Genomic DNA, 57,671 nt, shown 5'->3' on the forward strand with positions numbered 1-57,671 from the left:
GGCCTGGCGGAGCAGAGACTCACCTTCGACCGCACCGAAGACGTCAAGGTCACCGAGATCGAGATCGCCCCTGGCTCCGGCGACGTGGAGGTACGGACCGGAGCGGTGACGAACGTCCGGATCAAGCGGGTGGTGCAGTACCGTGGCGACGAGCCGACCGGGGCCACCTATCGGATCGACGGCACGAAGCTGCATCTGGACACCGACTGCGGTCGGAACTGCGGGGTGTCGTACGAGGTCCTCGCCCCCGAGGGGGTGGCGGTACGCGGCACGCACGGCTCCGGCGACGTCTCGCTGACCGCGGTGTCGGAGGTCGACCTCGAGGTGGGCTCCGGCGAGATCAACGTGACCGACGCGAGTGGCAAGGTACGGGCCCAGACCGGCTCCGGCGACATCAGCCTCAGCCGGGTACGGGGAGAGGTTTCCGCGCGGGCCGACTCCGGCTCGATCGAGGGCCGCGACCTGGGCCCCGCAAAGGTGCAGGCGGAAACGGGATCCGGCAACATCACGCTGAGCCTCACCGCCGTGGCATCGATCCAGGCCCACGCGTCGAGCGGATCCGTCGAGCTGATCGTGCCCACCGGCGACTACCAGGTACGGGCGACCGCCGAGTCGGGTTCGACCAACCTCGCGGTGCCGAACGTCGCCACCGCGACCGCCACGCTCGACGCGCGGACCGGCAGCGGCGACATCAGCATCCAGCGGAGCTGACGCTGCCGGTCGCCTTCGACGACACCCTCCCGCTCCCCCGCTGACGCGGGACGGGTGGCGCGGCGCCCGACGCCGAGATCGGCGTACGTTGTGCCACGAAACGGATCTGCGGGGCGGGTGCGGTGCCGACCGGCCGGGCCGGTGCCCGCACTCCCGCCGCCGTGGCATCGACCGGAACGGTTCGGGGCGGGACGACCGCGGGCGTCGTACCCTGGACCGGCACGGCCCCGCCGGGAAGCAGGCAGGGTCGTCGCCGGGCCGCCAGGTCCTCGACCCAGCCGAACGCCATGACCGCGATCGTCACCAGCACTGCGACGCCGGCCAACCGGGCCAGCAGGCCGGCCGTACTGGAGTGCCGCAGGCCGACTCCGGACAGCAGCGGGTCGAGGGCGATCACGAAGGGCATGTGCCAGAGGTAGACGGTCAGGGCCCGGCTGTTCAGTACGGTCACCGCGCGGCCGACCGGCGCGCGCCGGTCGACCCAGGCGGCGGCCGCGGGCGCCAGCCCGAACACCAGGAGCACGAAGGCGGCGGACCAGAGGGCGTTGCCGATCCGGATGTCGTTGAGGTCGTAACCGCGTGGCCCCGGATGGGTGAAGATCCAGGCGGCTCCGGCGGCGCCCACCGCGACGACGAGCGACACCAGCAGCCGCCGGGACAGCCGCCGCAGCATCCCGTCGTGATGGGCGAACCCGAGCAGCCAGGCCCCGAAGTAGAGCCCGAAGTCCCGGAGCACCGCCGGTGCGCCCGGGTAGCCGAGTTCGACGACAAAAAGCAGCAGGTACGGCGCCAGCAGGGTGGGCAGGGGCCAGCGACGGAACAGCCGGCGGGCCAGCGGCGAGACGAGCACGAACCACAGGTAGTCGCGCAGATACCAGATCACGCTCAGCGCCAGCGCGCCCCAGGCGTTGACCGGTGGATCGGCCAGCGGCACCACCCAGAACAGCAGCCGCCAGGACACCGGCAGCCCGGTGAGCAGCATCGCCGGTACGAAGAGTGCCGCCACCAGCCACAGCGACGGCAGCAGGCGGCGCAGTCGGCGCCCGATCGCCGCCGTGCCCCAGCGGTCGCAGGAGGCGGCCATCAACGACCCGGCGAGCGCGAACATCACCGACATGGCGGGGAACGCCAGGGTCAGAAAGGCCCAGCCGGTGACGTGATAGACGACGACTCGGACGATCGCAAGGAATCGGAGCAGATCAAAGTACCGGTTTCGCATCAGCCTGCATCTGTGCCGGAGGGGAGCTTCCGGAAGCCTTCCTACCCCTCACGACCGCCCGCGGAACCGCTCTACGGGATCCTCGCGGGTGAACGTCTCGCAAAATTGCGGCAAATCGCCGTCACTCCGGCGACCACTGAATCGCCGGCACGCGGCTCACCAGGCATTTCACCCCTGGGGTACGCGCCCGGGTACGCCCCCGGCGGCCGGCCGTACGGAACGGTCGGCGGCCGGAGACGCCCGAGGCGGCTGGGCGCCCAGTGGTCGGGCCGGAGGACGGCTCAGAAGCCGAGTTTGCGGAGCTGCTTCGGATCCCGCTGCCAGTCCTTGGCCACCCGCACGTGCAGGTCGAGGTAGACCCGGGTACCGAGGAGTTCCTCGATCTGCTGCCGGGCCCGGGTGCCGACGTCCTTGAGCCGGCTGGCCCTGGCCCCGATCACGATCGCCTTCTGGCTGGAGCGCTCCACGTAGACGTCGGCGTAGATCTTCATCAGCCGGCCCTCGAGATTCATCTCCTCCACGACCACCGCGATGGAGTGCGGCAGCTCGTCCCGGACCCCCTCCAGCGCCGCCTCCCGGATCAGCTCGGCGACCAGGATCTGCTCGGGTTCGTCGGTGACCATGTCGTCGGGATAGAGCTGTGGCGACGCGGGCAGGTACTTCGTCATCACGTCGACCAGGGTCTCCACCTGGTACCCGGAGACCGCGCTGACCGGGACCACCTCGGCGAACTCGCCGAGTTCGGTGGCCGCGAGGAGTTGCTCGGCCAGCCGCTTCTTGTCCACCAGATCGGCCTTGGTCACCACGGCCAGCACCGTCGGCTTCAGCTCGGCCAACTCGCCGGTGATGAACCGGTCGCCCCGCCCGATCGGCTCGTCGGCCGGGATGCAGAGCCCGATCACGTCGACCTCGCTCCAGGTCTGCCGGACCAGGTCGTTCAGGCGCTCGCCGAGCAGCGTACGCGGGCGGTGCAGGCCCGGCGTGTCCACCAGGACAAGCTGCGACTCCGGCCGGTGCAGCACCGCGCGGATCACGTGCCGGGTCGTCTGCGGCTTACTGGAGGTGATGGCGATCTTCTGGCCGACGATGGCGTTGGTCAGCGTCGACTTGCCGGCGTTGGGACGCCCGACGAAGCAGGCGAAGCCCGCCCGGTAGCCGGCGACCTGGCTCATCGTCACTCCAGCACCGTGCCGAGCAGGGTGCCGTCCGGGGCGGCGACGTGGATCGGCGCGTCGGCCGCCAGGTCCCGTACGGCGGCGTGGCCGGCCCCGTCGAGCGTCGACGCCTCGGTCACCACCGCGCCGGCCTCCAGCCGGGTGGCCCCGGCGGCGACCGCCGAGGCGACCGCGAGCTGCAACGCGGTGATGGTCAGCGACGGCAGCGAAACGCTGGCGGCGGCGTACGTCCGGCCGTCCTGATCTCGCACCGCCGCTCCCTCGACCGCGCCGATCCGGCCCCGGGCGCCTCGGGCCAGGATCACCAGTTTGGCGTCCTCGGCGGTCAGGTCGACCGTCGCCGACGGAGCATGACGCCCCATCGGTGCGGCCGGTACGGGGGACGACTCAGGCATCGGCGGGTTGCCTCTCCTCAGACCGGGAGTGCTGCTCCCGAGTTGACGGTGTGCCCCGAAGTTCGGGGTCGGTACGGGTCGGGCGGTCCCGGTCGTCCGCCTCGGTGACCCGGCGGACCAGTACGGAGTCGATGTGGTTGCGCCGGCCGGTGGTGCCCTCCGCGATCAGGTGCAGCCCACCGACGTCCGCCGCCGCGCCGGGGATCGGCACCCGGCCCAGCGCCTGGGCGAGCAGCCCGCCGACGGTCTCCACCTCGTCGGCGGGGAGTTCGACGTCGAACAGCTCGCCGAGGGTCTCGACCGGCAGTCGGGCGGTCACCCGGACCTCGCCGTCGTCGAGCCGTTCCACGGGCGGGCGCTCGACGTCGTACTCGTCGGTGATCTCGCCGACGATCTCCTCCAGGATGTCCTCGATGGTGACCAATCCACCGGTGCCGCCGTACTCGTCGACGACGACCACCATGTGGGTACGGGCCGCCTGCATCTCGGAGAGCAGATCGTCGACCGGCTTGGACTCGGGCACGAACGTGGCGCTGCGCATGACGTCGGAGACCGCCCGGTCGTCGGCGGCGTTGGGGTCGCCGCCCTGGGTCTGCCGGATCACGTCCTTGAGGTAGAGCACCCCGAGCACGTCGTCCACGCTCTCCCCGATCACCGGGATCCGGGAGAAGCCGGAACGGAGGAAGAGCAGCAGCGCCTGGGGCAGCTTCTTGTGTGCCTCGATCCAGACCATCTCGGTACGCGGCACCATCACCTCGCGGACGATGGTGTCACCGAGGGCGAAGACCGAGTGGATCATCTGCCGTTCGCCGTGCTCGACCACGCCGCGCTGCTCGGCCAGGTCGACCAGCTCCCGCAGCTCGACCTGGGTGGCGAACGGGCCCTCCCGGAAGCCACGGCCCGGCGTCACCGCGTTGCCGATCAGGATGAGCAGCGAGGCGAGCGGGTTCAGCACCCGGCCGAACCAGCGGACCAGTGGCGCGGTGACCCGGCCGACGGTGTAGGCGTGCTGCCGGCCGATGGTCCGGGGTGCCACCCCGACGACCACGAAGCTGACCACCGTCATCGCGCCCGCGGTGACCAGGGCGGCGGTCCAGCCCGCGCCGAAGGTGTCTACCGCGACCAGGGCGACCAGGACGGTCGCGGTCAGCTCGCAGAGCAGCCGCAGCAACAGCAGCAGGTTGATGTGCCGGACCGCGTCGGTCGCGACGATCTGCAGGGTACGTGCCCCGCGTACGCCGTCCCGGGCCAGTTCACCGGCCTGGGCCGGCGAGACCGCGCCGAGCGCGGCGTCGGCCATCGCGAAGATCCCGGCGAGCACCACCAGCCCGGCGGCGAAGAACAGCAACTGAAGATCGGGTAGGCCGCCGGGCGCACCGGCGGACGCCAGGGACGCGGGCAGCGCCGCTAAGTGACCAGGCATCACTGGGCCCGCGTCGCGCGCCAGCTGTCCAGGAGCCGGGCCTGTAACGCGAACATCTCCCGCTCCTCCTCCGGCTCCGCGTGGTCGTACCCGAGCAGGTGCAGTACGCCGTGCACGGTCAGCAGGTGCAGCTCGTCGTCGGACGAGTGCCCGGCGGCCGCGGCCTGCTTGGCGGCGACCTCCGGGCAGAGCACGATGTCGCCGAGCAGCGCCGGCTCACCGCCGTTCACCTCGCCCGGCCCGTGGTCGACGCTGCCCTCGTCCATGGGAAAGGCGAGTACGTCGGTGGGGCCGTCCCCACCCATCCAGCGGTGGTTCAGCTCGGTCATGTACTCGACGTCGACGAGGAGCACCGACAGCTCGGCGAGTGAGTTCACACCCATCTCGTCGAGGGCGTGCCGGGCGACGGCGAGCACCGCGTCGGTGTCGACGGTGGTACCCGACTCGTTGGCGATCTCGATGGACAACTGGTTCCCCTGATGCACTTAGCGGCGACGGCCGGCACGGCCGCCGTGGGCGGTACGGCCCGGTACGGCGTGCACGCCCTGGGCCTGCTGGGCCTCGTGCTCGGCGTCCCAACGGGCGTACGCGTCCACGATGTCACTGACCAACCGGTGGCGCACGACGTCGGAGCTGGAGAGCTGGGCGAAGTGCACGTCCTCCACGCCCTCCAGGATGTCGCGTACCACGCGCAGACCGCTGCTCGTTCCGCCGGGCAGGTCGACCTGGGTGATGTCACCGGTCACCACGATCTTGGAGCCGAAGCCCAGCCGGGTGAGGAACATCTTCATCTGCTCGGGCGTGGTGTTCTGCGCCTCGTCGAGGATGATGAACGCGTCGTTGAGGGTGCGGCCCCGCATGTAGGCCAGCGGTGCGACCTCGATCGTCCCGGCGGCCATCAGCTTCGGGATCGAGTCGGGGTCGAGCATGTCGTGCAGCGCGTCGTAGAGCGGGCGCAGGTACGGGTCGATCTTCTCGTGCAGGGTGCCGGGCAGGAAGCCGAGCCGCTCGCCGGCCTCGACCGCCGGCCGGGTCAGGATGATCCGGTTGACCTGCTTGGCCTGGAGCGCCTGCACGGCCTTGGCCATCGCCAGGTACGTCTTGCCGGTACCGGCGGGCCCGATGCCGAAGACGATCGTCTTGCCGTCGATCGCGTCCACGTACCGCTTCTGGCCCAGCGTCTTGGGCCGGATCGTCCGCCCGCGCCGGGAGAGGATGTTGAGCGTCAGCACCTCGGCCGGACGCTCGGTGGTGCCCTGTTCGATCATGCCCAGGGTACGCCGGACAGCGTCGGTGGTCAGCGTCTCGCCCTTCTCGATCAACTCAAGCAGCTCGGTGAAGAGCCGCTCGGCGAACGCGTTGTCCCCGGGGGCACCGGTAAGGGTCACCTCGTTGCCCCGGACATGCACGTCACTGGTGATCGACCGCTCGATCAGTCGCAGGATCTCGTCGCCCGCGCCGAGCAGATTAACCATGATCTTGGGGTCAGGAACCGTGATCCTGGTCTGCACCCGGGACTGCTGCCCCCCGGGGGGTGGGGTACCGGTCATGGGTCGGGCCCGAGGCCCTGTGCCACCTGCTTCCGATCTCGGCGCCGCGCCTGGTGGCGCGACGTGCTGACGTTGCAGTCATCGTATCCGTTCAACGCCGACGGCACGCTGCCCATTTCCGCCCGGCGGTTAGGAAGGGCCCCTTCTTATACAAAAAGCGATAAGAAGGGGCCCTTCCTTTCATCCGAAGGTCTCCTGGGAGCGGGTGAAGCGGTAGGTCGCCCAGTGCATCTTGATCACGTTGCCGTGTTCCTCGTCGCGGGTGAGGCGGAGGAGTTCGCCGGTTTCGCGGCCGGAGATCGTGCGGAGAATGTCGGGGCGGTCCGGGAGGGGTTCGAAGATCGCTGGGGGCTTGCCGGCGGGGTCGGCGGCGCCGCGGGCCTGGAGGGTGCCGTCGCGCCAGGAGAAGACGTATTCGAAGCCCTCGCCCCACCAGCGGCCGAGCAGTCCCCGGTACGCCTCGGGGGCGGGCTCGCCGGGGGTCCAGGGTTCGATGTCGGCGGGGTCGTCCCGGGCCGAGGCGGCGAGCAGTTGGTGCGACAGTTCGTTCACCGCGACCCCGGTGCCGGAGGAGCCGAGCACCGCACAGCCCATCGCGCCGGGCGTACCGGCACCGCCGCGCCGGCCGTAGACGCTGGCCAGGAAGCCGGGCATGGCGCCGTCGTGGCCGACGTGCAGCACCCGCTCACCGGCGACCGACCGGGAACCGCCGGACCGGTCACCCTGGGGCACCAGGATCAGGCCGAGTCCGAAGCCGGCGCCCCAGAGCACCTCGTCGGTGACCGTCAGCGGCCAGCGCATCTCGTCGAGGGTGGCCGGCCGGAGCACCGCGCCGGCCGGGTCCAGTGCCGCCGGGTCGGCCAGGAAGGCCGCCCAGCGCGCCATGTCGGAGGCGGTGCTCCAGAGCTGTGCCGCCGGCCCGAGCGCGCCGAGGTCGGTGTTCGGCTCCGGCCGGGCGTGGTCGGAGTACGGGTCCACCAGGAACCCGGTCGCCGACTCCGGTCCCGGGGCGAGGCTGGTGTCGGCGAGCCCGAGTGGGCCGAGTACCCGGTCGGCGAGCACCTCGGCCCAGGTTCCGCCCCGGATCCGCGCGACGGCCTGGCCGAGCAGCGCCGCACCCAGGTTGGAGTAGTGGAACCGCCGGGCCGGTGGCAGCACCCGCTCGGCCCGGGCCAGGTCGGCGAGGAACTCCTCGAGTCGCGGGGTGTGCAGGGTGTCCCAGATGTCGCCGTACGGCTCGCGCTGCACGCCGGAGGTGTGCGACAGCAGCCGGCGTACGGTCAGTTCGCCGTGCTCGGGCACGTCGAGGTGCGCCCCGATCGGGTCGTCCAGGTCGAGCAGGCCCTCGTCGCGGCACTGCAGCACGAGTACGGCGGTGAAGGTCTTGGTGACCGAACCGATCCGGAACGTCGTCCGCTCGTCCAGCGGTGCCGCGCTGCCGGTGGACCCCACCGTGCAGGTCCACGGCGCACGGTCGGCACGGTGCAGCGCGACGGAGACCGCCGGTATCCGCGACTCCACCTGCGCCTGCCGGACCATCCGCCCGAACTGTCGACCCACCTCGGTCACATCTGCCCCCTCACCAAGATCGCCGATGATATCGCCTGGTCATCGAGGTGGTGGCGGGGCGGGTGGGCTCAGCGGGCGCGCATCGGACCCAGCGGCTCGCCGCCGAGCACGTGGGCGTGCGCGTGGAAGACCTCCTGGCCGCCGAACGAGCCGGTGTTGAAGATCAGCCGGAAGCCGTCGGCGAGCAGCCCCTCGGTCTCGGCCACCACCGCCGCGGTGCCGAGGACGTCGCCGGCCAGCGCGGGATCGGCCTGGGTCAGCGTCGCCACGTCCGCGTAGTGCTCCTTCGGGATCACCAGCACGTGCACCACCGCCTGCGGGCTGATGTCGCGGAAGGCGAGCGTGGTGTCGGTCTCCCGGACCACGGTGGCGGGAATCTGGCCCGCGACGATCCGGCAGAAGAGGCAGTCGATTTCCATCCCCGGAATCGTAGGGTGCGCCGGGCCGGATCGCCGGCCGGCCGGGCCGGGTCCGCCGATCTACGGCCGGCCGGGCCGGGTCCCGCCGATCTACGGCCGGCCGGGTCCCGCCGATCTACGGCCGGCCGGGTCCCGCCGATCTACGGCCGGCCGGGTCCCGCCGATCTACGGCCGGCCGGGTCCCGCCGATCTACGGCCGGCCGGGTCCGCCGATCTACGGCCGGGCCGGGTCCGCCGATCTCCGCTGCGCCGGGTCCCCGACTTCCGCCGGACCGGAGCACCGAGTTCCGGGCGGGTCGGCCGGCGAGGGGTGGGTGCCGGATCTTCGGCGGGCCCCGGCATCATGATCGGATGACTGGACGAGCGGTACTGGTGACGGGGGCGTCCCGAGGGATCGGGCGTGCGGTGGCGATGGCGTTCGCCGAGAGCGGAGACCGGGTCGCGGTGCACCACCGCGACTCAGCGCCGCTGGCCGGGCAGCTCGCCACGGCACTGCCCGGCGAGGGGCACATCGTGGTCCAGGCCGACCTGGCCGACCCGGCCGCCGTACAGGCCATGGTCGACGACGCGGCCGCCCGGCTCGGCGGGCTCGACGTACTGGTGAACAACGCCGGGACGTTCGGTCCGCTGGACGACGCGCACCCGGTCTTCGACACGTCCTACGAGCAGTGGCAGCAGCAGTGGCGCCGGACGATCGACGTCAACCTGTTCGGCGTGGCCAACACGATCTGGTGCGCCGCCCGGCACCTGCGGGACCGGGGCGGGCGGATCGTCAACGTCTCGTCCCGGGGCGCCTTCCGGGGCGAGCCGAGCCAGCCGGCGTACGGCGCCAGCAAGGCCGGACTGAACTCGCTCGGTCAGTCGCTCGCGGTCGCCCTCGCCCCGTACGGCATCGCGGTGGCCACGGTCGCGCCCGGCTTCGTGGAGACCGACATGACCAACGAGCACCTCAAGGCAGCCCGGGGCGACGCGATCCGGGCGCAGAGCCCGTTCAACCGGGTCGCCCGGCCCGAGGAGATCGCCGCCGCCGTGCACTGGTTGGCCTCGCCCGAGGCGGAGTGGGCCTCGGGCACCATCGTCGACCTGAACGGCGCCTCCTACCTGCGTACCTGAACCCGCCAGGCGGTTCGGTTCGGGTCCGACGGATAACGCCGGGCGGCTCCGGCTGGCAGGATGATCGATATCTGGGCCAGCGGAGGTGCGGGATGACGGTCGGTCGGCGGAACGAGACGGTGCTCGACGGGGACGGCAGGGCCGTCGGTCGGGACGAGGCGGTGTACGAACGGGCACTGGCCACACTCGACCTGGAGGCCAAGGTACGGCTGCTCTCCGGCCAGGACTTCTGGACCCTGCCGGCGATCGCGGAGATCGGCCTCGACTCGCTGGTGATGTCGGACGGTCCGATCGGGATACGCGGGGTCCGCTGGACTCCGGACGATCCGTCGATCGCGCTGCCCAGCCCCACCGCGCTCGCCGCCACCTGGGATCCCGGGCTGGCCCGCCGCGCCGGTCGGCTGCTCGGCGCGCAGTGCCGCCGCAAGGGCATCCACCTGCTCCTCGCCCCCACCGTCAACCTGCACCGCAGCCCGCTGGGCGGACGGCACTTCGAGTGCTACTCCGAGGACCCGCTGCTCACCGCCGAGATCGGCGTGGGCTACCTGACCGGCGTCCAGGACCTGGGTGTGGGTGCCACCGTCAAGCACTTCGTGGCCAACGACTCGGAGACCGACCGGTTCACCGTCGACGTACGGGTCTCCGAGCGGGCGCTCCGGGAGATCTACCTCGTTCCGTTCGAGCGGATCGTCGCCGCCGGGGCCTGGGCGGTGATGGCGGCGTACAACGGGGTCAACGGCAGCACCATGACCGAGCACGGCGGGCTGCTGCGGGACCTGCTCAAGGACGAGTGGGGCTTCGACGGGGTCGTCGTCTCCGACTGGACGGCGGCCCGGAGCACCGCGGCGACGGCCAACGGCGGGCTCGACGTGGTGATGCCGGCCGCCGGCGATCCGTGGGGCGCGGCACTGGTCGCCGCCGTCCGCGACGGCACCGTCGACGAGGCGGTCGTCGACGACAAGGTACGGCGGGTACTCCGGCTCGCGGGCCGGTTGGGGCTGCTCGACGGCGTACCCCCGGCGGTGGATCCGTCCGACCGGCCCACCGCCGGAGACGGCGCCGCCGTCGCCCACGAGGTGGCGACCCGCTCGTTCGTGCTGGCCCGCAACGCCGACGACCTGCTGCCGTTGGACGCCGGCCGGCTACGCCGGGTCGCGGTGCTCGGCGCGCTCGCCGACGACGCCCGGATCCAGGGTGGCGGCAGCGCGCTCGTCGCGCCGCCGCACGCGATTTCGCCGCTCGCCGGCCTGTCCGCCGCCCTCCCCGACGTCGAGATCGGGTACGCGGTCGGCGCCGACCCCCGGCTCCGGCTGCCGGCCGCCGGCGGCGTGCAGTGGACGCCGATCACCGCGACCCTGCGGGCCGACGACGGCCGGGTGCTCTACCGGGCGGAGTTGGACCGGGCCACGGTGCGCTGGATGGGCGACCTGCCGGACGGGGTCCGGCCGGCCGAGCTGGCCAGCATCGAAATCTCCGCCCGGTACACCCCGATGGCCGGTGGCACGCACCAACTCGCCATCGACGGCTTCGGGCTGTTCACCCTCGCCCTGGACGGCGTCGAACTCTTCGACGGCCCGCTCTTCGACGAGGCGGAGGAGCCCGACGCGGTATTCCGCTCCCCGGTCGAGCGCCGCTTCGACGTCCCGGTACGCGCCGGCGAGGCGGTCGAGGTACGGCTCACCCGGCGGGTGGTCGACGGCCTTGTCGGGTACGTCTCGTTCACGCTCGGCCATCGCGGCCCGGTTCCGGGCCCGGTCGACGCCGCCGGCCCCGCACCGGAGGTGACCAGGCCAGACGCGACCACGACGGCCTCCGGCCCGGCCACGACGGCACCGGACAGCTCCGGAGCGGCCGAGGCGGCGCTGCTCGACGAGGCGGTCCGGGTGGCGGCCGGCGCCGACGTGGCGGTGGTCGTGGTCGGCACCACCGAGGAGGTGGAGTCGGAGGGGTTCGACCGGACGTCGCTGGCCCTGCCCGGCCGGCAGGACGAGCTGGTGTTCCGGGTCGCGGCGGCCAATCCCCGGACGGTCGTGGTGGTGAACGCCGGCTCCCCGGTACTGATGCCCTGGGCCGACGAGGTCGCGGCGATCCTGCTCACCTGGTTTCCCGGTCAGGAGGCGGGCACGGCGCTCGCCGACGTACTGCTCGGTCGGGCCGAGCCGGGCGGACGGCTGCCCACCACCTGGCCGCGCCGGCCGGAGGACTGCCCGGCGCTGGACACCACTCCGACGGACGGGGTGCTCGACTACTCCGACGGGATCTTCGTCGGCTATCGCGGCTGGCAGGCCGAACCGCTGTTCCCGTTCGGACACGGGCTCGGCTACACCGACTGGGACTACCGGTCGCTGACCGTCGAGACCGGACCGGACGGGCCGGTCGCGGTGGTCACGGTCCGGAACACCGGCGACCGGGTCGGCCGCGAGGTGGTGCAGGTGTACGTCGGCCCGCGCGTCGCCGAGCCGGACCGACCGGTCCGCTGGCTCGCCGGCTTCGCCGCTGTCGAGGCGGCTCCCGGCGAGTCGGTGACCGTCCGGGTGACCCTGCCGGCGCGCACCGCGCAGGTCTGGACGGCGGACGGCTGGCTGACCAGAACCGGGAGCTACCGGGTCGAGGCGGCCCGCAGCCTCGCCGACCTCCGGCTGACCGCCGAACTCGACCTCTGATTCCGGCTCGGGGAGGGCGGTGCGTCGACCGGTGGCCCGAGCCTCACCACCGGCCGAGGCGGGCCGAGAGTACGGCGAGCGCGGCGACTCCGGCGGTCGAGGTCCGCAACACCTCGGTGCCGAGCCGTACCGGCACCGCCCCGGCCGAGGTCAGCGTCTCCAGTTCGGTGGGCGACACGCCACCCTCGGGGCCGACCACCAGCACGATCCCGCCGGTCGTCGGCAGGTCCACTGTGGCAAGTCGGGGTTCCGCCTCCTCGTGCAGGACGAAGCCAGCCGCCGCCCCGGTGATCCGTGCCGCGACCAGTCGGGTCGACTCGTCCGGTGCCGCCGCGGTTCCGGAGACCACCGGCAGCCAGGGCCGGCGGGCCTGCTTGGCCGCCTCCCGGGCGGTCGTCACCCACCGCTCACGCGCCCGGCCGCCCCGGTCGCCCCGCCACTGCGCGACGGAGCGCTCGGCCGCCCAGGGCACGATCTCGTCCGCCCCGACCTCGGTCATCGCCTGTACGGCCAGCTCGCCCCGATCGCCCTTGGCGATGCCCTGTACGACGACGAGCCTCGGGTCGGGCGGCTCGACGTACCGCCGGGTGGTGACGGAGGCCGTCAGGGTGCCCCGGCCGACGGCGGTGACGACGGCGGTGGCCGTGCCGCCGCGCCCGTCGGCGAGCAGCAGTTCCTCGCCGGTACGCAGTCGTTGTACGGTCGCCGCGTGGTGCCCCTCCGGGCCGTCGAGGGTGACGACGTCATCGGAGGGTAGCGACTCGACCAGGAACAACGGCGCACTCACGGCGAGCAGGTTAGCTCACCGGGGCGTGGCCGTACCCGGGAAGTGGCCCCGACGCGAACCGGCCCGCCGGCCGGACTGGTCGTCCGGTCACGGTCGGCGGGCCGGTCCGGCCGCTGTCGTCAGGCGTGGCCGTTGAAGGCGTCGCGCATCCGGGAGAAGAAGCCGCCCTGCTTGCTCAGCTCGGCGACCTCCTCGCCCCGGGTCTTGGCGAAGTCCCGCAGCATCCGTTCCTGGTCGGCGTCGAGTTTCGTGGGCGTCCGGACGTCGAGGTGGACGTAGAGGTCACCCCGGCCGGTACCGCGCAGGTGCGGTACGCCCCGGGCCCGCAGCCGCAGCGTCGAGCCCGGCTGGGTCCCCGGCTTGACGTCGACCGGCTCGTCGCTGTCCAGCGTCTTGATGGTCAGTCGGGTGCCCAGCGCCGCCGCCGTCATCGGCACCGTCACCCGGCAGTGCAGGTCGTCGCCCTTGCGGGAGTAGACGTCGTGCGGTCGCTCGTGGATCTCGACGTACAGGTCTCCGGCGGTGCCGCCACCGGGGCCGACCTCGCCCTGCTGGGCCAGCCGGATCCGCATGCCGTCCTCGACCCCGGCCGGGATCTTGACGGTCAGCGAACGCCGGGTACGCACCCGGCCGTCACCGGCGCAGGTGGGGCAGGGGTGCGGGACGACCGTGCCGTAGCCCTGGCAGACGGTGCACGGCCGGGACGAGACGACCTGGCCGAGGAAGGTGCGCTGCACCGACTGCACCTCGCCCCGCCCGCCGCACGCCTCGCAGGTGGCGAGGTGGGTGCCCGCCGCCGTACCGGCGCCGGAGCAGGTGGTGCAGAGCACGGCGGTGTCCACCGCGATCGGTGCCTCGACCCCGAACGCCGTCTCCGGCAGGTCCAGTTCGAGCCGCAGGATGGCGTCGGCACCGGGCCGGGTACGGGGTCGCGGTCCCCGAGAGCCACCAGCGGCTCCGAAGAACGCGTCCATGATGTCCTGGAAGCCGACGAACGGTCCGCCGGCGCCCCCCGGGCCCGCGCCGGGGCCGCCGCCCGGAGCGAGCGGGTCCCCACCAAGATCGACAATCTGCCGCTTCTGGTCGTCGGAGAGGACCTCGTACGCGGCGTTGATGTCCTTGAACTTCTCGTGTGCCTCCGGATCCGGATTCACGTCCGGGTGGTACTGCCGCGCCAACTTCCGGTAGGCACGCTTGATCTCGTCGTCGGAGGCGTCCCGGCTGACGCCGAGAATCCCGTAGTAGTCCTTGGCCACTGCGTTCCGTGTCCTCATGTCTGTCTCGCGTTACCGTCCGCCGGTCGTCTCAGGTGAGCTTTGGGGTCAGTTCTGTGCCAGAACGTCGCCGACGTAGCGTGCCACGGCCCGCACCGTGGCGATGGTGCCCGGGTAGTCCATCCGGGTCGGGCCCAGCACGCCGAGGCCGCCGAGGATGGTCGCCCCCGGACCGTATCCGGTGCTGACCACCGAGGTGGCCCGGAGATTGTCTATCTCGTTCTCGTCGCCGATACGGACCTGGAGTGTGTTCGGTTCGACCTCACCGATCAGCTTGAGCAGGATGACCTCCTCCTCCAGCGCCTCGAGGATCGGTCGCAGCGAACCCTGGAAGTCGAGCAGCCCGCCACGGGCCAGGTTGGCGGTGCCGGCCAGGGCGATCCGCTCCTCGTGCCGCTCGACCAGGGTCTCCATCAGCACGGTGGCGAGGGTGGTCATCGCCGGGGACAGGCCCGGCGCCACCTCGTCGATCAGGGCCTGGACCAGCGGCGGGGTCTCGGCCAGCTTCTGGCCGCCGAGCCGCTCGTTCACCAGCCGGCGCAGGTCCGTCACGTCGTCGGCGCTGATCGGTGCCGGCAGTTCGACCAGGCGCTGCTCCACCCGGCCGGTGTCGGCGATCATGACGAGCATCAGCCGGGTCGTGGAGATCGGCACGAGTTCGAGATGCCGCACCGACGACCGGGCCAGGCTCGGGTACTGCACCACGGCCACCTGCCGGGTCAACTGGGCGAGCAGCCGCACCGTGCGGTGCACCACGTCGTCGAGGTCGACCGCGCCGATCATGAAGCGTTCGATCGCCCGGCGCTCGGCCGGGGTGAGCGGCTTGACCCGGGAGAGCCGGTCCACGAAGAGCCGGTAGCCGCGGTCGGTGGGCACCCGGCCGGCACTGGTGTGCGGCTGCCGGATGTAGCCCTCCTCCTCCAGCACGGCCATGTCGTTGCGGACGGTGGCCGGGGACACTCCGAGCTGGTGGCGCTCGACCAGCGCCTTGCTGCCGACCGGTTCCTGGGTGGCGACGTAGTCCTCCACGATCGCGCGCAGCACGTCGAGCTTGCGGTCGTCGAGACCCATCCTCACCTCCCTGCGACGCCCCGGCCCCGGCACCGATACGGCCGGGGCGGCCACGACGGTCGGGCCACGGTTTCCCTGGCACTCGACTGTAGCGAGTGCCAGTCTACGACCAAGGTGTACCGGACGCGATGATCGTTTGGAAGGGCTGCCTGAGCCCGGACAACAGGCTTGCCCGGACACCCTACCCCGGCGGACCTAACAGGCACGGTCGGCTATTGTCCAGATCCGATCGTGGGCGTGGCTGGCGTCACTTGATCCGGGCCCCTACCGTGGCCCCATGACTGAACCACCTCGCCCTCCCGGAGACTACGGCCCGGGTGGTCCGCCACACGATCCGTACTCGCCGGGCGCTCAGCCGCCGACCTCCGGCGGTGGCGCATATCCTCCGCCGACCTCCGGCGGCGGTGCGTACCCCCCGCAGGACGGTTATCCCCCGCAGGACGGTTACCCCCCACAAGGTGGTTACCCGCAGGGTGGTTACCCCCCACAGGGTGGTTACCCGCAGGGCGGCTATCCGCAGGGCGGTTACCCGCCACCCGGTGGCCAGTACGGCGGCCCGGCTCCGGCCGGCTACGCCAACAGCGACGACAAGACCTGGTCCCTGGTCGCCCACTTCGGCGGCGCCGCCGGCGCCTTCGTCGGCGGTGGCGCGGGTGGCTGGATCGCCCCACTGATCGCGTTGCTGGTCCGCGGCAAGGAGTCGCCGACGGCTCGGGCCCACGCGCTGGCGGCCCTCAACTTCCATATCCTCTGGTCGATCATCGCGATCGTCGGTTACATCCTGATCTGCGTCTTCATCGGCATCCTGGTCGTGCTTGCCGCATGGCTCATCGCCTCGATCTTCGGACTCATCGCCGGGCTCAAGGCGGTCAACGGCGAGCTGTACAAGTATCCGATGTCGATCAATATGATCAAGTAGCCAGATCCTCGTCGTGCTGGCGGGGGCCCGGGCGACCGGTCTCCCGCCGCCCCTCGAGGTCAGGGCAGCAGGTCCCGGACGACCGCGTCGGCGAGCAGTCGCCCGCGCAGGGTGAGCACGGCCTGCCCCGAGTCGTACGCCGCCCCGTCCAGCAGTCCGGCGTCGCGGGCCCGGTCCGCACCCGCCCGACCCGGGTCGTCCAGGACCGTCAACGGCAGTCCGGCGGACAACCGCAGCCGCAGCATCACGTCCTCGACCCGCTGCTCCACCGCCGACAGCAGCTCCCGGGCCTGACCGGGGGACGTCCCCGCACCGAGCCGGGCCGCGTACGTCGCCGGGTGCTTGACGTTCCACCAGCGCACCCCGCCGACGTGGCTGTGCGCCCCCGGACCGAGGCCCCACCAGTCCCCGCCGGCCCAGTAGAGCAGGTTGTGCCGGCACCGCGCGGCCGGCGTCCGGGCCCAGTTGGACACCTCGTACCAGGAGAAACCCGCACCGGACAGCGCCTGCTCCGCGGCCAGGTAACGGTCCGCCGCGACGTCGTCGTCCGGGTACGGCAGCTCGCCGCGCCGCATCCGGGCCGCCAACCGGGTGCCGTCCTCCACAATCAGGGCGTACGCGCTGACGTGGTCGACGCCGGCGTCGATCACCGCCGCCAGCGACCCCGCGAAGTCGTCGGCGGTCTCCCCCGGCGTCCCGTAGATCAGGTCCAGGTTGACGTGGTCGAACCCGACCTCCCGGGCCTCCCCGACGGCCTGGAGCGCACGGCCGGCGGTGTGCCGGCGGTCGAGGATCGCGAGCACTCCGGCCGCGGTCGACTGCATGCCGAGGGAGATCCGGTTGTAGCCGGCGGCCCGCAGCTCCTTCAACGACTCCCGGGTCACCGACTCCGGGTTCGCCTCCGTGGTGACCTCGACGTCGCCGGCCAGGCCCCACAGCCGATCGATGCCGTCCAGGATCCGGGCGAGGTCGTCGGCGGGCAGCAGGGTGGGCGTGCCGCCGCCGACGAAGACCGTGTCGACCCGGGCCGGTGGCCGGTCCCCCAGCACCCGACCGGCCAGCGCCAGCTCGGCGAGGACCTGGTCGACGTAGCCGTCTTGGTCCGTGCTTCCCCCGAGTTCACCCGGGGTGTACGTGTTGAAGTCGCAGTAGCCGCACCGGCTCGCGCAGAACGGCACGTGGACATAGACGCCGAAGCCCCGCGCCCCCACGGCGGCGCGGGCGGCGTCGGGCAGCGAGCCGTCGACGGGTACGGGTTCACCCTCTGGGAGCACACCAGGCATGCGACTAGTGTGCCGGCATGACCTCAGCCCCCGATGCGCTCGTCCGGGCGTCGACCACGCACGGAGTGACGACTCTCACCCTGGACAGCCCGCACAACCGGAACGCGCTCTCCACCCCGCTGATGACCCAGTTGCTCGCCGGGCTGGCCGAGGCGGCGGCGGACGACACCGTCCGGGTGGTGGTGCTCTCGCACGCCGGACCGGTCTTCAGCTCGGGCGCCGACCTGAAGGAGACGGCGGCGGCGTACCGGAACGGCGCCGTGCCGGTGGCGATGCTGGGTGACGTGCTGGCGGCGATCTGGGAGTGCCCGAAGCCGGTGGTGGCCCGGATCGGCGGGCCGGCCAGGGCCGGTGGGGTGGGTCTGGTCGCGGCGGCCGACATCGCGATCTGCGCCCAGGAGGCGACGTTCGCCTTCACCGAGGTACGCCTCGGGGTGGTTCCGGCGGTCATCTCCTCGACCGTCCTTCCCCGGCTGCAACCCCGGGCCGCCGCGGAGCTCTACCTGACCGGGGACGTCTTCGACGGGCGCCGGGCGGCCGAGATCGGGCTGGTCACCACGGTGACGACGACCGAGGCGCTCGACGAGACGGTGGCCTCGTACTGCCTGGCCCTGGTCCGGGGCGCGCCGGGCGCGCTGGCCGGCGCCAAGGAGCTGCTGCGGCGTCCGCCGGCCCAGGACTTCCGGACCGGGCTGGCCGGGCTGACCGAGCTGTCGACCCGGTACTTCCACTCGGCGGAGGGTCGGGAGGGCGTCGCCGCGTTCGGTGAGAAACGGCCTCCCCGATGGGTACCCGGGAGCTGAGTGTCCCGGGCGTCGGGACGGCACATTCCGGACCGGATACGACGTTTTGAACCTGCTGTGCCGAAGATTTTGGCCAGCCGACGTACGCTGTGCGCACTATCGGACAGGGGGTGGCGGTGCGGACTCGGGCGATGGTGGCGGCGGGAGTCGCGCTGGCAGCGGTCGCCGGTTTCGGCGTCTACCTGAGCGCCCGCGAGTTCGGGCACAAGCTGCCCCTGCCGCAGGCCGCGCGCGGCTGCGTGGTCGAGGCGGACGGTCGGGTCGCCCTCAACGCCGAACAGATGGCCAACGCGGCGACGATCGCGGCCGTCGGCATCCGGCGCAAGATGCCCGAGCGGGCCGTGGTGGTGGCGCTGGCGACCGCGTTCCAGGAATCCCGGTTGCGCAACCTGGCCGGCGGCGATCGGGACTCGATCGGGCTCTTCCAGCAACGGCCGAGCCAGGGCTGGGGTACGCCGGAACAGATCCGCGATCCCCGTTACTCCGCCACCAAGTTCTACAACGCGCTGCGCAAGGTCCGTGGCTGGGAGCGGATGGAGGTCACCGACGCGGCGCAGAAGGTGCAGCGCTCGGCCTTCCCCCGGGCGTACCAGCAGTGGGCGGACGAGTCGACCGTGCTGACCCGGGCCCTGCTGGGCAACGCCACCGGCGCGGTGGCCTGCACCGTGGGCCGGGAGCCCGCGATGCGCGGGAACGCGGCCGCCGCCGCCCTCACCGCCGGCCTGAAGCTCGACTGGGGCCGGCTGGAGACGTCGGTACCGGCGGAGTTGACCGGCCTGGCCGTGCCGGCCACGGACGTGCAGGCGGGCTGGCGGTACGCACACTGGCTCGTGTCGCACGCCGACGACCACGGGGTGAAGACCGTCCGGTTCGCCAACCTGGAATGGAGCGCGGACGGTGGCGCCTGGTCGCAGGTACGGGGCGACTCGGCCACGCCGAACCAGGTGATCGCCGAGGTCTTCGCCGACTGAACGGTGCCCTGGGGTGGCGACTTTCGCTAACCCGCAGTGATTGCACAAACGGTCATACCGGTAATTTTCGCCCGATCGTCGAACAGTTTTGTTGCGCTCAGTCAAGCTCTCACTGCCCTCCGTACCGCCGGGTCACCCACGCCTATCCACCGGCGGAGCGTGCCGGTCGGCCCCTTGCCAGGAGGGTTAGGATCGGCAGCCTGTGTGCTCAGAAAGAGTTTCACCCTTATGGGGAGGGGATGGACACGGTGTTCGATTACGGCGGCCGGACCGGATACGAGCCGATCAGTGACACGGACCGCAAGGAGTTCCACGAGCAGGGCTTCATGTTGCTCCGCAACGTCCTGACCGAGGACCACCGCGCGGCCCTGGAGGAGGCGGTCGACCGGGTCTACGCCGAGGAGAAGGCCGCCGGCAACACCACCAAGGACGGCACGCTGCACCTGCTCGGCTTCCTGGAGCGGGACGAACTCTTCGGCGAACTGCTCACCCATCCGATCGCCTTCCCCTACATGTGGGGCCTGGCCGGATGGAACATCTACACCCACCACAACCACCTGGACGTCACTCCGCCGGCCCTGGAGCCGGAGAAGCCGTACTGGGGCTGGCACCAGGACGGCTACCGGCAGAACTCGGACCCCGAGACGATGGACCCGAACCTGCCCCGGCCGATGTTCTCGCTCAAGGTCGCCTACGTGCTCTCCGACCTGTCGGAGAAGGGCCGGGGTGCGACCAAGGTGATCCCCGGCAGCCACCTGTGGAACTCGCTGCCGCGCCCGGCCGACCTGTCGGTGCAGAACCCGGATCCCGAGGGCACCGTCGAGATCGCCGCCAACCCCGGTGACGCGTTCATCTTCGACCGGCGCCAGTGGCACTCGCGGTCCACCAACCTGTCCAGCATCACCCGCAAGATGCTCTTCGTCGGGTACACCTACCGGTGGATCCGACCGCTGGACGAGCTGCACCCGGACAAGGACGGCCAGTGGTACGCCAACCGCACGCCCGTACAGCGCCAGCTGCTGGGCGAGGGTACGCACACGGCCAACTACTGGGGCATCAACTGGAACGGCTACGTGGACGACGAGATCCCGCTGCGCAAGGAACTCAAGGAGCGGGGCCAGCTCGACCGCAGCATCCCCTGGCTGCGCTGATCCGCGGCGGCCTGCTGGGCCGTTGAACCGATCCGGCGTACCGGCCCTGTCCCACGGCAATGGACAGGGTCGGTACGCCGGGCATCGTTTAACCCTGGGTAATTCGCGCCACCTCGCCGATAATTCCGGACGGGTCCGGCGCCGATATTGATCGCGACGTTCATTCGTGATCCGCTTTCCGCGCCGGACGGTGCGACGACAATCCGGCGGACCGGCGACCAGCAGCCGATGAACGCGACTGATGATCGATCTGATTCACGTTTTCCGACCGCGTACTCAACGGCGTCGGACAACCGACTAGGTCAGCCGGCCGGACAGCCGGTAGATATCCACGAGAAGATCCCAGAACTCGTCGTTCAGGGGCCGGCCCTTTTCGTCGGTCAGCTGGTGCGCCGGGCACTTCATCGTCGGGGTCGACGGCACGAGCCGGCTGGGCGGAACGCTCGCGAAGCGAATCTTCCGCTGACCCTCGGGGCCGATGGTCCGGAACCTGTCCGGCGCGATCCGGAAGGCGCCGCCCACGATGTCCGTAACGGTGAAGCGGGGATGTTGAATCTCCCTGGGATCGCCCGTCAGGTGCCGCATCCGGACCATCTCCTGCTCGTCGTGCAGGACGGACAGGCTCGCCAGCAGGGGCGTACTGCCCCGGAGCGTCGCCTCCAGCGCCTGGCCGGACAGACCCACGGTGTCCCGCCCGTACGCGAGCGCGGACTCCAGACAGACCAACGCCTCCAGCATGGCCAGGCTGATGTTGCGCTTGAACTTGTGCCGCAGCGAGGTCGCCAGCTCCGTGGCGTCGGCACCGGGCACCGGCACCACCTGGTCTTCCCAGACGACGGCGTCCCGATGTTCGGCCACCACCGCGATCGCGTGATCCAGAATCGCGCTCGGCCGGGCGAAGAGGCCGTCGACGAGATCACGGAATAGTAGGTCGAGCCTTTGCAGGTTATCGACAAGATCGCGCTCCGGTGCGGTGCTCCGCAATTCCGTCAGCGCGAAAGAATCTCGCAGTGCCTGGAACCATTCTTCGACCAGCGGCGTGTATACCTCAAGGTACAGCGCCGCCTTGGGGTGCCGGTACGAGAGCTGTTGGTGTGACACCCTGGTGCTTCCCGGGAAAGATTCCGTGGACACTTACGGAGCGTAACATCTAAGATCATTTGGCGCAAATGTGAACATCACAATCACTACTCTAGGTCGCACCGACCACCTGATCTGCCGATCATCCGATCGTACGACCGTCGTGAATTTAGCGGCTCGGCGCCACCTGCGCCAGACCCGGAACCGGCGGCCCGTACCGGAGGAACGACCTTCGCCGGTTGGCCGGACAAGCACGGGGGCGCCGGCCCGAATCGGCCGGCGCCCCCCGTTGCTCGGAGAGTGGAGTGCTCAGTAACGGCTCACTCGCCGACGTCGACCAGTTCCGGCGACCAGCGCCACCGCCACGGCAGCCAGGACAACCTGGATCAGCAACTCGACCCAGTCGATCCCGGGGGTCGCGGTCGCGATGCCGGAGGCACGGGCGATGACCGTACCGAGCAGTGCGGCACCGACACCGATGAGCATGGTCAACCAGATCGGCATGTCCTGGCGGCCCGGTACGACGAGACGACCGAGTGCGCCAATGACGAGGCCGACGATGAGCGCGGTGATGATACCCCAGACGGTGAGTTCCACGGCCGTCCTCCTTCAATCTGTCACGTTGATGTGGTGACAGCTAGATTCCCGAAGGGGGAAAAGCTCAAACCGACCTAGTGGCACAGACGTCGCGCGGCATCCCGGATCGCCGCATCCATCGTGGCGAAGGCCAGAGGGGGTGGATCCGCCAGAAAGAACCAGGTCAGCTCGGTGGACTCGGTCGGGTCGAGCACGATCTCCGGGGCCGCCAGGGTGGCCAGAAAAAAGCTGTCGAGGACCGGTAGAACCTCGTCCTGGAACTCGTAGCTGCCGACGTACATGCCGACGAAGTCACCGAGGATGACCTCCACGCCCAGTTCCTCGCGAGCCTCCCGTACGGCGGCCTCGGCCGGGTGCTCCCAGCCGTCGCAGAATCCGCCCGGCGTCTCCCAGCGCCCGATCATCGGCTCCGCCGCCCGCCGGAGCGCGAGAAAGCGCGGCCCGGCCTGCTCGAACGGCTCGCCCGGCGCCGACGACCCCGCCGGCTCGGCTGACCCGGCCGGCTCGACGCGCCCGACCGGCACAGACAGCCCGACCGGCGCAGGGGCCGGGTCGAGCACGATCAGTCCCACCGTGGGGCGGGCGTTGACGAAAAGCTGGTACCCGCATCCGACACAGGTCGTCGGGGCGGACGCGGGCAGCGGCGACGCGCACCGGGGGCAGAAGGCGGCGCTGGGGCCGTACCCCCGGGGTGTCACTTCTTGCCGCCGGCCTTGCCGTCCCCGGAGTCGCCGGTGGAGAGCGCCGCGATGAAGGCCTCCTGGGGTACCTCGACCCGGCCCACCATCTTCATCCGCTTCTTCCCCTCCTTCTGCTTCTCCAGCAACTTCCGCTTCCGGCTGATGTCGCCGCCGTAGCACTTGGCCAGCACGTCCTTGCGGATCGCCCGGATGGTCTCCCGGGCGATCACCCGGTTGCCGATCGCCGCCTGGATCGGCACCTCGAACTGCTGCCGGGGAATCAGCTTCTGCAGCTTCGCCGCGATCGAGACGCCGTAGTTGTACGCCTTGTCCTTGTGCACGATGGCACTGAACGCGTCGACCGGTTCGCTGTTGAGCAGGATGTCGACCTTCACCAGGTCGGAGCGCTGCTCGTCGGTGGGCTCGTAGTCCAGCGAGGCGTAGCCCTTGGTACGACTCTTGAGCTGGTCGAAGAAGTCGTAGATGATCTCGCCAAGCGGCAGGGTGTAGCGCAGCTCGACGCGGTCGGCGGAGAGGTAGTCCATCCCCTGGAGCGAGCCGCGCCGCCCCTGGCACAGTTCCATCACCGCGCCGACGTAGTCGTTCGGGGTCAGCACGGTGGCCCGGACCACCGGCTCGTACACCTCGGCCACCTTGCCGGTCGGGTACTCGCTCGGGTTGGTGACCGTCACCTCGGTGCCGTCCTCCAGGGTCACCCGATAGACCACGTTCGGCGCGGTCGAAATCAGGTCGAGCCCGAACTCGCGCTCCAGCCGTTCTCCGATGATCTCCAGGTGCAGCAGGCCGAGGAAGCCGCAACGGAAGCCGAAGCCGAGCGCCGCCGAGGTCTCCGGCTCGTAGTTGAGCGCCGCGTCGTTGAGCTTCAGCTTGTCGAGCGCGTCCCGCAGGGCCGGGTAGTCGGAGCCGTCGATCGGGTAGAGGCCCGAGTAGACCATCGGCCTCGGGTCCTTGTAGCCACCGAGGGCCTCGGTCGCCGGCCGGGTGTTGATGGTGACCGTGTCACCGACCCGCGACTGCCGGACGTCCTTGACCCCGGTGATCAGGTAGCCCACCTCGCCGACCCCGAGCGCCCGGGCCTTCTCCATCTCCGGGGAGACCACGCCGAGCTCCAGCAGCTCGTGCACCGTGCCGAGGGACATCATCTTGATCTTGTCGCGGGCCTCGATCCGGCCGTCGATCACCCGGACGTAGGTCACCACGCCCCGGTACACGTCGTAGACCGAGTCGAAGATCATGGCGCGGGCCGGCGCGGTCGCGTCGCCGACCGGCGGCTTGAACTGCCGGACGATCTCGTCGAGCAGGTACTCGACGCCCTCACCCGTCTTGCCGGAGACCCGGATGCAGTCGTTCGGGTCACCGCCGATCAGGTGTGCCAACTCCTCGGCGTACTTGTCCGGCTGCGCCGCCGGCAGGTCGATCTTGTTGAGCACCGGGATGATGTGGAGGTCGTTCTCCATCGCCAGGTAGAGGTTGGCCAGGGTCTGGGCCTCGATCCCCTGCGCGGCGTCGACCAGCAGGATGGCACCTTCACACGCGGCCAGTGACCGGGACACCTCGTAGGTGAAGTCCACGTGCCCCGGGGTGTCGATCATGTTGAGCACGGCCTGCTCGCCCTGCCGGTCACCCTCGCGGATGGTCCACGGCATGCGGACCGCCTGGCTCTTGATCGTGATGCCGCGTTCCCGTTCGATGTCCATCCGGTCGAGATACTGGGCGCGCATCTGCCGGGGGTCGACCACGCCGGTGAGCTGCAACATCCGGTCGGCCAGCGTCGACTTGCCGTGGTCGATGTGAGCGATGATGCAGAAGTTCCGGATGCGGCCGGGATCGGTGGCACCAGGAGAGTTCGCGCCGGGGTCGGGCGTCGGTGGCACGGCGGTCCGTTCTGCTTGGGCTGACGACGATGGGCCTTCTATGTTCCCATGCCGCCCGGCGGCACCCGGCCGAGGCCGGCGGATCACCACCGCGAGTTCGGTCACGGCCAGACGCCGAACCGGTCACCATGCGATTCCGCACTCACTCCGACCCGGTCGCCACCCGACTCCGACCCGGTTGCCATGCGACTCCGCGCCCGCCGCCGAACCGGTCACCAGGCCCCGAGAGACGAGGGACGAGGCGATCATCTCGGCGAGCCGTTGTCCGGGTACGGCAACCGGGCCAGGGCAGACTTGTCGGCATGGCCGCTATCTCGGTACCGCCCCGACCGTACGACGCCACCGCCGTACGGCCCGGCTGGGCCGACCTTCCGACCGAGCTGCGAGCCGCGATCGACGCCCGGCTGGGGGCCAGGGTCAACTGGGCGAGCACCGCCGGGGGCGGATTCACCCGTGGGTTCGCGGCAGTACTACAGACCGTGGCCGGGGACCGGGTCTTCGTCAAGGCGGCGTCACTGATCGACCAGCGGCACCTGAGCGACTGGTACGCGCGGGAGGCCGCGATCAACGCCGTACTGCCGACCGAACTCGCGGTCGCCCGGCCCCGCTGGACGCTCACCGCCGCCGGTCACTTCGTAATCTGTCTGGACGCCATCGACGGACGAATGCCCGGTCTCCCCTGGGTGCCGGCGGAGCTGGACGCGACCCTGGCGGCGTACGCGACCGTCGCCGAGGCGTTACGCAAGCCCCCGCCCGGCCTGATCGCGCTCGGTGCGCCCCGGCTCGACGAGCTGGTTCGTGCCGATCTCGCCTGGTGGGGCGAGCTGGCCGCCGGCCGCGAGACGCTGCCGAACCTGCCCGACGTGGCCCGGCACCGGCTGCCCGAACTGGCCGCACTGGAGGCCAGGTTGCCCGGGTACGTCGAGAGCACGTCCATGTCGCACGGTGACCTCCGGGTCGACAACGTCCTGCTGAGCGGCTCGGGCACCGCCTGGTTCTGCGACTGGACGTGGCTCTGTTTCGGGCCCGCCTGGTTCGACCTGGCCAGTCTCCTGGTCACCGCGTACGCCAGCGGGCTCGACGCCGACGAACTGTTCGGCAGCCACCCGGCGGCGTACGACGCACCGGCCGACGGCCTGGACGCCGTGCTCGCCGCGCTCTCCGGATACTGGCTGGTACGCGCTGCGGCCGGGCCGAGCACCGCCTCGCCGCACATCCGGGGACATCAGCGGTGGAGCGGGGAGATGGCGCTCGGTTGGCTGGCCGAGCGGCAGGGGTGGGGATGAGCCGTTTTGGCCTCGAAGCCCGCCACCTGGTAACGTAGCTCTTCGCGCGTGCCGACACGGCTGCGTTGTGACCTGCATCGTCGCGCCGCGCATCAAAGCAAACGAAACCCTAGCTACCAGGCTGAGCTAGCTACCAGGACGAGGCTGTCGCGTGGCGAACATCAAGTCCCAGATCAAGCGCAACCGGCAGAACGAAAAGCGCCGGTTGCGCAACAAGTCGGTCAAGTCGTCGCTGAAGACCGCCATCCGTAAGTTCAACGAGGCCAGCGAGAGCGGAGACGCCACCAAGGCGACCGAGCTCATGCGGGACGCCTCGCGCAAGCTCGACAAGGCGGTCAGCAAGGGCGTGATCCACCAGAACCAGGCGGCGAACCGCAAGTCTGCGATCGCCAAGCGGCTGCAGTCGCTCTCCGCCTGACGTAACACCACACACCTGACGCGTGGCCCCGAGCCGGCTGGCTCGGGGCCATCCGTTGTTGCCCCGGGGACTCCGTTCTCGAGAGCTCCGTTCTCGAGAGCTCCGTTCTCGAGAGCTCCGTTCTCGAGAGCTCCGTTCTCGGGGGCTGCATTATCGCCTCGGGGCCATCGTTGCTGTCTTGGGGCTCCTTATCGCCTGGGCTCCTTATCGCCTGGGCTCCTTATCGCCTGGGCTCCTTATCGCCTCCGGGCCGTCCTCGTTGCCCTCGATACAGCGGAGGTATCTCAGGCCGGGCACCCATCGTTGCCCCGGCGATCCGGTTTCGGCTCGGCGGGCCCGGGCCGACACCCTCAAAAGGGCCGGCCGGCGCCGCCGCGCCGCCGGTCATTCGTAGCGGCGCTTGGCCGACTGGCGTCCGCGCTGCCGGACGGTGTCGGTCGGATCCAACCGGACCAGCCAACGCCGGACTGGACGCTGGTCGAGTCGTTCGCCCGGCCCACGGTTCATCGGCTTGCCGCCACCGGCCCCTGGCAGGGACCCGGCCTGTTGCTGACCCTGTGCCGGCTGGTCCTGCGCCGCTCCGGCCTGCACCCGGCCAGCCGCCTTCCGCCGACCGGGCCCGGCATCACCAGCGGTCGTCCGCTCGGCCGCGCCGGCATTGGCCCACTCACCGGCACCCGCCCGCTCGGCAGCACTCGCCCGATCAGCGGCACCGGCATTCGCCCGGTCTGCGGCACCGGCCCGCTCGGCAGGTCCGGCCCGCTCGGCAGCACTCGCCCGCTCGGCAGCACCGGCATTCGCACGCCCGGCCGCACCGGCATTCGTCCGCTCGGCCGCTCGGTTTGCGACCGGCGTCGGGCTGGGGCGGGACGGGACACCGGACGACGCGGGGTCCCCACCGGACGGCATGACCCGGTCCGACGTCCGGATCCGGTCGGTGTCCTGACGACGGGCGCGGTGGGGGACGTCGACAGTCGGCCGTGGCCGCTGATCCTGATCCGGCCGGAACCCACCCCGACCGCCACGTTCCAGCCGCGCCCAGACCGCCGCACTCATCCCCGCCGGGCGAGCCGCCGGATCGATCCGGTCCAGGGGTCGACGATCCGGATCGGGCGTACCGGACGCCGGGACTGCGGCATCGGTTCCGGCAGCGGCTCCGGATCCGGCTCCGGTCGCCGGAGCGGCCAGACCGGGCCCGGTCAGCGTCTGCCTCGGTACGCTGGCCCGTCCGACCGCCGGCTGGATCTCCCGGCGAAAGCGCTCTCGTTCCTGTGCCGGTACCCGCGCCGCCGACCGGACCACGGCGGCGGCGACCACGTCGTTGACCTTCACCATGACCGCGACGGTCGCGGGCAGGACGAGTACCCCCCACCAGCTCACCAACTCGGCCAGCGCGAGCAGCAGACCGAGCGCCACTGTTCCCTCGAAGAAGACGAAACACAGCGTTCCGCCCGGATCGACGTGCCGGAGCCGCAGCGCCCGCGCGTACAACGGGCGTAACCGCTCCTCCTCGACGGACATGGCGGCTGCCGCGGTCATCGCGAAACGCTCGCCTTGCGAGCGGCCACGACCGCGACGACGGCACGTTCCAACGCGTAGCCACGGTCATCGGCCCCGCCCTTGACGGCGGCGTTGCACTCGGCGGCGGCGTACATCGCGTCGGCCAGTCCCTCCGGGGACCAGCCCCGGCCGACCCGCTGCGCCTTCTCGATCTTCCATGCCGGCATACCGAGGCTGCTCGCCAACTGGTACGCGCTGCCCCGGCCCGCCGAGCTGACCCGGGCCACCGTCCGTACCCCGTCGGCGATCGCATCGGCGACCGGGACCGGATCCACGCCGACGTGCAGCGCCCAGCGCAGCGCCTCCAGGGCCCCGGGCAGGTCACCGGCCATCGCCGCGTCGGCGACCGTGAACCCGCTCACCTCCGCGCGTCCCCGGTAGTACCGGGCCACCGTGTCGGCGCCGATCCGCCCGTCGGTGTCGGCGAGGAGTTGCGAGCAGGCGGAGGCGAGTTCGCGCAGATCGTTCCCGACCGCCGCGAGCAGCGCCTCGGCCGCGTCCTCGGTGCACCGTCCACCGCCACGCCGTACCTCGTCCCGGACGAACGAGACCCGGTCGCGGTGTCCCTTCAGCTTCGCCGCCGGTACGACCTCCGCGCCCGCCGCCCGCAGCCCGTCGGCGAACGCCTTGCCCTTCGCCCCACCGGCGTGCGCCACCACCAGGTGCACCTCCGGGTCGGGGTTCTTCGCGTACGCCAACAGGACGGCGACCAGGTCCTTGCGGGCGTCCTGTCCAGCCCGGACGATCAGCACCCGCCGACCGCCGAACAGGGACGGGCCGAGCAGTTCGGCGATCTCCCCCGGATTCAACGCCCCCGCTTCGTGGTCGTGTACGTCGACACCCGGATCGGCGGTCTTGGCCGCTTCGACCGCGCCGGCCACGGCCCGGGTGGCAAGCAGTTCCTCATCACCGAGGACGAGTAGGACGGGAGCGAGGCTGACGGGGGTCACTAGGTCATCGTCGCACGTGGCAAGTGCCCATCGGGCCTGGTCACCCCGCTCGCTGCGGCTGACCCTGCACTTAGCGCAAATCCAGACATTTACCTTAAGCCTGACATTCTTCGTTGGCGTCGCGTCCATTCTTTGTTGGCTTCGCGTCGAATTCGGTCGGCTCAGGCAGCGCTGGGCACCGCCTACCCACAGGTGTGCCGGCGGCTGGGATTACCGTGTTCGAGGTGAGTCAACGGACCGATGTCGGTGGAACTGCTGACGCGAGCCCTCTCGTGATCGGGCCTGCGACCGAGGATGACCTGCCGGCAATCGTAGAGATCCTCAACTACACGGCGGCGAACTCGATCGCCTCGTTCGCCACCCGACCGACCAGCGTGGCCGAGCGGCGGAACTGGTTCGAGCAGTTCTCCTCGACCGGGCCGTACCAGCTGTTCGTCGCTCGGCGCGGCAACCTGGTCCTGGGCTACGCCGGCAGCCAGCGCTACCGCGACCACGAAGCCTTCCGGGAGACGGTCGAGGTGTGCGTCGGGCTGGAGGTCGGTTGCCGGGGCCAGGGCGTCGGTACGTCGCTGTACCGCGCGCTGTTCGATCGCCTCGCCGACGAGCCGGTGCACGTTGTCCTCGCGGGTATCGCCATGCCCAACGACGCGTCGGTCGCACTGCACCGGAAGTTCGGCTTCACGGAGGTTGGCACGTTCCGCGAGTACGCGGTCAAGAACGGCCAGTACCTCAGTTCGCTGTGGATGCAGCGCCTTTCGCCGACGGTCGTGGCTCAGGACGGTCGAGCCGTACCGAGCCCAGCCGCCTGACCACCCGGTTCGTGGCCGTTCACCGCCTCGAAGGATCGCCCGGGTCCAGCCCTCGCACCGCGACTCCGAGCCGGCCACCGCCGTCCCGGACCACCGCCAGGTCCCCGTCGGTGTCGGTCCGCAACACCCTGGCCCCGGAGCGGGTCAACCGGGCCAGCACCGCCGGGCTGGGGTGCCCGTACCCGTTGTCGACGCCCACCGGCACCAGTGCCACCGCCGGGTCCACCGCATCGAGGAACGCCGGTTCCTGGTACGCGGATCCGTGGTGGGCGAGTTTCACCACGTCCGCCCGGAGCATGCCTACCGGAACCCGGTCCAGCAGCGCCCGCTGTTCCTCGGTCTCCGCGTCCCCGGTCAGCAGGATGCTCGTGCCCCGCACCTCAGCGCGCAGCACCACGGAATTGTTGTTCGGGTCGGAGCGGGTGCCCCGCATCGGGTACGGCGGGCCGAGCAGGGTCAGCACCAGCGGACCGGCCGCGTACGTCCAGCCGGTGCCGATCGGGCCGACCGGTACGCCCCTCGCCACATCCGCCTCGTAGACGGTGGCCCTCCCCTCGTCCGGCTCCAGCCATTCCGGGGTGGCCACGAAGTCCACCCGCCGTCCTCGGAACACTCCCTCCAGCCCGGCCACGTGATCGGCGTGGAAGTGACTGAGCACCAGCAGCGACACGACCCGTACGCCCAGCCGCCGCAGGCAGCGGTCGACGGCAACCGGGTCGGGGCCGGCGTCGACCACCACCGCCCGGCCGGCCGCGACCGGCAGGACCAGGCTGTCGCCCTGACCCACCGCACAGGCCACGATCACCCATCCTGGTGGCGGCCAGCCGGTCGCGACCAGCCGGACCGGCAGCGCGCCGACGACCACGGCGACCGTGACCACCGCGACCAGCCGGCGGACGAGCGGCCGGCGGGCGGCCACCAGGAGCGCGACCGTCAGCATCCCGAGCAGCAGGCCACCGGCCACCCCGTCCAGCCAGGGCAGCGTGCCCGCCGGCAGGCGAGCGCCATGCCGGGCCACCAGGACCAGCCACCAGGCCGGCCACCCGCCGAGCCACGCGACGGCCTCGGCGCCCGTCGACCAGAACGGGGACAGCACGGCGGCCGCCACCCCGAGCACCGTCGCCGGCGCAACGGCCGGCACCGCGAGCAGGTTCGCCGGTACGGCCACCAAACTGATCGTCCCGGACAGGCCGGCCACCACGGGTGCGCAGGCGAGCTGTGCCGCCGCCGGGATGGCCAGCGCCTCGGCCGCCCCCGCCGGTACGCCCCGGTGGCGCAGGGCGTCCCGCCAACGGGGAGCGAGCAGCAGGAGCCCGCCGGTTGCCAGTACGGATAGCGCGAATCCGGGATCGACGGCCAGCTCCGGATCGACGACGACCAGCACCGTCACCGCGCCGGCCAACGCCGGCACCGCAGCCCGTGGCCGGCCGGCGGCCAACGCGGCCAGCCCGATCGCGCCCATCGTCGCCGCCCGGACTACGCTCGGCGAGGGGCGGGCCAGGATCACGAATCCGACCAGGGCGATCCCGCACAGGCCGGCGGAGAGCCATGGTCCGGCCCGGGCCCAGCGGGCCAGCAGCAGCACCAGGCCGACGACTATCGCCACATTCGAGCCGGACACCGCCGTGAGGTGGGTCATGCCGGTGGCCCGGAAGTCCTCCTCGACGGCCGGCTCCAGTCGGCTCGTGTCTCCGACCACCAGGCCCGGCAGCAGCCCGCCCGGCTCGCGCGGCAACGGCGCGCAGGCCCGCTGCAACCCGGCCCGCAACGAGCCGGCCGTCCGCTGTGCCCAGGACGGGTCGCCGCGCAACACCGGCGGGGTGCTGACCGTCAGCACGGCGGCGGTGAGGTCTCCCCCGCGGGCGGCGGCGAGCCGACCGGTGGCGGTCAGCCGTTGGCCCGGTAGCAGTTGGCGCCAACCCGCGTCGCTGGCCAGCACGAGAATCCGGACCGGTGCCCGGATCCGGGCCTGTTCGGGACCCGCCAGCCAGTCGAGCCGAGTGGAGAGCAGATACATCGCGGGCCGACCGGCGGCTCCGGCGACCGGTCGGGGATCGTCCCGCACCACCAACTCGGCGGTGACCCTGGCCCGCTCCTCGGCCAGTCGATTGATCGGGGCGGCGTCCCGTACGCCGAGGCGGGCGGCCGTGACCACGCTGCCACAGAGCACCCCGAGCAGCACCGAGACGACGACCCACCCGTACCGCTCCAGGCTCTGCCGCTCCAGGCTCTGCCGCTCCAGGGTCTGCCGCTCCCGGTCGGGCTGCTCCGGGGCCTGCCGCTCCCGCCCTCCACCTGTCCGGCGACGGATCAGCCGGTACGCGAGGGTGAGCACCGCCAGCGTGGCCACGGCAGCGGTCAGCACCGCCGCCGTGGCGCCCAGGAGGAGTGCGGCCAGGGCGGACAGCCAGGTCCCCGCAGCGAGCCCGGCGAGTCGCAGATCCGGAGGGGTCACACCGTCACCAGGTCCTTCAGGTCCTCGTACCGGGCGTCACCGATGCCGTTGACCTGTCGCAGATCGCCCACCGAGCGGAAGCCGCCATGCTGCTCCCGGTGGGTCACGATGCGCTGGGCGAGGACCGGCCCCACGCCGGGCAGGGCGTCGAGCTGCGCCACGGTGGCGGTGTTGAGGTTGACCTTTCCGCCGACCGCCCCGGAGTGCGCCTGGCCCGGCCCGGCGCCGGCCGCCGTGGCTCCCGCTGGCGGGGTCACCCCGACCAGGATCAGCTCTCCGTCGGTCACCTTGCGGGCCAGATTCAGCAGGGAGACGTCGACCCCCGGCAGGGGACCACCGGCGGAGTCGAGCGCGTCGGCCACCCGTGCGCCGGCGGGCAGTCGTACCAGACCGGGTCGGCGTACCTTTCCGGCCACCGCGACCACCACCTCGGCGCCACCCGCGACGGAGCCCGAGCCCGACGGCATCGGTAGCGCGGCGGACGCGGTGGCGGGCGCGACGGACGGTGCCACCGGCTCGGTTCGGGGCCGGGACATCCACGCCCAGCCGGCAGCGCCGAGAACCACCACGACGGCGACCACCGCGATCGCCCTGACGCCGCGCCGCCCGGGGTCGAACGCGCCCGGCCCCGTCAACCGGGCCGACCCGGCCGGACCGGCCGACAGAACATCGCCAGCGTGGGACGGAACACCGCCCTCAGACGGAATATCGTCGGCGTGCGACAGACCATCGCTGGCGTGCGACGGAACACCGCCCTCGGTCGGTGGAACACCGCTTCCGGTTGGCCGGACATCACTTCCGGACGCGCCGGCAGCCCGGGCTACGGCCTGCGAGGCGCGCCCGCCGAGCAGCCGGAAGAGCCGCTGCCGCACCACTGCTTCCTCGTCGGACACCCGGCGAAGCTAGCCAAGGACGTACCCAGCACGAGGGCCGGACGTCCACGGCTGTGGACAACCGGCCCTCGTGTGGAAAACGCCCTGATCATGTCTATCTATGCTATGGCCGCACCGGAGTCCGACGACCGGCCGCCCGGCCGGCCGGCCTCAGTTGGGGTTGCCCGCGTGGGTCAGGGTCTCCCAGGCCACGAAGAGGTAGTTCGTGCCCGCCGGTCGCTGCCGCTCGGTGAGCTGTTGGGTCCTGGACATCGCGATGCCGCGTCGGTTGTTCAGCGCGTTGAAGGCAACCTCCGTGACCGGACCGAGCCCCAGGGTCAGGCTGCCGCCGCAGAGCGAGGACGGCACGGCGTCGCCCAGTTCGTACTTCGCGTGGAAGCCCAGCGCGTGGCGCAGCCGGTCCTGGATCTCCGGGTAAATGTCCTGGCCCTGATGCCGGAGCGTCTCCGCGATGTGCGAGATCGCCGAGATGCCGTACCCGGTGTGGGTGAAGTCGCGGCACGTCTCCTGGGAGAGGCCGTCGGAGAACTGCTGCTGGCCGTGCCAGTACGACACCACCTCCGCCCGGGTGTCGATGCTGGTGCCGACCGGGCCGCGCGGGTACGCGCCGTCGGTGGTCAGGTAGAGGAAGGCCGGCAACCTGTCGCGGAACTTGGCCACCGCCCGGTCGTAGACCGCCCGGTCCTCCAGGAACACCGAGATCCCGAGGGCGGCCTCCATCATGCTCAGTTCCCAGTTGCCGTTACTGGTCGCGTTGCCGTTGATGATCTCGGGCAGGTAGACGTCGCGCAGCATGCTGCCGAACCGGTTCACGCCGGTCGAGGACCAACCGCCGTACGTGTAGCGGATGATCTCCGCCGCCCGGGGCCAACTCGACGCGGCCCAGGCGGTCTGCAACGGCGCGTTGCTGTTGGTGTGGTCCCGGATCGTCGCCGACCAGGCGTCCATGATCTGGATGGCCTTCTCCGCGTACCGGCTGTCTCCGCCCACGTACCAGGCCAGCGCGAGGGTGTACGCGGCCAGCGCGTCCTGCCGTTCGTCCGTACAGCCGTTGTTGGGGTTCGAGTACGAGCCGCATTCCACAATGGCGCGCGGCTTCGGCGTACGGGACAGCGAGGCGAAGGCGCTCGCCATCATCTGGTCGTAGGCGCCCTTCCAGGGCTGTGCCCCGGCGTTCACCCGGGACCGGACGAAGTCGAGTTGTGGACGGCTGACCAGGACACCGGGGTGGGTGAACGTGGCGGGTGCGGCGATCCGCTGCTCCGCTGCCCCCGGTACGGATGGTGCGGCGGCGGCCGGGGTTCCGCCGGCACCGGCGTACGGGACGACGACGGTTGTCAGCAGCAGTGCGCCGAGGGCGACCACCCGGGACATCCTGACCTGGAGACGTGACCTGGACACAGCGCTCCTCCTGCTCGGGGCATGGTGAGAGAGGTCGGCAAAAGCAACTCTTAGGAAGCTTTCCTAACCAATAGGACCATCCAGATCGACTCCAGTCAACGCCCAGGGACGTTAAGAAGGGGCCCGTCCTATACAAAAAGCGATAAGAAGGGGCCCTTCCTTACACCCGGTGCACGACGACGCAGGCCAAACCGGGACCGGCGTGCGCGGCGACCACGGCGCCGGCCTCGGTGACGTACGAGGCACGCAGCCGGGAGCCGAGCCGCGCGTGCAGCGCCTCGGCGAGCTCGGCCGTTCGTTGGGGTGCGGCGAGATGGTGCAGGCCGATCTCGACCTCGTCCTCCCCGGCCGCCTCGACGGCGAGGTCGACCAGCCGGGCGAGCCCTCGACCGGAGGTACGCACCCGGTCCCGCAGCACGATGGCGCCGTCCAGGACGTGCAGGATCGGCTTCACCGACAGGGCCGTCCCGAGCAGCGCCTCGGCGGCGTTGATCCGGCCGCCCCGACGCAGGAACTCCAGCGTGTCCACGTAGAAGAACGTGCTGGTCCGCCCGATGGCGTCGACCGCGGCCCGGCGTACCTCGGGCAGCCCGGCCCCCAGCGCGGCGGACGCGCCGGCGGCCAGTGCCGGAAAGCCGAGACCCATCCCGGTCGACCGGGCGTCGACGACGCTGACCCGCTCGCCCAGCTCCGTCGCGGCCAGCCGCGCCGCCTCCACGGTGCCGGACAGCTCCGCCGACAGGTGCACCGAGACCACCCCGGTGGCGCCGTCCGCGAGCAACTGCCGGTACGTCCGGGCGAACTGTTCGGGTGCCGGTCGGGAGGTGCTCACCGACACCCGCCGACCGCCCAGTGCCCAGGCGGCGTCCGCCGGGTGGACGTCGACGCCCTCCTGGCCCTGTACCCCGTCCAGTACGACGGCGAGCGGCACTACGGTGAGCCGGAACCGATCGACCAGCTCGGCCGGCAGGTAGGCGGTGGAGTCGGTGACGACCGCGACGGGCATGCCGGCACGGTAGCCGATCACCGGCGGAAACGAGACCGTCGGACGCCCGGGGTCACGGATGACGACACCGAACGACCGGATCGTGCCCCGAACCAGCCGATTCACTGCGTCCGGCATCGCCCCGAACCAGCCGATTCACTGCGTCCGGCATCGCCCCGAACCAGCCGGATCGCTGCGGCCGGCACCGGCGGCCCGAGCCAGCCGGGGCGCCGAGTCTGGACGACAGGCGTCAGATGGCGGCGGGTGGCGGACCCTGGGCGATCAGCCCGACGTTGTGTCCACGCAGCTGCCAGCCGCGTACGTCGTCGTGTCGCAGCTCGGTCCAGTGACAGTTGTTCAGCGACCCGACGGCGCGCAGCACCGTCGAGTCCCAGCCGAGCAGATAGCCGCAGCCCTGCCGGGCACCGCCGCCATGGGCCGCCACCACGATCGTGCCGCCCGGCACAGCGTCGGCGGCCTGCTGGAGCGCCGTGCCGACCCGCTTGCCGAGTTCGTCGAGGCTCTCCACCTCGGCGCCGGGATCCGGCTCACCGGCCCGCCAGCGGGCGTGCTCGGCGGGAAACCGCTGCGCCACCTCGGCCATGCTCAGGCCCTGCCACTGCCCGTAGTAACGCTCCCGCAGCCGGGGATCGGTCCGGATCGGCAGCCCGGTCAGCGCGACCAGGGCCGCGGCGGTGTCGGCGGCCCGGCGCAGGTCACTGGCGACGATCGCGTCGGGGCGTAGCGCGGCGAGCAACGGCGCGGCACTGGCGGCCTGCTCCCGGCCGAGGTCGTTCAGTGGTACGTCGAGCTGTCCCTGCACCCGGTTGACGACATTCCAGTCGGTGTTGCCGTGCCGCCAGACGATCAGCCGGGTCATTCGGCGATGCCCGCCTCGGCTTCCACCAGGTCCCGGTCCACGAACGGAATCGTCGGGCAGTCCTTCCACAGCCGGTCCAGCGAGTAGAACTCGCGCTCCTCGGTGTGTTGGACGTGGACCACCAGGTCGATGTAGTCGAGCAGCACCCAGCGGCCCGCCCGCTCGCCCTCGCGACGGACCGGCTTCGCCTTCTCCGGCAGGCCGACCAGCGCCTCCTCGATCGCGTCGACGATCGCGATCACCTGGCGCTCGTTCGGTGCGGAGGCGAGCAGGAATACGTCGGTGATCACCAACTGGTCCGCCACGTCGATGATGACGATGTCCTGCGCCTTCTTGTCGGCGGCGGCCTGCGCGGCGACCGTTGCCAGCTCGCGGGCGCTGTCGGAAGCTGTCACCATTCTCCTTCGATCAACCGTCGGACTCTACCTAGCCTCTCACACGGCGGTGCGGTACGGCCTGGCGGTTAAGGAACGGCGAGCACCAGACCGGGCGAAATCACCCCTGATACAGCCGACGTTTGGCGATGTACTGCACCACACCGTCCGGCACGAGGTACCAGACCGGCTCCCCGGCGGCCACCCGGCGGCGGCAGTTGGTCGACGAGATGGCCATCGCCGGCACCTCCACCAGGCTCACCGTGTCGGCCGGGAGGTGCGCGGCGGAGAGTTCGAAACCGGGCCGGGTCACTCCGATGAAGTGGGCCAGCTCGAACATCTGGTCGAGATCCTTCCAGGAGAGGATCTTCTCCAGGGCGTCGGCGCCGGTGATGAAGAACAACTGGACCTTCGGGCCGTACTCGGCATGCAGGTCACGAAGGGTGTCGACGGTGTACGTCGGGCCGCCCCGGTCGATGTCGGCCCGGCTGACCTGGAACCGTGGGTTCGAGGCGGTCGCGATGACGGTCATCAGGTAGCGGTCCTCGGCCGAACTCACCGGTTCGTCCGCCTTCTGCCAGGGCTGTCCGGTGGGCACGAAGACCACCTCGTCCAGGGCGAACCGGTCGGCCACCTCGCTCGCCGCGACAAGGTGCCCATGGTGGATCGGATCGAAGGTGCCCCCCATGATCCCAATCCGCCGGATGTCGTCCTCCACACCTTGATCGTAGGCCGGTCTCGCCTCCGGGTCCCCCGGGCATGAGCCAGATCGCATTTCCCCCAGCGGGTGGGAGTACACGTCCCCGCGCCCGGAACGACCCCGCCGGGGGTGCCGCAATCCCGACCCGATCGGCTACCGGGCGGCGGACCGGGAGCGCAGCGCCCGGCCCAGATCATCGTCGGCGTCGGTGACCACCCGGCGCAGACCGGGCGGAATGTCCGCGCGGGCCAGCAGGGCAGCGGCCAGTTCCCGGGTCCGCCCGGCCACGGCGTAGCGGGGATAGCCGAGCCCGGCGACCTGGTCGGCCACCCACGGGGTACGGCGACGCGCCGCCTCCGGCATCTCGGCGAAGTACCGCTCCACATAGGAGGCGGTCAGCTCGGTCTGCTCGGGTTGCCAGAATCCGGCCGCGCTGGCCTCCAGCAGCCGGTTGGAAAGCGTCGTGTCGAGTGTGATGATCCGCCAGGCCCGGTCCTTGGCGGTCGGGTCGGGCAGCGCGGCCCGGCAGGTCGCCGCCCGCTCAGCCCCGCTGGCACTCGGGTCGACGGCCTGCTCGGCGGCGATCTCAGCCTCGCCGACGGCACCGAGTACGGCCAGCCGGCGCAGTACCGCCCAGCGCAGTTCGGCGTCGACCACCAGCCCGTCCGGAACGTTCTCGCCGGCCAGCCAGCCCGCCAGCGCGGTGGTGTCGACGGTGGCCCCGATCAGGCCCCGCGCGGCGGCGAGCTGGCGCGAGCCACCGGGCGGGGCCGCCGCCAGCAACCTCGCACAGGTGCCCGCCAACCGCTCCAGCGCGGCGGATCGGACGTCCGGGTCGAGGTAGCGGTCGAGCAGCGGACGGATCCGGTTCAACACCTCCTGCACCACGACCAGCTCCGGCTCGGCCGGCAGGGCCGCCACGACCAGCGCCACCACGTCGGGGACCGGACGCTCGCCGTCGCCCACCGCGTCCAGCGCCTCGCTCCAGAGCAGCGCCCGGGCCAGCGGATCGGCCAGGCCGGGCAGGACCAGCGGTACGGCCTGCGCCGACCCGCCGTCCAGGCGTACCTTGGCGAAGGTCAGGTCCCCGTCGTTCGGTAGCAGCAGTCGGGCCGCCGGCTCGCCGGTCAACTGGTCGAGCACGGTCCGCCCACCGTCGACTGCCGGGTCGAGGTCCACCTCGATCCGGCGCCGCAATCGCGCCTGTGGCCGGGTACCAGCAGAACCGGGATCGCCGTCGGCGGTGTCGGCGAGGTCGTAGAGCCCGACACCGATCCGGTGCGGGCGCAGCAGCGGATTCCCCGACGGGGCGCTCTGCACGATGGCGACCTCGGCGTAGTGCCCGTCCTCACGCAGCTGTATCTCGGCCCGCAGGGTGTTCGGTTGCGGCTGCCGCAGCCAGACCTCGGCCCAGCCGGTCAGGTCCCGACCGCTGCTCGCCGAGAGCGCCGCCAGCAGGTCGGCCAGGGTGGCGTTGCCGAACCGGTGGGCAGCGAAGTAGCCGCGCAGGCCGGCCAGGAACGCCTCGTCGCCGAGCCACGCGACGAGTTGGCGGAGCACCGAGGCACCCTTGGCGTACGAGATTCCGTCGAGGTTCGACAGCGCCTCGGCTGCGTCGGCCACCTCGGACGGCGCCACGGGATGGGTCGACGGGCGCTGGTCGGCGGCGTACCCCCAGGCCTTGCGGCGGAGCCCGAAGGTGGTCCACGCCCCGCCGAACCGGGTCGCCTCGGCGGCCACCCGGGTCCCGAAGTACTCGGCGAACGACTCGTTCAGCCACAGGTCATCCCACCAGCGCAGGGTGACCAGGTCGCCGAACCACATGTGCGCCATCTCGTGCGCGATGGTGGTGGCCCGTTTCTCCCGTTCGACGTCGGTGACCACGGACCGGTACAGGTGGTCGTCACGGAAGGTGACCAGGCCGGGGTTCTCCATCGCCCCCATGTTGAACTCCGGCACGAACGCCTGGTCGTACTTGCCGAACGGGTAACGCACGTCGAACAGGTCGTGCAGCCGGTCGAGGCACTGCCGGGTGACGGCGAAGATCTCGTCCGCGTCCCGGTCCAGTTGCTCGGCGAGCGAGCGGCGGCAGTAGAGGCCGAGGGGAATGCCGTCGTGCTCGCCACGCAGCACGTGGTACGGCCCGGCGATCAGCGACACGATGTAGGTGGCCAGTGGCGGGGTCGCCGCGAACTCCCACCTCCCCGGCGTCGGGGTGGCGGCGAGTTCCCCGTTGCCGGCCACAATCCAGTCCTCCGGCGCGACCACCGAGAGGGTCACCGGCGCCTTCAGATCGGGCTGGTCGAAGCAGGCGAAGATCCGCTGGGCGTTGTCGATGGCCGACATCGCGTAGAGGTAGGTCTGCCCGTCGGCCGGGTCGACGAACCGGTGCAGCCCTTCCCCGGCGTTCGAGTACGCCATCTCCGCCTCGACGACCAACTCGTTCTCGGCGAGCAGCCCGGTCAGGGCGAACTGGTTGTCGTCCAGCGCGGCCGGATCCAGTTTCGTGCCGTTGAGCCGTACGCCGAGGAGTTTGGCCGGCCTGACCTCGACGAACGTGGCGGCGCCCGGGGTGGCGGAACGGAACCGGATGCTGGTGATGGACCGGAACCCGGCCGCACCACCGGTCAGATCCAATTCGACGTCGTACGACTCGACGGTGAGCAGTGCGGCGCGTTCCGTCGCAGCTACCCGGCTCAGGCTCGGCATCCGCATATCCTGCACGATGGGTCCACGGACGGCTGGAGTCCGGGCCGAACCTGTGTATGGAGGAACCGAGGATGGCGCAGCACCCCAAGGGCGATTTCGACCTTTCGCGCGCCGTGTGGCAACGGGCCGAGGGCGACGATTCGGAGGGCGCGGTGGAGATCGCGTTCGTCGACGACCTGATCGGCATGCGCAACTCCGCCGAGCCGGACGGGCCGGTGCTGGTCTTCACCCAGGCCGAGTGGGACGCCTTCGTGGCCGGGGCCCAGGACGGCGAGTTCGACCTCGACTGACTGACCCGCCCACCCTGCCGGCCGCCGACCGCTCCCCCGCCGAGGGGCGGTGGCGGTCCCTGGGCAGTACACCTGGAGCGTGTTGGGACGGTCGACCGGCTGTTCAGCGGATGTAGTCGCCGAGCAGGGCCGGGGTCAGTCCCGCCGTGTGGATGGCGGTCAGCGCGGCGATGAAGTCGTCGACGAACCGCTCCCGGAAGTGCATCAGGATGATGTCCCCGGCCCGCACCCCGGGGCCGTCCTGGTAGCGGACCTTGCCCTTGTCCACGGTCTCCTTCCAGAAGAACGCCGCCTTCATGCCGCAGTCCCGGCTCGCCCGCAGCGTGCTGGCGTCCTTGCTGCCGCCGGGCGGCCGGAACAGCACGGGGCGGCGGCCGTACCACTGCGCGAGCCGGTCGGCCGACCCGCAGATCTCCTGTCGCTGCGTCGCGTACGGCTTGCCCCGCAGCACCTGATGGGTCACGGTGTGCGCCTCGATGGCCACATTGTCCGGAAGGTCCCTGAAATAGTCGGGGTCGTCGTCGACGGCGTTGACGGTGAGGAAGAGCGTCACCGGCACCTGCGCGTCGAGGAGCAGTTGCCGGAACTCCGGCTTCTTGACCCAGCCGTCGTCGATGGTCAGGAACGCCACCGGCTGTGTGGTGGGGATGCGGCTGTACCAGCCCGCCTCCGGTCCGGCCGGTACGGTCACCGGCTCCGGCGGTGGCGCGGGCGGGAAGCGCGGCACCCTGGCCGCGTACGGGCCGGTCGGGGTGGGCACGTCCGGTGCGGCGGACGGGTCGGCGCCGGACGGCTGCGCCGGAGTGCCGCCCCGGCAGCCGGCCGGGCCGGCAAGGAGCGCCACCAACACCGTGACGACGACCAGCGGTACGCCGACGCGGAACGGCCGGTCACCGTGCCGGCCCGGGCCACCGTCCCCGCTGGTCGCGCGCCCCGCCGCCATCGCCGGGACACGAGTCTCGTTCACGCTCACCCGCCGACCCTAGCCCTGGCGGGCTTATCCGGTTGCCGCCCGCTCGACCGGACATCTACCCTGATCTTGACCTCGCGGCTGCTGAACCGTCGAGCACCACAACCGGATATCGCGGGACCCGTCCCGCCCGCCCGCACGCGTCGACGCGCGTGTCGATGGCCCGCGTCCACCCCGCACAGCAGCTTCGAGAGGTTCCCCCATGCCCACACCAGCCGCCAAGCGGCCCGATCCACGCCTGGTCAGAGTCGACGACTCCTGGCTCACCCTGCCCAACCCGTCCGGGGTACCCGTCGACATCTGCGCCGGACCGGACGTACCGATCGAGTCGGTGGCGATCGACGAACTCCTCACCGTGCTGGAGACCGCCGACACGCTGCGGAGCCTCGCCCGCGCCACCCCGGGACTCGACACCGAACCCCGGATCGACCGGGTCGTCTGCACGCCGGACTTCCACAAGGGAGCCGGCATTCCGATCGGCACCGTGCTGCGTACGACCGGCGCACTGATCCCACAGGCGGTCGGGAACGACATCAACTGCGGGATGCGGGTGGAGGCCACCTCGGTCACCGTCGATCAGATCCGTCCCCACCTCGACCGGCTGGAACGGCGGCTGCGGCACCTCTTCTTCGAGGGTGGCCGCCGGATCGGCCTCACCGCCCGGCAGCGCGAAGGACTGCTCCGCGAAGGGCTTCCCGGCCTGCTCGCCGAGGGCGTACCGGCCGGGTCCACCGCCGGAAGTGCGGACAGCGGCGGGGCGTGGCGTCAGGTCGGGCCGGACGATCTGACCGAACTGGACGGTCGGCTGCACTCCACTGGCTATCCGGTCCCCTCCGCCGAGGGGTTCCGGGACTGGATCACCAGCGGCGGCGGGACCAGCTACGACAGCATCATCGGCAGCGTCGGCGGCGGCAACCACTTCGCCGAGTTGCAGTACGTCTCGGCGGTGCACGACGGTGCGGCCGCGTACGCCTGGGGTCTGGCTCCCGGCCAGGTGGTGCTGATGGTGCACAGCGGTTCGCTCTCGCTCGGCCACCAGGCCAACGCCACCGGGCGGGACCAGGCGAAGGCGGCCTGGCCACGCGCGGTGCCGACGCCCCGGAACCGGATCCTGCCGATGCTGCTCGACGAGGCATCCGCCCCCGGGCGGCAGCGGTACCTGACCGCGTTCGGCAACGCCGCGAACTTCGCCCTCGGCAACCGGTTTTTCCTGGCGTTGATGCTGCGGGCCGGGCTGGCCGAGATCGTCGGTGAACTCCGGTCCCGGCAGGTGTACGACGCACCGCACAACCTGATGTGGCCGGATTCGGACGGCACCGTGCTGCACCGCAAGGGCGCCACCCCGGCGGGCGGAGCCGGCGGCGCCGGCCAACGCCCGATAGACCTGTACGGCGAACCGGTCATCGTGCCCGGTTCGATGGGTGCGCCCAGTTACCTGCTCCGGGGGCTCGGCAACACCCGCGCACTGACCAGCGCCTGCCACGGCGCCGGCCGCAGCATCCCCCGGGGTACGGCAGCCAGGGGCGGCGACGCCGAACTCGACGCGTTCCTGCGGGAGTTCCGGGTGGTGACCCCGCTCGACCATCGCGACCCGGCGGTGGCCGCCCGGCGGGACATCATCGACGCGTGGCGCCGTGACCTGAAGCAGGAGGCGCCGTGGGCGTACAAGGAGGTCGGCCCGGTCGTCGACAGCCTACGTCGGGCCGAGGTCGCCGAACCGGTGGTCGAACTCCGGCCGATCCTGAGGCTGACTCCGCGAGCGGGAACGTGACGGAGCCAGCGACGACAGGAATGGCGACGACAGAGCCAGCGACAGGAATGGCGACAGTCAAGGGCTGAGCGCAGATCCGACCGGTCGGGCAGAGCCGCTTCGCCCGACCGGTCGACCACTCTCCGATGATCCGGCTAGGCAGTGCGTCGGGGTCCGGGAGGACATCATCCGCATTGATGAGCGACGCACCGTTAGCCCGTAGTCACGAGATGCTCACTCCGGGCGCCGCAGGAGTGCCCTCCGCTGCCTGTCCCCCTAGCGTGACAGATCCTTTGTGCACTTGGAGCTGCGCCAAGTTGGGGGAAAGTGGCATGCCATCACCCGCACAACCGTCATCGATCACATCCATGCTCCGTACCGGCCTCGTGGTCGGCCTGCTGGCGGCGCTGACCGCGCCGATCTCCGGTACGGCGCCGGCCGCCGCGGTGGTGTTACCCACCGGATTCCAGGAACAGGTCGTCTTCACCGGCCTCAACCAGCCGACCAACATCGAGTTCGCCCCGGACGGCCGCGTCTTCGTCGCCGAGAAGGGCGGCCGGATCAAGGTGTACGACGACCTCGCCGACACCACCGCGACCATCTTTGCCGACCTGTCGGCGAACGTGCACAACCAGCACGACCGGGGACTGCTCGGCCTGGCCCTGCACCCGAACTTCCCCACCCAGCCGTACGTCTACGTGCTCTACGCCTACGACGCACCGCCCGGTCAGACCGCCCCGTACTGGAACGACAACTGCGCCTCGGTCGGCGGTACCAACGGCGGCCGGTGCATCGTCACCGGCCGGCTCTCCCGGCTGACCGCGGCCGGCAACACGATGACCGGCACGGAACAGGTGTTCATCTCCGACTGGTGCCAGCAGTGGGCCAGCCACGCCACCGGTGACCTGCGGTTCGGCGCCGACGGCATGCTCTACGCGACCGCCGGGGACGGGGCCAGCTACGACCTGGTCGACTACGGCCAGTTGGGAACCCCGGCCAACCCGTGCGCCGATCCGCCGGGCGGAACGATGACGCCGCCGACCGCCGAGGGCGGCGCGCTGCGTTCCCAGGACCTGCGGACCACCGCCGATCCGACCAGTCTGGACGGTACGGTGCTGCGGCTGGACCCGGCGACCGGCGCCGCCGCCCCGGGCAACCCGGGCGCGGCCAGCACCGACCCCAACACCCGACGGATCGTCGCGCAGGGGCTGCGCAACCCGTACCGGTTCACCATCCGCCCGGGCACCAACGAGGTGTGGCTCGGCGACGTGGGCTGGAACCGCTGGGAGGAGGTCAACCGGGTGGTCGAGCCGACGGCCGGCGTGGCCAACTTCGGCTGGCCCTGTTACGAGGGCGCGGCCCGGCAGGGCGGGTACGACGGCGCCAACCTCGACCTCTGCGAGAGCCTCTACACCGGCGCCGGGCAGACCGAACCGTTCTACACCTACGACCACGCCGCCCGGGTCGTCAGCGGGGAGGCCTGCCCGACCGGAAGCTCCTCGGTCTCCGGGGCCGCGTTCTATCCCGCCTCCGGCGGCAGCTACCCGGCCGAGTACTCCGGCGCGCTGTTCTTCTCCGACTACAGCCGGGACTGCATCTGGGCGATGATGCCCGGCGCACCGGGCGGGGTGCCGGTGGCGACCAGCCGGCGTACCTTCGGCAGTGCCGCCGCCAACCCGGTCGATCTGGCGATGGGTCCCGGCGGGGACCTCTACTACGTCGACCACGCCGGATCGGTACGCCGGATCCGGTACTTCCCCGGCAACCAGCCACCGGTCGCGTCGATCGCCGCCTCACCCACCTCCGGAACGGCACCGCTGACCGTGAACTTCGACGGCACCGGCTCCTCCGACGCGGACCCGGCCGACGAGGGTCGACTCCGCTACGAGTGGGACTTCACCAACGACGGCACCGTCGACGCCACCACCGCCACCGCCTCGCACACCTATCCGGCCGGCGGCCCCTACACCGCCCGGCTGACCGTGTACGACACCCTGAACGCCTCCGCCACCCAGACCGTGCCGATCCAGACCGGCAACAGCATGCCGACGGCGGTGATCGACACCCCGGCGGAGGGCTTCACCTGGGCGGTCAACGACCCGATCAGCTTCACCGGGCACGCGACCGACCCCGACCAGGGCACCCTGCCGGGCAGCGCGCTGCACTGGCGGATGCTGCTGCACCACTGCTACACCCTGGACAACTGCCACACCCACAGCCTCCAGGACTTCACCGGTAGCGGCGGCAGCATGTTCGGACCGGACCACGAGTACCCGTCCTATCTGGAGCTGGTCCTGACCGCCACCGACAGCGGCGGCCTGAGCCACAGCACCAGCGTCCGACTCGATCCGAAGACCGTGAACCTGACCTTCAACTCCAGCCCCGCCGGCCTGCAACTGGTGTTCGGCTCGGGGCCGCAGGCCACGCCGTTCACCCGTACCGTCATCCAGGGGTCGAGCAACACGGTCAGCGCGGTCACCCCGCAGAGCCTCGGCGGCGTGCCGTACGTCTTCGGCTCCTGGTCCGACGGCGGGGCCCAGACCCACGTGATCACCGCACCGGCCACCGCGGCCAGCTACACCGCCACCTACAACCCGCAGTCCGGCAGCACCCGGCTGGCGCAGTCCCAGTGGTCCGTGGCCGGGGTGGACAGCCAGGAGACGCTCCTGGTCAACGGCCGGGCCAACAACGTCCGGGACGGCAGTACGTCGTCGATCTGGCACACCCAGCGGCTGCTCTCCAACCCGGCGCATCCGCACTGGATCGACCTCGACCTGACCAGCACCCGGACCGTCAACCGGCTGTACTACCTGCCCCGGCAGGGGTCCAACACCGGCGGTCGGATCACCGGATACGAGGTGTACGTCTCCGCCAACCGCACCAACTGGGGCAGTCCGGTGGCGACCGGCACTTTCCCGAACAGTGCGGCCGAGCAGACCGTGACGATTCCGCCGACGAGCGGCCGGTACATCCGGTTCCGTGCCCTCGGCGAGGTCAGCGGTAACCGCTGGACCTCGGTAGCCGAACTCAACGTCGGGGTGGTGCCCACCGGCTGATCCTGAGCGGCGCCCCGGTGACCAGGCAGTACGCCCAGCCCAGTACGCGGATCGCGGGTGCGGCACCGCTACCTGGTCACCGGGGTCCGGCCGGACCACAGCACGTCGGTGATCAGGTTCCCGGGCGGGTCGATCGCCCTGCTACCGTGGGGAACATGCGGATCACCCTGAACGGTTGGTGGGCGCCCTGACGGGCGGCCATCGCATCCGCGTACCCGAATTCAGCAGCGGCCGCCCCTTCCGGGGCGGCCGTTTCGTATGCGCTCACCCCGGAGGCGGTCGCCGTACCCGGTAAGGAGCACATCCCATGACCCCACGTACCTCGGTCGACACGCCCACACCGGCGAGCCCGACCAGCCCGGCCGGCGCGATCATCCCGAGCGGCGGCGTACGCCGACTCACCGGGCTCAAGCCGACCGGACACCTGCAACTGGGCAACCTGCTCGGCGCCATCCGGCCGATCGTCGCCAGCCAGTACCGGTCCGAGACGATCGTCTTCCTCGCCGACCTGCACGCGCTCACCGTGACCCACCAGCCGGCCCAGGTCCGGGCGCTCACCCTGGAACAGGCCACCGTGCTGCTCGCCGCCGGGCTGGACCCGGACCGGGCCCTGCTCTACGTGCAGTCCCAGGTGCCTCAGCACGCCGAGCTGCACTATCTGCTCGAATGCACCACCGGCTACGGCGAGGCGCACCGGATGATCCAGTTCCGGGAGAAGTCCACGAACCAGCAGCAGGTACGGCTGAGCCTGCTCAGCTATCCGGTGCTGATGGCCGCCGACATCCTGCTGCACGACACCCAGGAGGTGCCGGTCGGCGACGACCAGAGCCAGCACCTGGAACTCGCCCGTACCGTCGCCAACCGGTTCAACGCCCGCTACGGCGACACCTTCACCGTGCCCCGGGCGGTCCACCCGACGGTCTCGGCCCGGGTGATGGACCTGGCCGACCCGACCAGCAAGATGGGCAAGACCGGTGACAGCGACGCGGGGACGATCTTCCTGCTGGACCCGCCCGAGGTGATCCGCCGCAAGGTGCAGCGGGCGGTCACGGACCCGGGCCGGACCGTCGAGTACGACCCCGAGCGCCGGCCCGGACTGGCGAACCTGCTGGACGTCCTGGCCGCCTGCCTCGGCTCCTCCCCCACCGCACTGGCCGCCGACTACCGGTCGTACGCCCAGCTCAAGGCGGCGGTGACCGAGGCGGTCGAGGCGATGCTGCGGCCGATCCGGCTCCGCTACGACGAACTCGCCCGCGATCCCGGCTATGTCCGGCGGGTACTCGCCGACGGGGCCGACCGGGCCCGGGAGAGCACCGCCGACACGGTGCACCGGGCGAAGCGGGCGATCGGACTGCTGCGGTGAAGCGGATCCGCCCCGGCCGGAGTGCCGGCCCGGGCTGAAGGAGTCCGGTCAGGCCAGGACCGGCAGCCGCTTCTCGAAGCAGACGCTGTACGGGTTGTCGACGTACTCGCCGTAGACCGCGATCTCGGCGTAGCCCGACGAGATGTACAGCTGGATCGCTCCGGGCAGGTAGCTGCCGGTCTCCAGCCGGAGCACGGTGTGCCCGGCCCGCAGAGCCATCTCCTCCAGAGCGCCGAGCAGTTGCCGGGCGAGGCCCTGGCCACGGTGGGCGGGGCGGACGTACATCCGTTTGATCTCGGCGGTGTCCCGGCCCAGCGCCTGGATCGCCCCGCAGGCGACGGCCCGGCCGGCCAGCACACCTACCAGATAGCGGGCATCGTCGTGCGGTACGAAGACCTGCCCGTCGAGACCGCCGTCGGCCTCCCGCAGTTCGCGTTGCTGGGCCACCACCAGGGCGGCCAACTCGGGATCCGACGACGTACGTGACTCAATCAGCACCCTGTCGACGTTAGCCAGGGGGCGTTTCAACAAGGTTTCGCCCGGGTGGACCCGATACGGAGCGTGGAGGACTAATCCGCGCGCCGGACCTCGTCGCCGGCCCGCCGCTCCGCCGATTCCGCCGCGTCCGGGTCGTCTCGGTCCGCCGATTCCGCCGCGTCCGGGTCGACTCGGTCCGCCGGGTCCGCCACGTCCGGGTCGACTCGGTCCGCCGATTCCGCCACGTCCGGGTCGACCGGCTCCGCCGGGGTCCCCTCTTCCAGCGCCGGGTCGGACTCCCACCGGTCCGGATCGGACCAGGTCGCCCCGTCCCCGTCCAGTTCCACCAGGCCGGAGTCCGCCACGATCGGCGCCCCCGGGGCCGTCTCCTCCGTCGGACGCTGCCGACGGGCCTTCCGGGCCGCCAGCCGTTCGGCCGCCGACGCCCGGGTCAGCTTCTCCTCAAGCCGGCTGTCGGTGCCCCGGGCGCTGGGCACGTAGTCGGCTCCGGCGTACAGCGTGGGCCGCCAGTCGAACTCCCGCTCGCCGATCCGGACCAGGCTGCCCGGCTCGGCACCCGCCTTGGCGAGCTTCTCCTCCACACCGAGCCGCGCCAGCCGGTCGGCCAGGAAGCCGACCGCCTCGTCGTTGTCGAAGTTGGTCTGCCGGACCCAGCGCTCCGGGCGCTGCCCGCGTACCACGAACGCGCCGTCCGGGTCCGTCTCGATGACGAAGCCGGCGTCGTCGACCGCCTTCGGGCGGATCACGACCCGGGTCGGCTCCAGGATCGGGGTTGCGGCCCGGGACGCCCTGACCTGTTCGGCCAGCGCGTAGGTCAGCTCGCGCAGCCCTTCCCGGGTCACCGCCGAGACCTCGTAGACCCGCAGGCCACGGGCCTCGATGTCGGGTCGGACGATGTCGGCGAGGTCACGCCCGTCCGGAACGTCGATCTTGTTGAGTACGACCAGTCGCGGCCGGTCCGCCAGACCGCCGTACTCGGCCAACTCGGCCTCGATGGCGTCGATGTCGGCGAGCGGGTCCCGCCCGGGCTCCATGGTCGCCGCGTCCACCACGTGGACCAGCACCTCGCACCGCTCGATGTGGCGCAGGAACTCCAGCCCGAGCCCCTTGCCGGTGGCCGCGCCCGGGATCAGGCCGGGTACGTCGGCGACGGTGAAGGTGTGCTCGTCGATCCGGACCACGCCGAGGTTCGGCACCAGCGTGGTGAACGGGTAGTCCGCGATCTTCGGCTTGGCGGCGGACAGCACCGAGATCAGCGAGGACTTGCCGGCGGACGGGAAGCCCACCAGGCCGACGTCGGCGACGCTCTTGAGTTCGAGGACGACGTCGAGTTGGTCTCCCGGTTCGCCCAACTCGGCGAAGCCGGGTGCCCGACGGCGGGCGTTGGCCAGCGAGGCGTTGCCCCGGCCACCCCGGCCACCCCGGGCCACCTCGACGGTGGTGCCGGGGCCGATCAGGTCGGCCAGCACCGTACCGTCCGGAGCGTGTACGACCGTCCCGTCCGGCACCTTCAGCACCAGGTTGGCGCCGTTCGCGCCGTCCCGGTTGGAGCCGGCGCCGCCGCGCCCGTTCTCGGCCTTGACGTGCGGCCGGAAGTGGAAGTCGAGCAGGGTGTGCACCTGCGGGTCGACGACCAGGGACACGCTTCCGCCGTGTCCGCCGTCGCCCCCGTCGGGTCCGCCGAAGGGCTTGAACTTCTCCCGGTGGATCGAGACGCAACCGTGCCCGCCGTCACCGGCCTGCAGGTGCAGTACGACCCGGTCAACGAACGTGGTCACGCTGCCAATCCTTTCATCGGCACCGGGCACCGGCGCCAGAAAACGAGCCGAGGACAGCGGACGCGGACCGGTCAGGGCCGGAGGGCGACGGTTCCCCGCACATGAAACGGCGGAGCGGGCCCGGACACCTGGTCCGCGGCCCGCTCCGCCGGAAAGCTGACGTTACCGCTCGGACGGAACGATGCTGACGACCTTGCGGCCGCGCTTGTTGCCGAACAGGACCGCACCGGCGGCCAGCGCGAACAGCGTGTCGTCTTTGCCTCGGCCGACCAGGTCACCGGGGTGGAACTTCGTACCCCGCTGCCGGATCAGGATCTCGCCGGCGTTGACCACCTGCCCACCGAACCGCTTGACGCCGAGCCGCTGCGCCGCGGAGTCGCGACCGTTGCGCGAGCTGGACGCACCCTTTTTGTGAGCCATCTGAGGACGACCTTACTTTCCGCTGGACGCTTACTTACCGTTGGAGATGCCGGTGACCTTGATCTGGGTCAGCGGCTGGCGGTGACCCTGGCGCTTGTGGTAACCGGTCTTGTTCTTGAACTTGTGGATCCGGATCTTCGGACCCTTCGTGTGGGCGGCGATCTCGCCGGCCACCGCGACGTTGGCCAACTTCGCCGCGTCGGTCACCAGGTCGTCACCGTCGACGAGAAGTACGGCGGTGAGCTTGACCGCGTCGCCGGGCTTACCGACCAGCTTCTCGACCTCGATCACGTCGCCCTCGGCAACCTTGTACTGCTTGCCGCCGGTCTTGACGATCGCGTACATCGGACGCGGACTCCCTGTCGTTGAGGCTGATGTGTTCGCGAGGCCCGCTCGACCGCACGAGGTGCGGGGGCGGGCACGAGAGAACGTGGCACGTAATTCGCGCCGCAGGTTAGCGTACGCCATGTCGGGGCCGGCACCCAAACCGGGTCCCCGGCACCGCAGGCGTCCCGTCAGGTCCCGCAGAGCTGGTCGAGTCGCTGCTGCAACTGGTCGAGCTTGTTCTCGTCGACGGAGTCGACGCTGGCCTTCATCGTGCTCACCTCGGTGGCGATCTCGGCCAGTACGGCCTTGAGCCGCGCGTCGGTGGCCTTGCCGGACTGCTCCTGCATCGCCGTACCCCAGGTGCGCAGCGCCGCCTCCGCCTTGCGCTGGGCGGCCTGGGCACCCGCGGTGTCGTTGGCGCCGGCGGCCTGCAACGACTTGCCCAGCTCGGCCACGAAGGTCTGCACCGAGGTGGTGCTCGCCTTGGTGGCGGCCTCGCAGACCTCCTTGCCGTTGCCCCCGGCCGGGCCGGTGTCCGTGCCGGGTGACCCGGTCGGGCCCGGCGCGGTGCTCCCGGGCGAGGGGGCGCCCGAGGACGGCACGCCGCCCGACGGTCCGGTACCCGACGAACCAGGACCGGCGACGCGGTCCCGCTCCCCCGAGCAGCCGGCGGCCACGAACAGCACGGTGATGGCGGCGGCGGTCACCAGCAGGCGTCGCATGTTCTTCTCCTCCGGGGGGTACGGCCGATCCTCCGCGCGATCGACCGGTACGGGTGGCGGCCGATCGATGATCGCGAAGGAGTGACCAGCCTAGCCAGGTCCCCCGCCATCATCGCAGCAGGTGCCGGAGAGCGCTCGTTACGCGTTCTCCGGCACCTGGCCGAGCAGGGGTCCACCCGTGGGGCGGATCCGTCGCCTCAGGGGCGGGTACGCCGTCGCGTGCCGCCGCGCCGGGCCCGGCGCCGACCGCCGCCGGTCTCCGTCGTGTCGGTCTCCGCGTCCAGGTCCCCGGTGTCCTCGATGCCATCGGGATCGCCCGCGCCGGCCAACCGCATCGGCTCGCCCGGTTCCGTCTCGGTGGCGTCGTCGTTCCCGGGGATGTCCGCCTCGTACCGGGACAGGTCGTAGCCCATGGTGTCGTCGAGGTCGGTGGCCTCGACCACGACCCGCTCCGGTGCGGCGGCCTTCCGGCCGCGTCGCCGGGTGCCGACGGCCGGCGCCTCCGACGTCGGCGCCGACGCCCCGGTGCTGACACTGGAGGTGGCGGTGGAGGTGGCCGAGGCGACCGCCTTGACCTTGTCCACCGCGGCCGGCCGGGACTTCTCCGACACCGGCTCGGTGTGGATGATCACGCCGCGACCCTTGCAGCAGTCGCAGGTCTCGCTGAACGCCTCCAGCAGCCCGGCGCCGATCCGCTTGCGGGTCATCTGGACCAGTCCGAGGGAAGTGATCTCGGTCACCTGGTGCTTGGTCCGGTCCCGGCCGAGGCATTCGGTGAGCCGGCGCAGCACCAGGTCACGGTTCGACTCCAACACCATGTCGATGAAGTCGATCACGACGATGCCGCCCAGGTCGCGCAACCGGAGCTGACGGACGATCTCCTCGGCCGCCTCCAGGTTGTTCCGGGTGACCGTCTCCTCCAGGTTGCCGCCGGCACCGGTGTACTTGCCGGTGTTCACGTCGACGACCGTCATCGCCTCGGTACGGTCGATCACCAGGTGACCGCCGGAGGGCAGGAAGACCTTCCGGTCCAGGCCCTTGAGGATCTGCTCGTCGATCCGCCGCTCGGCGAAGACGTCCCCGGTGCCGGTGTGCCGGCGCAGCCGGGGCACCAGGTCCGGCGAGACGTGCGACAGGTACGACTCGACCATGTCGTACGACTCGTCGCCCTGCACCACCAGCTCGCGGAAGTCCTCGTTGAACAGGTCCCGGACGACCCGGATGACCAGGTCCGGCTCCTCGTAGAGGAGCACCGGAGCCCCGCCCTCGGCGGACTTGGCCTGGATGTCCTCCCACTGCGCCTGCAACCGCTTGACGTCGCGGGCCAACTCGTCCTCGCTCGCGCCCTCGGCGGCGGTCCGGACGATCACGCCGGCACCGTCGGGTACCAGCTTCTTGAGGATGTCCCGCAGCCGCTTGCGCTCGGTGTCGGGCAGCTTCCGGCTGATGCCGGAGGCGTTGCCGTTCGGCACGTAGACCAGGTGCCGGCCGGAGAGCGCGATGTGGCTGGTCAGCCGGGCGCCCTTGTGCCCGATCGGGTCCTTGGTGACCTGCACCAGCACCGAGTCGCCGGAGCGCAGCGCGTGCTCGATCGACCGGGCCCGCCCCTCCAGCCCGGTGGTGTCCCAGTTGACCTCACCGGCGTAGAGCACCGCGTTGCGACCGCGCCCGACGTCGACGAAGGCCGCCTCCATGCTGGGCAGCACGTTCTGCACCTTGCCCAGGTAGACGTTGCCGGCCATCGTGCCGGCCGACGCGCGGGTGACGTAGTGCTCGACGAGCACCCCGTCCTCCAGGACGGCGATCTGGGTCCGGTCGCCGCGCTGACGTACCGCCATCACCCGGTCGACGGCCTCGCGGCGGGCCAGGAACTCGGACTCGCTCAGGATCGGCGGCCGGGTACGCCGCTGTTCCCGACCGTCGCGGCGGCGCTGGCGCTTGGCCTCCAGCCGGGTCGAGCCGGAGACGCCCTGTACCTCGTCGACGGTCTTACGCGGCTCACGGATCTTGATCACGGTGTGTACGCCGTCGTCGGCCGTACCGTCGGTGTCCCCGGCGCCCTTGCGGCGGCGCCGGCGGCGGCGTCGGGTCACCCCGTCACCGGCCTCCGCGTCGTCGTCCTCGTCCTCCTCCGCCTCGGCCTCAGCCTCGGTTTCGGTCGCCGCTTCCTCGTCCTCGGCGTCGTCGATGTCGTCCGCGGTGCCCTTGCCCCGGCCCCGACCCCGACGACCCCGGCGGCGTCGGCGTCGGGCCGCCGCCGTCTCGTCGTCCTCGTCCAGGTCGGCGGCGTCCAGGGCCTCTTCGTCGGTGGTGACCTCGGCCTCGGCTTCGGCCTCGAGTTCGACCGCCGCCTGCTCGGTGGTCCGGCGCCCACGACGGCGCCGCCGGAGCGTTTCGGCGGGCTCGCCGGTCTCCGCCTCGACCTCGACCTCGACGGGCCGGACGACCGCGACCGGCTCGACCGGCGAACCGGCCCGGCTCGGCGGGGTCTCCGGCTCCGGCGCCATGAACAGCACGGTGGGCGCGGAGAGCGCGGCCCGCCGACGGCGGCCGCGCGGGGCCTCCTCGGGTACGTCGGCCGGTTCCAGCACGCTCGCGCTGCCGTCGCCGCCGGAAAGCTGGGTGTCCGACTGACCGCCGGCTGCCGGCTCGGTGGCGGCCGGTGCACCGACGGTCGATCCGGTCGTCGGGCCGCCGGTCAGCGTGGGGGTGCCGGTCGGCTCGGAGCCGCCGCCGGTACGGATGCCGGCCGGCTCACCGGCGACCGTCGCGCCACCGGTCGTCTCGGCCGGTGCACCTGCCAGTTCGGCCGGCTCGGCCGGCGGCGGGGCCGCCTTCTTCCGCCGCGTGCGGGTCACCTTGACCGGCGGTACGGCCTCGGCGGCCGGAGCCCCCGGTTCGGTACCTTCGGTCGGCCCGGCGGTCGTACCGGCGTCGCCGATTGGCGCAGCTTCTGCCGGCGAAAGACCGGTTTCGTCCTTCTTGTCAGCCGTGGTGGCCTTGCGCCGTCGACGCGTCGTCTTCGGCGCGGGCTCGGTGTCACCGGCCACCGGGGCCAGCACCTCCGGGTCGGCCGCCTCCCCGCTACCCGACCGGGCCGTACTGGGCGCCTCGATCGGCGCGCCGGTAGGCGTCGGTTCACTCGCCGCCGACGTACGGCGACGCGTGGTACGGACACGCCGCACGGGCGCCTCGGTACCGGTGTTCTCGGCGGCGTCGGCCGGCTGTGCGCCGGTCCGTTCCCCGCCCTCTGGCTCGTTCTCGAGCATGGACGTTCTCCAGTTCTGGCTTCCCCGGGCGCGGGTGAGCGCTGCCACGCAGGGTTGCCGCAAAGTATTTCCGGTGACGCGTCAAGGTGACCGGGTCGCCGAAGTCTGCCTACCTGCCGCCGGCCGGATTTCCGGCTAGCGTTCGCCGATGGCTGCCCCGTCGCGGTCCGCCTCCAACGGATCCACGATCTCCCCCTGCGCGGTCAGCGTGCCCTGCGCCAGCCGGGTCGCCCTCGGCGGCACCGGCGGCTCCAGGTCGGCCACCACGCGGAGGCCAGAAAGGACGTCATCGGGTCGTACGGACGGGGTGACCTGCCGGACGACCATTTCGAGTATCGCACACGGTACGCCCGCGACCTCGGAAGGTGCCCCGGTCCTCTCGATCACATCGATACCGTTCACGGCCGCACGCGCGTCGAAGACGCGTCGGCCCTGCTTGGTCATCCGTTCGACCATCACCTCGGGAGCGGTCAGAAAGGCCGACACGGCGTTGCGTAGGACATCGGACTCGATACCGGGCAGTTCGATCCGCCACCGCGAGGCGTCGATCCGGTCCGCCAGGCTTCCGCCCGCCGCGACGACGGCGTCGAGGACGTCGAGCCCCGGTGACAGCGCGGAGTCCAGCGCCGCGCAGAGGTCCGCCGGCTCGACCGGCGCCTGGAGCCCTATCTCCAGGTACTCGGCCTCGCTGGCGACCCCGGTGGGCGCCGCGCTGGCATAGGAGATCTTGGGATGCGGGGTGAAGCCCTGGGAGAACGCCACCGGTACGCCGGCCCGCCGCAACGCGCGCTCGAAGGCACGGGCGAAGTCACGGTGCGAGGTGAACCGCAACGGTCCGCGCTTGGCGTACCTGATCCGGATCCGCTGTACGACCGGCGCCTGGCCGCCCTCCGGCTGTGGTTTCCTGCTGATCGTGCTGCTCCTCGGTGGGAGGGGGCATGGTGCACCCCGGTGGAAGTCTGCGCCGGAGTCGTCCCGGACGCGGATCAGTGCGGATGTACGTGCCCGGCGTCGGCCGGCATCCGCAGGCCGGCGTTGACCGGGGTCAGTGGCAGGAGTTTCTTGCCGGTCGGCCCGATCTGGATCTCGGTGTCCATGGACGGGCACACGCCGCAGTCGAAGCACGGCGTCCACCGGCAGTCGTCCTGCTCGAACTCCGACGTCGAGTCCTGCCAGTCCTGCCAGAGCCAGTCCTTGTCCAGGCCGGAGTCGAGGTGGTCCCAGGGCAGCACCTCGGCCTGCTCCCGCTCCCGGACGGTGTACCAGTCGAGATCCACCCCGAACGTCGGCAGCACCTCGGTCGCCGCGTCGATCCAACGCTGGTAGGAGAAGTGTTCGCTCCAGCCGTCGAACCGGCCACCGTTCTCCCATACCCGCCGGATGACGGCGCCGATCCGGCGGTCACCCCGGCTCAGCAGTCCCTCGATCAGCGACGGCTCGCCATCGTGGTACCGGAAGCCGATCGCCCGGCCGAGCGACCGGTCGGAGTTGATCGCCTGCTTGAGCAGCCGGAGCCGGTTGTCGATCACCTCGGGCCGTTCCATCCGGGCCCACTGGAACGGGGTGTGCGGCTTGGGTACGAACCCGCCGATCGAGACCGTGCAGCGGATGTCCTTGGAGCCGGTGGCCGCCCGACCTGCCTTGATCACCTCGTGCGCGAGCCGGGCGATCTGCAGGACGTCCTCGTCCTCCTCGGTCGGCAGCCCGCACATGAAGTAGAGCTTCACCTGCCGCCACCCGTTGGTGTACGCGGTGACCACGGTGCGGATCAGGTCCTCCTCCGTCACCATTTTGTTGATCACCTTGCGGATCCGCTCCGAGCCGCCCTCGGGAGCGAAGGTGAGCCCGGTCCGCCGGCCGTTGCGGGACAGCTCCTGGGCCAGCTCGATGTTGAACGCGTCGACCCGGGTCGACGGCAGCGAGAGCGAGACGTTGGTCCCCTCGTACTGCTGGGCCAGGCCGGAGCACATGTCGCCGATCTCCGAGTGGTCCGCCGACGACAGCGACAGCAGGCCCACCTCGTGGAAGCCGGAGTACTCCAGCCCCTGCTTCACCATCTGTCCCACGGTGGTGATCGAGCGCTCCCGTACCGGCCGGGTGATCATTCCCGCCTGGCAGAACCGGCAGCCCCGGGTACAACCCCGGAAGATCTCCACGGCGTACCGCTCGTGCACCGTCTCGGCCAGCGGCACGATCGGCTTCTTCGGGTACGGCCAGGCGTCCAGGTCCATCGTCGTCCGCTTGTGCACCCGGAACGGCACGTCCGCCCGGTTCGGCACCACTCGCTGGATCCGGCCGTCGGGCAGGTAGTCGACGTCGTAGAACCGGGGCACGTAGACGCTCTCGGTACGGGCCAGCCGCAGCAGCAGCTCGTCCCGGCCACCGGGGCTGCCCTCGGCCTTCCAGGCCCGGACGATCTCGGTGATCTCGAGTACGGCCTCCTCGCCGTCACCGAGCACCGCCGCGTCGACGAAGTCGGCGATCGGCTCGGGGTTGAACGCGGCATGCCCACCGGCCACGATCACCGGGTCCGCGTCGGTACGGTCGGCGGCCAGCAGGGGAATGCCGGCCAGGTCGATCGCGGTCAGCAGGTTGGTGTAGCCCAGTTCGGTGGCGAACGAGATCCCGAACAGGTCGAACGCGCCGACCGGCCGGTGTGCCTCGACGGTGAACTGCGGCACACCTTCGGCACGCATCAGCGCCTCGAGGTCCGGCCAGACCGCGTACGTCCGTTCGGCCAGTACGTCCGGCAGCTCGTTGAGCACCTCGTACAGGATCTGTACGCCCTGGTTGGGCAGACCCACCTCGTACGCGTCCGGATACATCAGTGCCCAACGGACAACCGCCGAGTCCCAGTCCTTCACCACCGCGCCCAGCTCGCCACCGACGTACTGGATCGGCTTGCTCACCTGGGGCAGCAGCGGCTCGAGCTGCGGCCAGACGGTCATCGCCGCTGACCTGCTCGCGGCGGTCGACGCGGCGCTCATGAAACCTCCTGGGGAACATCTGGCTGGACTATCCGACCAACGATTCAGGGTACGCGTTGCCGGACCGGCCCGA

At 71.2% G+C, this 57,671-nt stretch carries 47 protein-coding genes and 2 pseudogenes (1 of these 49 only partly in view); 14 read left to right on the top strand and 35 right to left on the bottom strand.

What is annotated here, in order from left to right:
- Positions 1-711, top strand: partial view of a DUF4097 family beta strand repeat-containing protein gene (locus H4W31_RS42065; protein ID WP_225945954.1) — the 3' portion only. 84 nt of this gene lie to the left of the window's left edge; 711 of the gene's 795 nt are visible here — the last part of the coding sequence; its start codon lies beyond the left edge, outside the window; its stop codon occupies positions 709-711.
- Here H4W31_RS42065 and H4W31_RS42070 read toward each other — a convergent pair.
- The 8 genes from H4W31_RS42070 to H4W31_RS42105 form a co-directional block, all read right to left on the bottom strand.
- A complete protein-coding gene (locus H4W31_RS42070) occupies positions 692-1,930 on the bottom strand; it encodes an acyltransferase family protein (RefSeq protein ID WP_192771687.1) in 1,239 nt (412 codons plus the stop codon). The two genes, H4W31_RS42065 and H4W31_RS42070, sit on opposite strands and share 20 nt — an antisense overlap.
- A 281-nt stretch (positions 1,931-2,211) precedes the next feature.
- Complete coding sequence (gene era, locus H4W31_RS42075; protein ID WP_192771688.1) at positions 2,212-3,102, bottom strand: GTPase Era; 891 nt, start codon at positions 3,100-3,102, stop codon at positions 2,212-2,214.
- Positions 3,103-3,104: 2 nt separating this feature from the next.
- The gene (locus H4W31_RS42080; RefSeq protein ID WP_192771689.1) at positions 3,105-3,500 is read right to left on the bottom strand and encodes a cytidine deaminase; all 396 of its coding nucleotides are present in this window, start codon (positions 3,498-3,500) and stop codon (positions 3,105-3,107) included.
- Positions 3,493-4,923, bottom strand: a complete 1,431-nt coding sequence (locus H4W31_RS42085) for a hemolysin family protein (protein WP_192771690.1) — start codon at positions 4,921-4,923, stop codon at positions 3,493-3,495. Before H4W31_RS42085 ends, H4W31_RS42080 begins: the two co-directional genes overlap by 8 nt.
- Entirely contained in the window at positions 4,923-5,390 is a 468-nt protein-coding gene (gene ybeY / locus H4W31_RS42090) for an rRNA maturation RNase YbeY (RefSeq protein ID WP_192771691.1), read from the bottom strand. The genes H4W31_RS42085 and ybeY overlap by 1 nt, the downstream gene beginning before the upstream one ends.
- An 18-nt stretch (positions 5,391-5,408) precedes the next feature.
- Entirely contained in the window at positions 5,409-6,473 is a 1,065-nt protein-coding gene (locus H4W31_RS42095) for a PhoH family protein (protein WP_192771692.1), read from the bottom strand.
- Between the two features lie 180 nt (positions 6,474-6,653).
- Positions 6,654-8,012 (bottom strand): serine hydrolase domain-containing protein, encoded by a 1,359-nt coding sequence (locus tag H4W31_RS42100; protein WP_225947816.1) that lies wholly within the window; start codon positions 8,010-8,012, stop codon positions 6,654-6,656.
- A gap of 98 nt (positions 8,013-8,110) precedes the next feature.
- Positions 8,111-8,461, bottom strand: coding sequence for a histidine triad nucleotide-binding protein (locus H4W31_RS42105; protein WP_192771694.1), 351 nt, complete (start codon positions 8,459-8,461; stop codon positions 8,111-8,113).
- 351 nt (positions 8,462-8,812) lie between these two features.
- Between H4W31_RS42105 and H4W31_RS42110 the strand changes: the two genes are divergently transcribed.
- Positions 8,813-9,574: an SDR family NAD(P)-dependent oxidoreductase gene (locus H4W31_RS42110; protein WP_192771695.1), complete on the top strand. Its 762-nt coding sequence runs from the start codon at positions 8,813-8,815 to the stop codon at positions 9,572-9,574.
- A gap of 92 nt (positions 9,575-9,666) precedes the next feature.
- Positions 9,667-12,237, top strand: a complete 2,571-nt coding sequence (locus tag H4W31_RS42115; protein ID WP_192771696.1) for a beta-glucosidase family protein — start codon at positions 9,667-9,669, stop codon at positions 12,235-12,237.
- Between the two features lie 43 nt (positions 12,238-12,280).
- Here the strand turns inward: H4W31_RS42115 and H4W31_RS42120 are convergent, their stop codons facing one another.
- From H4W31_RS42120 to hrcA, 3 genes are all read right to left on the bottom strand, one after another.
- Positions 12,281-13,024, bottom strand: a complete 744-nt coding sequence (locus tag H4W31_RS42120) for a 16S rRNA (uracil(1498)-N(3))-methyltransferase (protein WP_192771697.1) — start codon at positions 13,022-13,024, stop codon at positions 12,281-12,283.
- 119 nt (positions 13,025-13,143) lie between these two features.
- Entirely contained in the window at positions 13,144-14,280 is a 1,137-nt protein-coding gene (gene dnaJ / locus H4W31_RS42125; RefSeq protein WP_192772814.1) for a molecular chaperone DnaJ, read from the bottom strand.
- 66 nt (positions 14,281-14,346) lie between these two features.
- Positions 14,347-15,369: a heat-inducible transcriptional repressor HrcA gene (gene hrcA / locus H4W31_RS42130; protein WP_192771698.1), complete on the bottom strand. Its 1,023-nt coding sequence runs from the start codon at positions 15,367-15,369 to the stop codon at positions 14,347-14,349.
- A 277-nt stretch (positions 15,370-15,646) separates the two neighbouring features.
- Between hrcA and H4W31_RS42135 the strand changes: the two genes are divergently transcribed.
- On the top strand, positions 15,647-16,288 hold the full coding sequence (locus H4W31_RS42135) for a DUF4870 domain-containing protein (RefSeq protein WP_192771699.1): 642 nt from the start codon (positions 15,647-15,649) through the stop codon (positions 16,286-16,288).
- 59 nt (positions 16,289-16,347) lie between these two features.
- Here the strand turns inward: H4W31_RS42135 and hemW are convergent, their stop codons facing one another.
- Positions 16,348-17,571 carry a radical SAM family heme chaperone HemW gene (gene hemW, locus H4W31_RS42140; RefSeq protein ID WP_192771700.1) on the bottom strand — a complete coding sequence of 408 codons (1,224 nt, stop codon included), beginning with the start codon at positions 17,569-17,571 and terminating at the stop codon, positions 16,348-16,350.
- Positions 17,572-17,588: 17 nt separating this feature from the next.
- On the opposite strand from hemW, the gene H4W31_RS42145 reads away from it, so the two are divergent.
- The 3 genes from H4W31_RS42145 (at position 17,589) to H4W31_RS42155 (ending at position 20,496) form a co-directional block, all read left to right on the top strand.
- The gene (locus tag H4W31_RS42145) at positions 17,589-18,374 is read left to right on the top strand and encodes an enoyl-CoA hydratase-related protein (RefSeq protein WP_192771701.1); all 786 of its coding nucleotides are present in this window, start codon (positions 17,589-17,591) and stop codon (positions 18,372-18,374) included.
- 110 nt (positions 18,375-18,484) lie between these two features.
- Positions 18,485-19,345, top strand: a complete 861-nt coding sequence (locus H4W31_RS42150) for a hypothetical protein (RefSeq protein ID WP_192771702.1) — start codon at positions 18,485-18,487, stop codon at positions 19,343-19,345.
- A 239-nt stretch (positions 19,346-19,584) separates the two neighbouring features.
- Positions 19,585-20,496, top strand: coding sequence for a phytanoyl-CoA dioxygenase family protein (locus tag H4W31_RS42155; protein WP_192771703.1), 912 nt, complete (start codon positions 19,585-19,587; stop codon positions 20,494-20,496).
- Between the two features lie 297 nt (positions 20,497-20,793).
- Here H4W31_RS42155 and H4W31_RS42160 read toward each other — a convergent pair whose 3' ends face one another.
- The 4 genes from H4W31_RS42160 to lepA all read right to left on the bottom strand — a co-directional run bounded on the left by H4W31_RS42160 (position 20,794) and on the right by lepA (position 24,748).
- Complete coding sequence (locus H4W31_RS42160; protein WP_192771704.1) at positions 20,794-21,630, bottom strand: hypothetical protein; 837 nt, start codon at positions 21,628-21,630, stop codon at positions 20,794-20,796.
- Between the two features lie 255 nt (positions 21,631-21,885).
- Entirely contained in the window at positions 21,886-22,173 is a 288-nt protein-coding gene (locus H4W31_RS42165) for a GlsB/YeaQ/YmgE family stress response membrane protein (protein ID WP_192771705.1), read from the bottom strand.
- Between the two features lie 74 nt (positions 22,174-22,247).
- Complete coding sequence (locus H4W31_RS42170) at positions 22,248-22,871, bottom strand: NUDIX domain-containing protein (RefSeq protein ID WP_192771706.1); 624 nt, start codon at positions 22,869-22,871, stop codon at positions 22,248-22,250.
- Positions 22,868-24,748 carry a translation elongation factor 4 gene (gene lepA, locus H4W31_RS42175; RefSeq protein WP_192771707.1) on the bottom strand — a complete coding sequence of 627 codons (1,881 nt, stop codon included), beginning with the start codon at positions 24,746-24,748 and terminating at the stop codon, positions 22,868-22,870. The genes H4W31_RS42170 and lepA overlap by 4 nt, the downstream gene beginning before the upstream one ends.
- A gap of 302 nt (positions 24,749-25,050) precedes the next feature.
- Between lepA and H4W31_RS42180 the strand changes: the two genes are divergently transcribed.
- On the top strand, positions 25,051-26,034 hold the full coding sequence (locus tag H4W31_RS42180; RefSeq protein WP_192771708.1) for a phosphotransferase family protein: 984 nt from the start codon (positions 25,051-25,053) through the stop codon (positions 26,032-26,034).
- A 151-nt stretch (positions 26,035-26,185) separates the two neighbouring features.
- Complete coding sequence (gene rpsT / locus H4W31_RS42185) at positions 26,186-26,452, top strand: 30S ribosomal protein S20 (protein WP_192771709.1); 267 nt, start codon at positions 26,186-26,188, stop codon at positions 26,450-26,452.
- 1,214 nt (positions 26,453-27,666) lie between these two features.
- Here the strand turns inward: rpsT and H4W31_RS42190 are convergent.
- Both H4W31_RS42190 and holA read right to left on the bottom strand, forming a co-directional pair.
- Positions 27,667-27,991 (bottom strand): annotated as a pseudogene (locus H4W31_RS42190) (hypothetical protein); the annotation flags it as partial.
- Positions 27,988-28,962: a DNA polymerase III subunit delta gene (gene holA / locus H4W31_RS42195; protein WP_192771710.1), complete on the bottom strand. Its 975-nt coding sequence runs from the start codon at positions 28,960-28,962 to the stop codon at positions 27,988-27,990. The pseudogene H4W31_RS42190 and the gene holA, both read right to left, overlap by 4 nt.
- A gap of 224 nt (positions 28,963-29,186) precedes the next feature.
- Between holA and H4W31_RS42200 the strand changes: the two genes are divergently transcribed.
- Complete coding sequence (locus tag H4W31_RS42200) at positions 29,187-29,771, top strand: GNAT family N-acetyltransferase (protein WP_192771711.1); 585 nt, start codon at positions 29,187-29,189, stop codon at positions 29,769-29,771.
- 19 nt (positions 29,772-29,790) lie between these two features.
- Here H4W31_RS42200 and H4W31_RS42205 read toward each other — a convergent pair whose 3' ends face one another.
- The 8 genes from H4W31_RS42205 to pepN form a co-directional block, all read right to left on the bottom strand.
- Positions 29,791-32,226, bottom strand: a complete 2,436-nt coding sequence (locus H4W31_RS42205; RefSeq protein ID WP_192771712.1) for a ComEC/Rec2 family competence protein — start codon at positions 32,224-32,226, stop codon at positions 29,791-29,793.
- Positions 32,223-33,119: a helix-hairpin-helix domain-containing protein gene (locus tag H4W31_RS42210; protein ID WP_192771713.1), complete on the bottom strand. Its 897-nt coding sequence runs from the start codon at positions 33,117-33,119 to the stop codon at positions 32,223-32,225. The genes H4W31_RS42205 and H4W31_RS42210 overlap by 4 nt, the downstream gene beginning before the upstream one ends.
- A 150-nt stretch (positions 33,120-33,269) precedes the next feature.
- Positions 33,270-34,520 carry an alginate lyase family protein gene (locus H4W31_RS42215; protein WP_318783690.1) on the bottom strand — a complete coding sequence of 417 codons (1,251 nt, stop codon included), beginning with the start codon at positions 34,518-34,520 and terminating at the stop codon, positions 33,270-33,272.
- Between the two features lie 160 nt (positions 34,521-34,680).
- A complete protein-coding gene (locus H4W31_RS42220; protein ID WP_192771714.1) occupies positions 34,681-35,526 on the bottom strand; it encodes a DegV family protein in 846 nt (281 codons plus the stop codon).
- Between the two features lie 229 nt (positions 35,527-35,755).
- Positions 35,756-36,385, bottom strand: coding sequence for a histidine phosphatase family protein (locus tag H4W31_RS42225; protein WP_192771715.1), 630 nt, complete (start codon positions 36,383-36,385; stop codon positions 35,756-35,758).
- Positions 36,382-36,780, bottom strand: coding sequence for a ribosome silencing factor (gene rsfS / locus H4W31_RS42230; RefSeq protein ID WP_192772816.1), 399 nt, complete (start codon positions 36,778-36,780; stop codon positions 36,382-36,384). Before rsfS ends, H4W31_RS42225 begins: the two co-directional genes overlap by 4 nt.
- A gap of 100 nt (positions 36,781-36,880) precedes the next feature.
- Positions 36,881-37,477, bottom strand: coding sequence for a nicotinate-nucleotide adenylyltransferase (gene nadD, locus H4W31_RS42235; RefSeq protein WP_192771716.1), 597 nt, complete (start codon positions 37,475-37,477; stop codon positions 36,881-36,883).
- 135 nt (positions 37,478-37,612) lie between these two features.
- Entirely contained in the window at positions 37,613-40,168 is a 2,556-nt protein-coding gene (gene pepN / locus H4W31_RS42240) for an aminopeptidase N (RefSeq protein WP_192771717.1), read from the bottom strand.
- A gap of 71 nt (positions 40,169-40,239) precedes the next feature.
- Between pepN and H4W31_RS42245 the strand changes: the two genes are divergently transcribed.
- On the top strand, positions 40,240-40,458 hold the full coding sequence (locus tag H4W31_RS42245; RefSeq protein ID WP_101371446.1) for a DUF397 domain-containing protein: 219 nt from the start codon (positions 40,240-40,242) through the stop codon (positions 40,456-40,458).
- Positions 40,459-40,561: 103 nt separating this feature from the next.
- Here the strand turns inward: H4W31_RS42245 and H4W31_RS42250 are convergent, their stop codons facing one another.
- A complete protein-coding gene (locus H4W31_RS42250) occupies positions 40,562-41,431 on the bottom strand; it encodes a polysaccharide deacetylase family protein (protein ID WP_318783691.1) in 870 nt (289 codons plus the stop codon).
- 199 nt (positions 41,432-41,630) lie between these two features.
- Here H4W31_RS42250 and H4W31_RS42255 point away from each other — a divergent pair, with 199 nt between their 5' ends.
- The 3 genes from H4W31_RS42255 (at position 41,631) to trpS (ending at position 47,597) form a co-directional block, all read left to right on the top strand.
- Complete coding sequence (locus H4W31_RS42255; RefSeq protein ID WP_192771718.1) at positions 41,631-43,199, top strand: RtcB family protein; 1,569 nt, start codon at positions 41,631-41,633, stop codon at positions 43,197-43,199.
- Positions 43,200-43,546: 347 nt separating this feature from the next.
- A complete protein-coding gene (locus tag H4W31_RS42260; RefSeq protein WP_192771719.1) occupies positions 43,547-46,234 on the top strand; it encodes a PQQ-dependent sugar dehydrogenase in 2,688 nt (895 codons plus the stop codon).
- A gap of 307 nt (positions 46,235-46,541) precedes the next feature.
- The gene (gene trpS, locus H4W31_RS42265; protein WP_192771720.1) at positions 46,542-47,597 is read left to right on the top strand and encodes a tryptophan--tRNA ligase; all 1,056 of its coding nucleotides are present in this window, start codon (positions 46,542-46,544) and stop codon (positions 47,595-47,597) included.
- A gap of 48 nt (positions 47,598-47,645) precedes the next feature.
- Here trpS and H4W31_RS42270 read toward each other — a convergent pair whose 3' ends face one another.
- The 8 genes and pseudogenes from H4W31_RS42270 to H4W31_RS42305 form a co-directional block, all read right to left on the bottom strand.
- Positions 47,646-48,095 (bottom strand): GNAT family N-acetyltransferase, encoded by a 450-nt coding sequence (locus tag H4W31_RS42270; RefSeq protein WP_192771721.1) that lies wholly within the window; start codon positions 48,093-48,095, stop codon positions 47,646-47,648.
- Positions 48,096-48,439: 344 nt separating this feature from the next.
- Positions 48,440-49,873 (bottom strand): annotated as a pseudogene (gene obgE, locus H4W31_RS42275) (GTPase ObgE); the annotation flags it as partial.
- A 162-nt stretch (positions 49,874-50,035) separates the two neighbouring features.
- Positions 50,036-50,293, bottom strand: coding sequence for a 50S ribosomal protein L27 (gene rpmA / locus H4W31_RS42280; RefSeq protein WP_192771722.1), 258 nt, complete (start codon positions 50,291-50,293; stop codon positions 50,036-50,038).
- Between the two features lie 30 nt (positions 50,294-50,323).
- The gene (gene rplU / locus H4W31_RS42285) at positions 50,324-50,638 is read right to left on the bottom strand and encodes a 50S ribosomal protein L21 (protein WP_192771723.1); all 315 of its coding nucleotides are present in this window, start codon (positions 50,636-50,638) and stop codon (positions 50,324-50,326) included.
- Positions 50,639-50,808: 170 nt separating this feature from the next.
- On the bottom strand, positions 50,809-51,342 hold the full coding sequence (locus tag H4W31_RS42290) for a hypothetical protein (protein WP_192771724.1): 534 nt from the start codon (positions 51,340-51,342) through the stop codon (positions 50,809-50,811).
- A 197-nt stretch (positions 51,343-51,539) separates the two neighbouring features.
- Positions 51,540-54,611 (bottom strand): Rne/Rng family ribonuclease, encoded by a 3,072-nt coding sequence (locus tag H4W31_RS42295; protein WP_192771725.1) that lies wholly within the window; start codon positions 54,609-54,611, stop codon positions 51,540-51,542.
- 135 nt (positions 54,612-54,746) lie between these two features.
- Complete coding sequence (locus H4W31_RS42300) at positions 54,747-55,466, bottom strand: TIGR03936 family radical SAM-associated protein (RefSeq protein WP_318783777.1); 720 nt, start codon at positions 55,464-55,466, stop codon at positions 54,747-54,749.
- 131 nt (positions 55,467-55,597) lie between these two features.
- Positions 55,598-57,598, bottom strand: a complete 2,001-nt coding sequence (locus tag H4W31_RS42305; protein ID WP_192771726.1) for a TIGR03960 family B12-binding radical SAM protein — start codon at positions 57,596-57,598, stop codon at positions 55,598-55,600.
- Positions 57,599-57,671: the final 73 nt, after the last annotated feature.

The organism is Plantactinospora soyae (genome assembly GCF_014874095.1).
Classification (GTDB): domain Bacteria; phylum Actinomycetota; class Actinomycetes; order Mycobacteriales; family Micromonosporaceae; genus Plantactinospora; species Plantactinospora soyae.

Excerpts from the sequence above, each read along its gene's own strand:
- H4W31_RS42070 (WP_192771687.1), bottom strand. The coding sequence starts at position 1,930 with ATGCGAAACCGGTACTTTGATCTGCTCCGATTCCTTGCGATCGTCCGA.
- era (WP_192771688.1), bottom strand. The coding sequence starts at position 3,102 with ATGAGCCAGGTCGCCGGCTACCGGGCGGGCTTCGCCTGCTTCGTCGGG.
- H4W31_RS42080 (WP_192771689.1), bottom strand. The coding sequence starts at position 3,500 with ATGCCTGAGTCGTCCCCCGTACCGGCCGCACCGATGGGGCGTCATGCT.
- H4W31_RS42085 (WP_192771690.1), bottom strand. The coding sequence starts at position 4,923 with ATGCCTGGTCACTTAGCGGCGCTGCCCGCGTCCCTGGCGTCCGCCGGT.
- H4W31_RS42095 (WP_192771692.1), bottom strand. The coding sequence starts at position 6,473 with ATGACCGGTACCCCACCCCCCGGGGGGCAGCAGTCCCGGGTGCAGACC.
- H4W31_RS42100 (WP_225947816.1), bottom strand. The coding sequence starts at position 8,012 with ATGGTCCGGCAGGCGCAGGTGGAGTCGCGGATACCGGCGGTCTCCGTC.
- H4W31_RS42105 (WP_192771694.1), bottom strand. The coding sequence starts at position 8,461 with ATGGAAATCGACTGCCTCTTCTGCCGGATCGTCGCGGGCCAGATTCCC.
- H4W31_RS42110 (WP_192771695.1), top strand. The coding sequence starts at position 8,813 with ATGACTGGACGAGCGGTACTGGTGACGGGGGCGTCCCGAGGGATCGGG.
- H4W31_RS42115 (WP_192771696.1), top strand. The coding sequence starts at position 9,667 with ATGACGGTCGGTCGGCGGAACGAGACGGTGCTCGACGGGGACGGCAGG.
- hrcA (WP_192771698.1), bottom strand. The coding sequence starts at position 15,369 with ATGGGTCTCGACGACCGCAAGCTCGACGTGCTGCGCGCGATCGTGGAG.
- H4W31_RS42135 (WP_192771699.1), top strand. The coding sequence starts at position 15,647 with ATGACTGAACCACCTCGCCCTCCCGGAGACTACGGCCCGGGTGGTCCG.
- hemW (WP_192771700.1), bottom strand. The coding sequence starts at position 17,571 with ATGCCTGGTGTGCTCCCAGAGGGTGAACCCGTACCCGTCGACGGCTCG.
- H4W31_RS42145 (WP_192771701.1), top strand. The coding sequence starts at position 17,589 with ATGACCTCAGCCCCCGATGCGCTCGTCCGGGCGTCGACCACGCACGGA.
- H4W31_RS42155 (WP_192771703.1), top strand. The coding sequence starts at position 19,585 with ATGGACACGGTGTTCGATTACGGCGGCCGGACCGGATACGAGCCGATC.
- H4W31_RS42180 (WP_192771708.1), top strand. The coding sequence starts at position 25,051 with ATGGCCGCTATCTCGGTACCGCCCCGACCGTACGACGCCACCGCCGTA.
- H4W31_RS42220 (WP_192771714.1), bottom strand. The coding sequence starts at position 35,526 with ATGCCCGTCGCGGTCGTCACCGACTCCACCGCCTACCTGCCGGCCGAG.
- H4W31_RS42225 (WP_192771715.1), bottom strand. The coding sequence starts at position 36,385 with ATGACCCGGCTGATCGTCTGGCGGCACGGCAACACCGACTGGAATGTC.
- pepN (WP_192771717.1), bottom strand. The coding sequence starts at position 40,168 with ATGCCGAGCCTGAGCCGGGTAGCTGCGACGGAACGCGCCGCACTGCTC.
- H4W31_RS42245 (WP_101371446.1), top strand. The coding sequence starts at position 40,240 with ATGGCGCAGCACCCCAAGGGCGATTTCGACCTTTCGCGCGCCGTGTGG.
- H4W31_RS42255 (WP_192771718.1), top strand. The coding sequence starts at position 41,631 with ATGCCCACACCAGCCGCCAAGCGGCCCGATCCACGCCTGGTCAGAGTC.
- H4W31_RS42260 (WP_192771719.1), top strand. The coding sequence starts at position 43,547 with ATGCTCCGTACCGGCCTCGTGGTCGGCCTGCTGGCGGCGCTGACCGCG.
- trpS (WP_192771720.1), top strand. The coding sequence starts at position 46,542 with ATGACCCCACGTACCTCGGTCGACACGCCCACACCGGCGAGCCCGACC.
- rpmA (WP_192771722.1), bottom strand. The coding sequence starts at position 50,293 with ATGGCTCACAAAAAGGGTGCGTCCAGCTCGCGCAACGGTCGCGACTCC.
- rplU (WP_192771723.1), bottom strand. The coding sequence starts at position 50,638 with ATGTACGCGATCGTCAAGACCGGCGGCAAGCAGTACAAGGTTGCCGAG.
- H4W31_RS42290 (WP_192771724.1), bottom strand. The coding sequence starts at position 51,342 with ATGCGACGCCTGCTGGTGACCGCCGCCGCCATCACCGTGCTGTTCGTG.
- H4W31_RS42295 (WP_192771725.1), bottom strand. The coding sequence starts at position 54,611 with ATGCTCGAGAACGAGCCAGAGGGCGGGGAACGGACCGGCGCACAGCCG.
- H4W31_RS42305 (WP_192771726.1), bottom strand. The coding sequence starts at position 57,598 with ATGAGCGCCGCGTCGACCGCCGCGAGCAGGTCAGCGGCGATGACCGTC.